Genomic DNA, 55787 nt, shown 5'->3' on the forward strand with positions numbered 1-55787 from the left:
AAAATTTTGATCGCTTTGAACGTGCAAAAAGAGAGAACCAACGTGATTCTCTCTCGTACATGATATAAGTCACCCACTACAGTTGACAATGAGCCAAAAAAGTCAGGAATGCGCATTCCTGACTTTTTCAATTATTCTGCAACTTCTGGACTAACTATTTCTTCTGTTAGCTCTTCAGCTTCAATCAATTCAACTTCATTGATGGCCAATGGCTCAATATTACGGTAACGAGCCATACCTGTACCTGCTGGAATAATCTTACCAATAATAACATTTTCCTTAAGGCCAAGAAGATGATCGCGTTTCCCACGAATCGCTGCATCGGTAAGGACACGTGTTGTTTCCTGGAAGGATGCAGCTGACAAGAAGGAGTTGGTTTCAAGGGAGGCTTTGGTAATCCCCATAAGGACAGGACGGGCTGTCGCTGGAATCCCACCAGAGATAACCATTTCGCGGTTAGCATCGGTAAAGTCTGTAATATCCATCAAGGTACCCATGAGAAGCTCGGTATCACCTGGATCCATGACACGTACTTTACGAAGCATTTGACGTACCATAACCTCAATGTGTTTGTCACCGATTTCTACCCCTTGGCTACGGTAAACTTTTTGAACCTCAGAAAGGAGGTAAGTTTCCACAGACAAGACATCACGAACTTCAAGCAAACGTTTTGGTTGGATTGAACCTTCTGTCAAGGCTTGACCACGGTTAACCGTATCACCAACCTCAACGCGCATACGGGCAGTATAAGGAACAACATATTCCCCTTCACCTGTTTGTCCTGAAACGAAGACTTTCTTAGTACGTGTTGACGCATCTTCTTCGATAGCTGTCACCGTACCCTTGACTTCAGTAATAACCGCTTCACCTTTAGGGTTACGAGCTTCAAAGATTTCTTGAACACGAGGGAGACCCTGAGTGATATCGGTATTTGAGGCTACACCACCCGTGTGGAAGGTACGCATGGTCAACTGGGTACCAGGTTCCCCGATAGATTGGGCTGCAACTGTACCAACAGCTTCACCAACTTCAACGGCATCACCAGTCGCCAAGTTGATACCGTAACAATGGCGGCAAACTCCATGACGGGTGTTACATGTGAAGACAGAACGAATAGTCACTTGTTCAACACCAGCTTGAACGATTTGACGGGCGATATCTTCAGTGATGAGTTTATCAGCACCGATAATCACATCGCCTGTTTCTGGATGACGTACCGTTTTCTTAGTGTAACGTCCTTGTAGACGTTCTTCCAATGGCTCGATCATTTCCTTGCCATCAGTAATAGAGGTGATATCAAGACCACGATCCGTACCACAATCGTCTTCACGGATGATAACATCTTGGGCCACGTCAACCAAACGACGGGTCAAGTAACCAGAATCGGCTGTCTTAAGGGCCGTATCGGTCATACCCTTACGGGCACCGTGAGTTGAGAAGAACATCTCGAGTACGGAGAGACCTTCACGGAAGTTAGATAGGATTGGCAATTCCATGATACGACCATTCGGCGCTGACATCAAACCACGCATACCCGCAAGCTGCGAGAAGTTAGAGATGTTACCACGGGCACCAGAATCCATCATCATAACGATTGGGTTCTTCGGATCTTGTTTTTCAATCAAGCGTTTTTCAAGGATTTCCTTGGTTTCACGCCAAGTGTTGGTTACCGCATTGTAGCGTTCTTCATCGTTGATCAAACCACGACGGAACTGCTTGGTAATCATATCAACCTTGTCGTGGGCCTCTTCAATAACACTTTCCTTGTCATCAATAACTGGAATATCCGCAATACCTACTGTTAAACCAGCCAGAGTAGAGTGGTAGTAACCCAAGTCTTTCAGACGGTCAAGAAGGGCTGAGGTCTCAGTCGTGCGGAAACGTTTAAAGATTTCTGCGATGATGTTCCCCAAGTTTTTCTTCTTAAATGGTGGGTTGATTTCTAATTTGGCAATTTCAGCCTTGATGTCTTGACCTGGAGTCAAGAAGTATTTAGCTGGAACACCTTCTGTTAAGTTAGCGTTATTTGGCTCTTGCAAGTATGGTAACTCTGCAGGCATGATGGCATTGAAGAGAACCTTACCAACAGTGGTCATCAAAATCTTGTGTTGTTGCTCCTCTGACCACGGTTTATCAAGACTATCTGTTGCAATACCTACACGGCTGTGTAAGTGAACATAGCCATTGCGGTAAGCCATAACAGCCTCATTAGCATCCTTGAAGACCATCCCTTCGCCTTCGCGACCTTCATCTTCCATGGTCAAGTAGTAGTTACCCAAGACCATATCCTGAGATGGCGTTACAACTGGCTTACCATCTTTAGGGTTAAGGATGTGTTCTGCCGCAAGCATCAAGATACGTGCTTCTGCTTGTGCCTCTTCTGAAAGGGGCACGTGAATCGCCATCTGGTCACCGTCAAAGTCGGCGTTATAGGCCTCACACACCAGTGGGTGCAAGCGAAGAGCTTTACCGTCGATGAGGACAGGTTCAAAGGCCTGGATCCCCAAACGGTGAAGGGTGGGTGCGCGGTTAAGAAGTACTGGGTGTTCCTTAATCACTTCTTCCAAGATATCCCAGATACGCTCATCGCCACGTTCAACCATCCGTTTGGCTGCTTTGACGTTTTGCGCGTATTCACGGGCAACAATTTCACGCATCACAAACGGCTTGAAGAGTTCAATCGCCATTTCGCGTGGAACACCACATTGGTACATTTTAAGGGTAGGACCTACCGCGATAACTGAACGCCCTGAGAAGTCGACCCGTTTTCCAAGCAAGTTTTGACGGAAACGCCCTTGTTTACCTTTGAGCATGTGGCTCAACGATTTCAATGGACGACTACCTGGACCTGTAATCGGACGGCCGCGACGGCCGTTGTCAATTAAGGCATCAACCGCTTCTTGGAGCATCCGTTTTTCGTTTTGTACGATAATCCCTGGTGCGTTAAGCTCTAAAAGACGGGCCAAACGGTTGTTCCGGTTAATCACACGGCGGTAAAGGTCATTCAGGTCAGAGGCTGCAAAGCGGCCACCATCCAATTGAACCATCGGACGTAAATCCGGTGGAATAACTGGTAAGATATTGAGGATCATCCATTCTGGCTTGTTACCAGACTTATAGAAGGCATCCAAAACATCTAAACGGCGAACAGCCTTAATGCGTTTTTGACCAGTTGCTGTTTTTAATTCTTCTTTGAGGGTTGCAATCTCAGCTGGAAGATCCACCTGACGAAGGAGGTCTTGAATAGCTTCAGCACCCATCTTCGCCACGAATGAACCTGCACCGTATTCACGTACGCGTTCACGGTATTCACGCTCAGTCATGATAGATTTGTGCTCAAGCGGTGTATCTTTAGGATCAATGACCACATAAGCCGCAAAGTAGATGACTTCTTCAAGAGCTCGAGGAGTCATATCAAGGGTCAAGCCCATACGAGACGGAATGCCCTTAAAGTACCAGATGTGAGAAATTGGAGCTTTTAATTCAATGTGCCCCATGCGCTCACGGCGTACTTTGGCACGGGTTACTTCAACACCACAGCGGTCACAAACAATTCCTTTATAACGGATTCGTTTGTATTTTCCACAAGCACACTCCCAGTCTTTCGTTGGACCAAAGATAACTTCGTCAAAAAGTCCTTCACGTTCTGGTTTAAGTGTACGGTAGTTGATAGTTTCAGGTTTTTTAACCTCACCATAGGACCATGAACGGACCTTGTTTGGTGAAGCTAGGGTGATTTGCATACTTTTAAATCGATTTACGTCAACCACTAGTTATACCTTTCTTTATCTTATCTTTGAAGGAGGTGTAGAAAAACAGATTACCTCTACGGTCATAGCGCTCTCTATCTTAATCCTTTTCCTTCATAGTCATATTGTCTTACGGTAGCGCATTAGTGACTCTACTAAAATCCAAATGATCCGGTAGAGTCCTAACAAGCTTAAGACAGTTTTAATTATCAGCATCCTCTGCTTCAAAGGCGGCTGCTGCTTCAGCCGCAGCACGTTGTCGAGCTCTTTCTAAATCATCCACGTGAATGATATCGTCATCTTCTCCTTCATCGAGATCACGAAGTTCTACTTCATTGTCATCTTCATCAAGGACACGCATGTCAAGACCGAGCGATTGCAATTCTTTTACAAGGACACGGAAGGATTCTGGCACACCTGGTTTTGGAATTGGATTCCCTTTGGTAATGGCTTCATAAGCCTTCAAACGTCCTGTTACATCATCTGATTTGTAAGTCAGGATTTCTTGAAGGACATTTGACGCACCATACGCTTCAAGGGCCCAAACCTCCATCTCACCAAAACGTTGTCCACCAAACTGAGCTTTACCTCCGAGTGGTTGTTGGGTAACGAGTGAGTAAGGACCGGTTGAGCGAGCATGGAGTTTATCATCAACCATGTGGTGAAGTTTGATCATGTACATGACCCCAACAGACACACGGTTATCAAATGGTTCACCTGTACGACCGTCATAAAGAACAGTCTTAGCATCTGAATCCATACCAGCTTCACGAACCGTGTCCCAAAGGTCTTCTGAAGAAGCCCCATCAAAGACAGGTGTCGCAATATGAATACCTAAGTTGCGGGCTGCCATACCAAGGTGGAGTTCCATAACCTGACCAATGTTCATACGAGATGGTACCCCAAGTGGGTTGAGCATGATATCAACCGGTGTCCCGTCAGGAAGATAAGGCATGTCTTCGACAGGTACAATACGGGATACAACACCCTTGTTACCGTGACGACCGGCCATTTTATCACCGACTTTAATCTTACGTTTTTGAGCGATGTAAACACGCACCAGCATATTGACACCAGATTGTAACTCATCACCATTAGCACGCGTAAAGATTTTCACATCACGGACGACACCATCGGCACCGTGAGGGACACGAAGAGAGGTGTCTCGCACTTCACGGGATTTATCCCCAAAGATGGCGTGAAGGAGGCGTTCTTCAGCAGAAAGATCTTTTTCACCCTTAGGTGTTACCTTACCAACAAGGATATCCCCTTCTTTCACCTCAGCACCGATACGGATAATCCCCATTTCATCTAGGTCTTTAAGGGCATCTTCACCCACGTTAGGGATTTCACGCGTAATTTCTTCAGGGCCTAACTTGGTATCACGTGTTTCTGATTCGTATTCTTCCAAGTGAACAGAAGTATAAACATCTTCTTTCACGAGGCGCTCACTCATGATAACCGCGTCCTCAAAGTTATACCCTTCCCAAGTCATGTAGGCAACGATAGGGTTTTGACCAAGAGCCATTTCACCGCGTTCCATAGAAGGTCCGTCAGCAATAAAGTCCCCTTTTTCAACCTTGTCACCAACTTTGACAAGCGTCCGTTGGTTGTAAGCTGTACCTGAGTTAGAACGGCGGAATTTAGTGATAGAGTAAATATCTAGAGATCCATCTTCACGACGCACTTCTACCTTATCGGCATCAGCATAACTTACGGTTCCGTTGTGCTGAGCAATGACAGCAGCACCTGAATCATGGGCGGCTTGATATTCCATACCAGTACCCACATATGGAGCCTTTGGATCAATCAACGGCACAGCCTGACGTTGCATGTTAGCTCCCATAAGGGCACGGTTGGAGTCATCATTTTCTAGGAAAGGAATACAGGCTGTCGCAACGGCAACTACCTGCTTCGGTGACACATCCATGAAATCCGCTGAATCAGCTGGAAATTCTTGGTTGTTCCCTTGATGACGTCCCATGACGATATCGTTGGCAAAGGTACGGTCTTCGTTGAGTGGTGAGTTAGCCTGAGCAACGATAAACTCATCTTCTTCATCGGCAGTCAACCAAACGATTTCGTCCGTTACCTGACGTGTTTCCGGATCAATCTTACGGTATGGTGTTTGAATAAAGCCGTATTTGTTGAGGTGCCCGTAAGAGGACAAGTTGTTGATCAAACCGATGTTTGGTCCTTCGGGCGTCTCGATGGGACACATCCGACCATAGTGGGTGTAGTGAACGTCTCGAACTTCATAACCCGCACGGTCACGCGTCAAACCACCAGGCCCTAAGGCTGATAAACGACGTTTGTGCGACAACTCAGACAGTGGGTTGTGTTGGTCCATGAACTGAGACAACTGAGAAGAACCAAAGAATTCTTTCACAGCTGCTGTTACAGGACGGATATTGATGATACTTTGTGGCGTTAAGACTTCATTATCTTGCGACGACATCCGCTCACGCAAGTTACGCTCCATACGCGTCAATCCGATACGCACTTGGTTCCCCAAGAGCTCCCCAACAGCACGGATACGGCGGTTCCCTAAGTGGTCAATATCATCTACACGGCCAAGCCCTTCAAAAAGGTTGAGGAAGTAGTTCATAGATGCCAAGATATCAGCTGGAGTAATCGTACGCAAGCGTTCATCAGGGTTGGCATTGCCAATGACATGAATCACACGGTCAGGATCTGTTGGAGACACCACCTTAAAGCGCTGTAATTCAACAGGTTCTGTCAAAACAGCAGAATCGTTTGGAATATAGGTAATCTTATTCAAATCACCATCCAACTGATCCGCAATAGAATCAATGACTTGACGGGTCATGACGGTTCCTGATTCAACCAAGATTTCACCTGTTTCAGGATCGACCAAAGGCTCAGCAATCGTTTGGTTCAAAAGGCGAGTCTTGATGTTAAGTTTTTTGTTAATTTTGTAGCGACCCACTGCTGCCAAATCGTAACGGCGTGAATCAAAGAAGCGCGCTGTTAAAAGGCTACGAGAGGAATCCGCTGTTTTAGGTTCCCCTGGACGAAGGCGCTCATAGATTTCTTTGAGGGCTTCATCTGTCCGTGAATCAGACAGGTTTTTATGCAAATCTTTTTCAATGGTATTGCGGATAATCTCGCTATCGCCAAAAATATCAAAGATTTCATCATCCCCAGAAAAACCAAGAGCACGAACAAGGGTTGTAAACGGAATCTTACGCGTACGGTCGATACGGGCATAACCAATATCTTTAGAGTCACTTTCAAGCTCTAGCCATGCACCACGGTTAGGAATAACGGTTGTACCATAACCGACTTTACCGTTTTTGTCCACCTTATCGTTGAAATAAACACCTGGTGAACGCACGAGCTGAGAAACGATAATCCGCTCACCACCATTGATGATGAAAGTTCCCATTTCAGTCATCAGTGGGAAATCTCCAAAGAAGACTTCCTGCGTTTTAATCTCACCAGTTTCCTTGTTAATCAAACGAAAAGTAACAAAGATTGGAGCAGAGTAAGACGCGTCGTGGAGACGAGCTTCTTCTAGAGTGTATTTAGGTTCCCGCATTTCATAGCCCACAAATTCTAATTCCATGGTGTCTGTGAAATTGGATACAGGAAGAACGTCTTCAAAGACCTCCTTCAGTTCGCGATCCAGAAATTCCTTATAAGAATCGGTCTGGATTTCAATCAAGTTTGGTAAATCAAGAACTTCTTTAATTCTTGAAAAGCTACGACGGGTACGGTGTTTACCGTACTGAACTTCATGTCCTGCCAAGTTGTTAGCTCCTTTTCTAAGATAAGACCGGTTCAACCAGTCAATCGCAACAGAGACTGCAACGCGCCCTGTTTTATTATCATTTGTCCTTTTTGCATAATAATTTTTAGAATCTTTAAGTTTAGGTTACAAACATAAATTTCCCAAAATTTAGGCGCAAAAAGAGCAGCTAAATCTTCCTGTATAAGTTGGATTTAACTGCTGTTAGTCTTATTTGGACAATATTTCAAACAAAACCACGACAAATCTTTCATATCATTATACCGTGATTTGGTTTATTATGCAAGTATTTTGAACGGAAATACCCTCTACTCATAACGTCCACAAAGAATAGACTACTCTTCAGACGCTTCATCTGCTTCCTCAGCCGACTCAGAGGAACTGCTACTAGATTCAGAAGACTCGGACTCAGATGAGGTCTCAGAGGTTTCCTCTTTTTCCTTTTCAGAGTCGCTTTCTTCCTCTTCTTCATCAGAGGAACTGTCTCCTACGATACTCCCCCAAGCCTTGGCGTAATCAGTATCTGTTCCACCGATTCCGAAGCGATACCCCGTCACCGGCGCGCCATTCACAGCCCAATAACTTGTTGTTGTCGCACCATTCACATTAATGGTTCTGCCATTAATGGTAACCTGACCAGGCCTTTGCCCAGTAGATGTTAGAACTTGTGAAGAAATCACACTTGAGTCTAATTCAAAGCGTTCGCCAATATTTCCAAAAATAGTAGGATCTGCTGCGTAAATCGCAGCCACTAAACGAGCCATGTACTGGGCGTTTCTGTTGTACCCCGTATCGTCAGGCATAGCTGTGTTGTCGTCATGTCCAGCCCAACCACTCAAGGTAACTGATGGCGTCGCTAGACTCAGCCAAACATCCTTGTAGTAATCTGTAGATCCTGTTTTACCAATCCAATCTGCTCCAGCCAAGGTGCCATTTACACCTCGCAAATTGTTGAGAAAATAAGTTGTAGCCCCAGACGTAATCGGTCCTCTCAACAGATTTTGCATAATGGTTGCAGTCGCTTTTGAAAAGACCTGCACCGGTTCTGCTTGATGCTGATGAATCGCTTCCCCATTCTCATCTGTAATGCTTTCGACCATATAGTGTTTTTGGTAAACCCCATCATTTGCCAACGTCTGGTAAGCATTAGCCATTTGGGCAACGGTCACCTCAACACCAGACCCTAATGGTAAACTTTCAATCCCATATTCGGCAATCGAAATGTTCATCTTCTCCATATAGGACTGGACGTCGACACCGGTATTCCTAAGGAGGCTATAGGTCCAATAAGCTGGAATGTTTTGCGATTGGTTCAATGCTGTTTGGAGCGTCTCCATATGGGTACCAGAACTAACGCCATGCATAATTTTCTGCCCACTAGCGTAAGTCGCTGGATAATTGGAAACCATAGAAGCTGACCCCATCACTCCTTGATCGATGGCAATAGCATAAGGCAAAATAGGTTTAATATTGGAACCTGGAGAGCGGTAGGTATTGAGGGCATGGTTGACTTGATTACTAGCATAGTTGTACCCCCCAACAAAAGAAATGATTGCGCCTGTCTTATTATCTAGCAAAACATTACCAACCTCCACAGTAGAGGTGCCGTCTTGCAGGACACCGGAGTGAGCAACAGCGGCCTCTTGCATGGCTTGATAGACCACTGGATTGATGGTCGTTTTAACCGTATAACCACCTAAACTGAGTTCTTGGTTGGCCATCTCCTTGTAGGTTTGAACGGTTTCTGCCTTTTGCAAGTCTTCTTCAGAAACCTGATCACGTTTAATCAACAAGTCATAAATAATCGCTTCAGCTTCTTCAACGGCTGCATAATAAAGGTAATCACCCGTATCACTTACAATTGGTTCTCCTGGGAGAAAATCCTGAGAAATGTCGTAGGCTTTGTAAATTTCATACTCTTCTTTAGAGAGAGCACCTGTCCGATACATGCTATAAAGCACATCTTTAGAACGTTCAATACCGTATACCATCGCTTCAGCTGTTTTCAAAGTTCCATCCGAAGCATAGGGGGAGTAGACAATAGGGCTCTGTGGCAATCCTGCAATAAAAGCAGCCTGTGGAATAGAGAGCTCAGCCGCAGAAACACCAAAGATTCCTTGAGCGGCTTCTTCAACACCAGCAATATTTTGCCCGTGGTTATTTCGTCCAAAAGACGAAACATTGAGATAAAGGGTTAAAATCTCATCCTTGCTCAGAAGTCTTTCCAATTCCATGGCGTAGACAATTTCAGATGCCTTACGAGAATAGGTCAGTTCATTTCCGACAACTTGTTGCTTGATCAGCTGCTGGGTTAACGTCGAGCCACCACTTGATGACCCTAAACCAAGAGACCCCAAGGCTGCCCGGAAAATAGCCTTAGGCACAACACCTTCATGTGTTTCAAAGTTTTCATCTTCAATTGAGGTGACAGCTTGTTTGATGTAGGACGAAATTCCTTCGCTAGAAACTTCTGTCCTTAAAAGATCAGACTTCACCTCCGAAATTAAACTGCCATCCGCGTATGTTAATTTAGAAATCCCCGTCACTTCACTAGCCCGACTAACCAGAGTTGTCTGATCTATAGCGTCAACGTCTTCAAAAAGGCTACCTAAATAACCAAGCCCTGTACCAGCGACAAGAGCTCCCCCAAGCACAGCAAGGATAAACAAAGTATTGAGCCCGATCTTAATACCACTTAAAACCTTCCTAAAATAAGGGGCTACTTTGACTAGTCCAGATTTTTCCCATAAGCTGACGACTCCTGTTTTAACCGTCTTTATTTTTTCGTTGTTTTGTATGTTTTTCAATTTCTCAAAATCAAATTTTGCCATTAAAAACTCCTTATCCAGCCCATTATAACATATTTTTTTAATTCTTCGCCATCTCAAGATAATTTGTGATATAATGGAAACATTACTGAAATCGAGACCTTCAGTCTATCAGTAGTTCTGTTTAATCAAACAGAAATCAAAATCTAAAAAGGAGAATAGCCTATGAACATCTTTGAAGAACTCAAAGCGCGCGGCCTTGTCTTTCAAACGACAGACGAAGAAGCCCTCGAAAAAGCCTTGACAGAAGGGAGCGTCGCTTATTATTCAGGCTATGACCCAACAGCTGATAGTCTGCATTTAGGTCATCTAGTGCCTATCTTGGTCTGCCGTCACCTGCAACTGGCAGGACACAAACCCTTCCCGCTGGTCGGAGGAGCGACTGGTTTGATCGGGGACCCTTCTTTTAAGGATGCTGAGCGCAGCCTACAGACCAAGGAAACTGTTGATGGCTGGGTTGAAAAAATCCAAGGCCAACTCTCTCGCTTCCTTGATTTCGAGAACGGTGAAAACAAGGCCGTCATGACCAACAACTACGACTGGTTTGGATCTATCAGCTTCATCGATTTCTTGCGCGATGTTGGGAAATACTTCACTGTCAACTACATGATGAGTAAGGAATCTGTTAAAAAACGGATTGAAACAGGTATTTCCTACACCGAGTTTGCCTACCAAATCATGCAAGGGTACGATTTCTATGAACTCAATCGTACCCACAACGTTACCCTTCAAATCGGAGGATCCGATCAGTGGGGCAACATGACAGCGGGTACTGAATTGCTTCGCCGTAAGGCTGACAAGACTGGCCATGTCATCACTGTCCCCCTCATTACCGATTCAACTGGTAAAAAATTCGGTAAATCTGAAGGTAATGCTGTATGGTTGGACGCTTCTAAAACCAGTCCTTATGAAATGTACCAATTCTGGCTTAACGTCATGGACGAAGACGCAGTTCGTTTCCTGAAAATTTTTACGTTCTTAAGCTTAGAAGAAATCGAAGACATTCGTGTCCAATTTGAAGCAGCACCGCATGAACGTCTGGCTCAAAAAATCTTAGCCAAAGAAGTGGTAAGCCTCGTTCATGGAGAAGACGCTTATAACCAAGCCCTGAACATTACCGAGCAACTCTTTGCAGGAAACATTAAGGGACTCTCAGCCGACGAACTCAAAGCCGGACTCAGCAACGTTCCTAACTATGCCGTTCAAGCCGAGGACGATTTGAACATCGTCGAACTCTTGGTTACAGCTGGTGTTGTCACTTCTAAACGCCAGGCCCGAGAAGATGTCCAAAACGGAGCCATCTACATCAACGGTGACCGTGTTCAAGACCTTGACTACACCTTGTCAGACAAGGATAAGATTGACGGCGAACTTACCGTCATCCGTCGCGGGAAGAAAAAATACTTTGTTTTAACGTTTTAAGAAGCTTAAAAGCACTGGTCTACCAGTGCTTTTTGCTTTATTCAATCTCAAACTTAATATCTTGTTGCTTGACGCCAATTTTAAGAAGATGGCCAGGGCTTAACTCTCCTGATAAGAGTTTCTCTGCCAACGGGTCTTCCAATACCGTTTGAATCGCACGGCGGAGTGGTCTTGCTCCCATCTCTGGGTCATAACCGAGTTCTGCTAAGCGTTTAAGGGCAGAAGGCTGTATTTTCACCTTGATATCCTTCTCGGCTAAACTATCAATGAGCGGTTGTACCATAATTTTAACCACTTCTTGCATATGCGCTTGGTCAAGGCTATGAAAAACAATTTTTTCATCAACACGGTTGAGAAATTCTGGTCTGTAATGCCGTTTTAACTCTTCAAAAATCCGTTTTTCCATGTTAGCATGGTCAAATCGTAAATCCTTGCTCCCAAACCCAACTGTTTTATCGTCTCTGAGAGCTGTCGCTCCGAGGTTAGAGGTCATGATGATTAAGGTATTTGAAAAATCGACCTTGCGTCCACGACTATCCGTCAACTGACCATCATCCAGAACCTGAAGGAGGACATTAAAAATATCTGGGTGTGCCTTTTCGACCTCATCAAAAAGAAGAACGGAATAAGGTTTATTACGCACCTTTTCTGTTAACTCGCCACCTTCTTCATAACCGACATAACCGGGAGGCGCACCATTGAGACGACTGGCTGCAAATTTTTCCATATACTCAGACATGTCAAATCGCAACAAAGCCGATTCATCATCAAAAAGAACTTCTGCTAAGGCCTTGGCAAGTTCCGTTTTCCCGACACCAGTTGGACCTAGGAACATGAAGGAGCCAATCGGTCGCTTGGTTTGACGAATTCCCGACTGATTGCGCCGGATGGCACGGCTGACAGCCGAAACAGCTGCATCCTGCGCAATCACACGCTTGTGCAATCCCGCCTCTAAATTAAGGTATTTCTTGGCTTCCGTCTTAGTTAATTTAGTGACTGGAATACCAGACAATCGGCTAAGCGTCGTCAAGATATCGTGTTCAGTGACGACAATGTCCGAGTAACGTTCTTCACCATCTAGCAACCCTTCAACTCTTTTTAACTCTCCTGCCATCAAAGCACGGTCCAGTTCATTTAATTCCGGCTGAATCCCTGCATGACCAGCCTTATTTTGGGCAGTAGCGGCAGCCTCATCTAAAAGGTCAATTGCAGAATCCGGTAAGTTTTTTCCTGTTAAATATCGCTTGGCGTAGGTCACAGCTGTTTCCACCGCTTTGTCCGAAATCGAGACACGATGGTGTTGCTCATACGTTTCCTTTAGGCCTTGCAAAATAACAACAGCCTCTGCTTCTGATGGGGATTCTACGACAACTTTGGCAAAGCGACGAGATAAGGCAGAATCTTTTTCAATGTGTTTTTGGTATTCATCTTGGGTCGTGGCTCCGACCATATGAAGGGTCCCACGCGACAGGGCAGGCTTTAGAATATTGGCCGCATCCATCGTGCTGTCAATTCCGCTCCCGCTGCCCATAATGGTGTGGAGTTCATCTACAAAGAGAATCACCTGACCATCCGCCTCAATATCATCAATGATATTGTTCATCCGTTCTTCAAAGTCACCACGAAAACGGGTTCCAGCAATAACGGACATCAATTCCAGTTCCAAAACACGCATCTGAGCCAATTTTTCAGGAACTTCGCCTGCTGCAATGCGTTGCGCAAGACCTAGTGCTAGGGCCGTTTTACCCACACCCGCATCACCAACTAAAACAGGATTGTTCTTCGTTTTTCGACTGAGAATCTGGACCATGCGTGAAATTTCAGCATCACGACCAATAACCGGCTCCATCTCCCCTTGACGAGCAGCTTCAGTCAAGTCGCGGGTATAATCGTCTAAACCGCCACTAGGTGAACTCGGCATGCCCATCATATTAGCCATATTGCCCTTAGAGGCTCCTGAATTGCCCTTAATCATCGCTCGAATGGCTTTTATATCTGCTTTAGTCATTCCAGCTTTGTGCTCCAAGTTTTTTCGCAACTCGACCATGGTTACATCATGCTCTCCCTGCTCAGTCGCAAAACCAACTTCCTCGAGAACACGACAAGCTAGCGAAGCACCGTCTAATATCATAGCTAGCAATAAATGCTCTGTCCCGAGTTCTTTTGCCTTAAGCGTTTGCGCAATGGCCTTGGCAAACTCAGTAAGATTGCGCAACCGTTTAGAATGTGGTAAAACAGTAAAGCTTCCCACCTCTTCGAGCATTTCCTTTTCAGTTGCAGCATAGATGGCACGATCATAATCGTCAAAATCGAAATCAAAATCCTGTAAAGCTGCACCCGCTATCGATTCGACATTGCCAATAAAACTTAGAAGAACATGCCACGACTCAACCGATTGGCTCCCATAACGTTGGGCAAGTATCTGACCATCTTCCCAAGCTGTTCTCATACCGTGTGATAATTTCATACGTCCCTTTTACTCTTTTCTATCTAATTGCTGAATAATCCGTCGCAACGAATTCGCTCGAATCTTATCAGCTTCTGCTCCTAAAACCTCATTGGTGCTCATGGCTAAAATAAGATTTCCTTCTCTTTCTGTCATCAACTTTTGTTCAAACAACATTTGAATAATATCTGTAAAAACAGTTTGGCTGACTTGATTTCCTAGACTAAGCCTCAGCCCTTCTAATTGGTGATGATGATCTGAAAAATCAATTTTATCAATGCGGATATAACCACCACCACCACGCTTACTTTCAACCACATACCCACGGCTCTCGGTAAACCTCGTTTTAATCACATAGTTAATCTGGCTTGGAACAACTTCAAAAGACGCCGCAACTTCGCTACGCTTAAGCTCTACAAATCCTGCTTGAGCTAACCGTTTTTTAATATAAGCTTCAATGCTATCAGATGTATTTTTCGGCTCCATCAGACCACCTCCTCTGACTATCTTTGACTATTATATCAAAAATTCAACCATTTAGGAACTAAAGAGGCATCTGACTAGAAAATAAGTCCCCTCCAGCTCCGCTAGTTGAGTCTCCCTTGTCACAGTATGTACTGCTCTTCATTTCTTTTTGGGCCAATAGTTTTTAGTTGACCTTTCAGACAGAAGTCTATACAATAAGACTATTATCATTAAGGATGGTTTTATGCATTATCTTATTTTATTGTTGATTTCAATGGTTCCATTGATTGAACTTCGTGGCGCAGTGCCTTACGGCATTGCAAACGGTATTCCCTTTTGGCAAGCACTTTCTCTGGGTGTCCTTGGAAACATGCTGCCAGTGCCCATCATTTTCTTTTTTGCCCACAAAGTCTTGGTATGGGGAGCAGATAAACCTGTTATTGGCCCTTTCTTTAGCTGGTGCCTTCGTAAAGGCCAAAAAGGTGGGAAAGTCTTGGAAGAAAAGGCTGGTAAGAACGGGATTTTCCTAGCCCTTCTTCTCTTTGTCGGTATTCCTATCCCAGGCACAGGCGCTTGGACAGGAACCTTGGCAGCCAGTATTTTAGGTTGGGACTTCAAAAAAAGTGTTGTGGTCATTATGCTAGGAGTGATTTTAGCAGGTGTCATCATGGGTTTTTTGACCGTATTTGGCCTCAACGTTTTTAGCCATTAAAAGAATTCAACCTCACTAAATGACTAGTAAGGTTGAATTCTTTTTTTGACGACTGATTACTATAAATTAGCAGTGAAACGTTCTTCCTACTAAGCTTGAATCCCTTACTTATCTAGGGCCGCAACGTACTGATCTACAGCTAAGAGAGCAGAGGCCACATCATCTGCTGTAATAGCAAACGGCATTTGATGAATGGTTTCTCCTTCAATCGTTGCTTGTTTTCCGACTTTAAGCAAGGTATCGTAATCCGCATCAGCCAAGTGTAATTCCGATAACCGTGTTGGTAAGTTCAAAGCTTGGTAGAAGCGAATGTATTTGTTTAATTCTTCTTTAGGACGATTTTCCAAGAACAATTGGGTTAAGGTCCCATAGGCTACTTTTTCACCATGGGTCAAATGGTGAATATCACCTTCTAATGCTGTAAAACCATTATGAATAGCATGAGCAGCCGCAAGCCCAGCACTTTCAAAGCCAAGACCACTCAGCAAAGTATTGGCCTCCACAATATTTTCTAAAGCTGTTGTCACGACTTTAGCTTCACAGCTAGCCATGGCTTGAAGGCCATCTGCAAAAAGTGTCTTTTCACAGGCCTGTGCAATGGCAACTCCTGCAATGGTCTGGTGCCCACCAGCCATGGTTGTTCCATTATTTTGGACAACAGCTCTAGCTTCTACCCAAGTCGCAAGACCATCTGCAATCCCTGAAGCTAGTAAACGCGGTGGTGCTTGACAGATGACCTGGGTATCTACTAAAACTAATTCTGGGTTTTTAGAGTAGAAGATATATTTTTCAAATGCCCCTTGGTCGGTATAAATAACAGATAAAGCTGAGGTCGGGGCATCGGTCGACGCGATAGTTGGGGCGATAATGACAGGAATCACTAACAAATCCGCAATCGCCTTAGCACTATCAATCGTTTTACCACCACCAAGTCCAATAATGATATCGACCTGATTTTCCTTGCCTAAGTCAACGACGCGATTAATCTCATTATCAGACGCTTCTCCGTTAAAGGCTACCCGTGTTACCTCAAAAGATTTAGAGTTTAAATAGTCAATAAACCGCTGGCCAACAATATCAAATACGACATCGTCACAGAGAACTAAGGGACGTTTACCTAGTGCATTAATTTGGTCAGCACTTGAAAACAAAACATTTTTCCCTTGAACATAACGGGAAGGACTCGCAAAAACTTTCATTAGTTTACCTCATTCAATCTAGAGAAAAGGATATTCTCTTAGTTATTAGTCGTCATACAGATACACCCAACCTCCCTTCTTTTTATGACGACTTCGCATTTTCAGTATAACTTTTTCCAAAAGATTGTGCAAACGTTAACAATATAGCGCTATAACTTTTTTTCCAGTATACTATCCATTGGCTAAGATTTTTAAGAAAAGTCACTCGCATCCACCTTTACTACTTCATTGACTTTAAAAAGCTGAACCTTTAGCCCAGCTTTTTTTGATTCAAAAACGACTACTATAGCTAGCCTAATAAAAGTTATCGACTAACCGCAACTGCTCTTTCTGCCATTTGTTGAATTTTTACCGTGGAATTATTTTGGTAAATGACACCATTAATCAATTCTCCATGAGCAAACAGATTCAGCATGGTACCATAACGCGGAGAAATGATTTGAGCAGTTTCAGCTAGGACACTAAGACCTCCCTCGTCATCGATTTGTACGAGGTGCTGGTCTAATAATTGTTGCAATAGAAGTGTAGCCTTCTTCTGATTTGCTTTTGTGAGGTGATAGCCCGTTGCATTAATCACATACGAAACCTTGCAAACTTCTCCTTCTTTTTGGATAATATCAAACTCCTCATCGTTTGCTACAACATCGGTTACCTGATTTAAAACAACTAAGCGTCCTGACTTATCAGCTCCTATCAGGACATCGGCTGATTCTTCTGGCATAGGGTTTCGAAGATTGATGATAGCTTTTTCATAAATCTCCTTGTACTCTTGACGGTCAGAATGCGTCATCCGAGGCCAAAGGTCACTGAACCAATCTGCCACACGAGAAGCAAGCGCTTGTAGTCGATAAAGTTCCTCAGGGTAAGTTTCAGCTAAGCGAAGACCCTCTATCCCTGATGCTAGATAGGTTTCACAGGCATTTTCCCAATTCTGAAACCCAAGCGCCTGCAGCTCTTTTTCTAATAGTTCTTCAAATTCTTCTATAGAAAAATAATCTTCTAATCTCAAGCTTTCAAATTTGTCATCTGTCATCGCCACCCATTCGAACGGTTCTCCATCAAGGATACGAACGGTCGGAAAATAACCGGATCTTGAAAAAGCAAAAACACGAGCTACAGGCTGGTTTAATAGCCATTTGAGCACATCAACTGCTGCCAAACCTGTCCCAATCAAAGAGACCGAACTATCCTTCCAAATAATGTCTTTTAGCTTCTTAATAGGATACGGGTCTCTGATATAATCTGAGTTGCCCTCCAACTGATACGGATCAATCGTTGGTAGATCTCCACAAGCCAGATGCAGCTCATCAAAGGCTTGACCAAAGATTTCTCCATCGATGTGTACCTGCCATTGGTGCTGCTCTGAAAGGTAAGTTAAGTGGTCAACACGTTTTCTAACAACCGTTGCAGGTAGCTGGTCTAGTAATTCTTGACCACGCTCCTGCATATACTGACCATAAAGTGCGCGACTCACATAAGGTCGATCCACCGCATATCCTTTCGCGATCAACCAAGCTTTAAAATCTCCCATATCCCGATAATCAAAGGAAATAGTATCAATAGGCGAGTTGATTAAAGCTTCATCGACATCCTCTTGGAAGGGAATCCCACGTCCAAAATGGTCTTTATCATCAAAACATACAATAGTTACCCCTGCTAGCTGTTTTTTTGATAATTGAGATAACCCCAATAAAACTGCCAGACCACTGACTCCCATACCTACAATTGCGATTGATTTTGTCATTTCTGTATTCTCCTAATCTTATGATATCATAAGATAGAAATCCTGTCTGTAAAACATTGGATTAGATGACCGTCTTTTCTTCATTAACATAAAAAGGCCCAACTCCTCAACCATTACCAGAGGAATTGGGTCTTATCTGTGGTTTCATTTTTGATAACTGAAAGGAACAATCATCCTCTCACTGTCACTCTTATTTACCGAGTGCTGCAGCCATTGTTGCTGCAACTTCATTTTCAAAATCATTGGCAGCTTTTTCAATACCGTCACCAACTTCAAAACGGGCAAAGCTAATCACTTTAGCACCTACAGATTCAAAGTAAGCTTCAACAGTTTTGCTGTCATCCATGATGTAGACTTGTGAAAGAAGTGTGTACGCTTGGTCTACTTGAGTATTGTCAAGCATGAAGCGGTCCATCTTACCTGGTACAATTTTATCCCAGATTTTTTCTGGTTTGCCTTCAGCAGCCAATTCAGCTTTGATATCAGCTTCAGCTTGTGCCAAAACATCATCAGTCAACTGAGCTTTTGAACCATATTTCAAAAGTGGCAAGGCTGGCTTGTCAACCATAGCACGGCTTTCGTTGTCTTGCTCGATCTTGTGGTTGAGTTGTGCCAATTCGTCTTTGACAAATTGCTCATCCAATTCAGTGTATGAAAGAACAGTCGGTTTCATAGCAGCGATATGCATTGAAACTTGCTTAGCAAGGGCTTCATCGCCACCCTCAATCACTGAGATAACCCCGATACGACCACCGTTATGTTGGTAAGCACCAAACACTTGCTCATCAGTCTTTTCAACCAAGGCAAAACGACGGAATGAGATTTTCTCACCGATAGTTGCTGTTGCTGATACAAAAGCTGCTTCTAAAGTTTCACCTGAAGCTGTTGTCAAGGCAAGAGCTTCTTCGTTGTTAGCTGGTTTACCTTTAGCAATCACTTCAGCTGCTTCTTTAACAAGCGCTACGAATTGATCGTTTTTCGCAACAAAGTCTGTTTCAGAGTTCACTTCAACAACTGCAGCAACATTGCCTTCTACAAAGACACCAGTCAAGCCTTCAGCTGCAACACGGTCAGCTTTCTTAGCAGCTTTTGCCATTCCTTTTTCACGGAGCAATTCTACCGCTTTATCGATATCACCATCTGTTTCAACCAATGCTTTTTTAGCGTCCATGACACCAGCACCAGATTTTTCACGCAATTCTTTTACAAGCTTAGCTGTAATTTCTGCCATTTATAGTCTCCTTTTTAAACGAAATAAGGGAACAGGGCTCCGCCCCGCCCCCTTAGGTTTTAGATTTACAATTATTAAGCGTTATCGCCTTCTACAACTTCAACCAATTCTTCGATTGATTCAGTAGATGCTGGCTCTGAAGCTAATTCTGCTTCAACGGCTTCGACGCTGTCTTCACCTTGGTGACCTTCAATGATCGCATCAGCCATTTTAGCAGTGATGAGTTTAACCGCACGAATCGCATCGTCGTTTGATGGAATAATCACATCAATGTCATCTGGATCAGTGTTTGTATCAACCATAGCTACAACTGGAATACCCAATTTTTTAGCTTCTTTAACAGCGATTTGTTCTTTATGTGGGTCAACAACGTACATCACATCTGGGATGCGAGGCATGTCTTCGATACCACCCAAGAATTTTTCAAGACGAGCCATTTGTTTGTTAAGAAGGGCAACTTCTTTCTTAGGCAAGACTTCAAAAGTACCGTTTGCTTCCATCTCTTTGATTTCTTTAAAGCGACGGATACGTTTTTGAATAGTGTCCCAGTTAGTCAATGTGCCACCCAACCAACGGTGGTTGATGTAGTATTGACCAGCACGTTCAGCTTCTTCTTTGATGGCTTCAGAAGCTTGTTTCTTAGTTCCAACAAACAAGACAACCGCATCGTTAGCTGCTGCATCACGAACAAAGTCGTAAGCTTGATCAGCCAATTTTACAGTTTGTTGCAAGTCGATAACGTGGATGCCGTTACGTTCTGTAAAGATGTACTTCGCCATCTTAGGGTTCCAACGACGCGTTTGGTGACCGAAGTGCACACCCGCTTCGAGGAGTTGTTTCATTGAAATTACTGCCATGAGTATTTCTCCTTTTTTGTTTTTTCCTCTCTAAGATTTCAACTCGCAAAACCACCACAAGGGCAACAGCTCCACGATTCATCTTAGATGAGTATTTGTTGTTGTCACAACTTTATCATGATAACAAAAAAATTCTCTTTTTGCAAGCAATGTCTCTATTTAAAATCAAATCTTCAATCTTTTAGTGATATCTTCCACACCATGTCACCCCCATTGACTGCTTGCTTGAAGATTTCTATCCTCGAATACAATCATGCCTTACTCACAATCGAAGAAGTTTCGCAATTTCCGATTAAGACCTTGACGGAAGTTCATTTTTAGGGTAGAATATTATCTGTTATAGGTTCTGGCGGTATAGCCAAGTGGTAAGGCACGGCTCTGCAAAAGCTTGATCGTCGGTTCAAATCCGTCTACCGCCTTAAAGAAGAAAATCTTTCTTGCTTTTACATAAAGAAAAGCCCTTGTTTTAGGGCTTTTCTTTGTTTTTTATCAGGTTAAATCAGGCTAATTATGGAGAAGTTGGTGGGCAAATGGTGGGCAAAAAAATAAAAAAAGTTTATTAAACTACTTGACTACTATTATAAATAATAGTATAATATAGACATAAGGTAAAGGGAGGTTACCTTAGACAAGGAAACTAACAGAAAGGAGTAAAAATGTTTAGGTACTTAAAAAAGCCACTCAAGGTTCGAACAGATAAGTTGGTCGTCAAACTAAATCTTATCATCCTAACCATTGAATGGCACATCACGATTGGATAGTGAGCAATCACTATCCACCCCTTCGGGGGTGTACTTAAATATTATCAAAAAATGCTATGAAAGTAAAATACAAAGTAAGTAAACATAAATTTGACTGGAAAGCCTTCTTGGTGTGGTCACTGCTTATTGCATTGATACTCTGGTTGGTTTTCAAATAAGGAGTATCATCTATGATAAAAGTGTTATCCAAGGAAGAGATGATGAATTTCATCAAGAGTCATTCACGCTATCAAATAGCACAGGCCACAGGTATATCGGAGCAAACTTTAGCAAACTATGTCAAAGGTCGGACTGATATTGGTGGCATGTCTTTTGATAAAGTCATCAAAATAACTCAGTACTATAACAGTTTAAATCGCTAATGTCTATTATATTGGATATTCCTTGAAATTTCCGTTTTAATGGAAAGTATAAAAAAGACCGCCCAGTGTTAACTGAGCGGTTTTTTGGACTTATTTAAGGAGACTTCCCTCCTTTCTTTTCTAAACTGGTTTTTTTGTCAATTCGTAGGCCACGCCGTTTATAGTGACTGCGATTCCTTCGATATCAATGCTTATTTTATCTGGGTTGGTTGATGTTACATTATTTGATGTTGCATCAAAACGAGTTAGAGAAAAGTTTTCTGACTCAATCGCCTTGAGACGGCTGGAAGCTCCGATGATGTAGCTATCAAATCCACTAGCAGCATAATCATAGACAGCACCGCCAACCTTAAACATCCCTTTGACAGCCTCTGAAAAGGTCTTGGCTCCAGATACCTTGTAAGAACCTCCTGACCGTAGCAAGTAGAACCAGTCTGTTAGGAAGTCGTCTACACTGGCATAGTGCATATAGTGACCACCTTCGTTGCTAGGACGTGCTGATCCTTTTGTTACTGTCACACCACTTGGACGGTTGCCTTGCCCAGTCCATGTCATACCGCCCCAATTATTATCTACTTTACCAACAGCTGAAGTACCCCAGAGGCCTTCATAGTGAAGAATCGTCAGGACATAACTTGGAAGGATGTCATGCTTCTTACAGTTAGCAAGAATCTTATCTAGAAATGCTTTTTTGAGGACAGCCCCATTGAAAGAGAGGTCGCCCTCTTCTTTGCTTACTGTCGCATTCCCAGTTGCCTCAGATTGGCTTGTTTTGGTTTGCTTGGTCTGTTTTACCTCTTGAGTCTTAGACGGCTCAGAGGTCTGTTTTTTGAGCAATTCGGTGACACGTTTTTGGACAGAATCATATTGGCTACCGAGTGACTTCTTACGATCATCACCGTTGCCATGTTTGCCAGCGATTACTTCCTGAGCCAGCTGGTCAACTGTCTTTTGATTAGTCTTAGCTTTGCCATTGATGACTGCCATGACAGCCTCATATTGATTGCCAAGTGCCGCTTTACGTTGGTCACCATTCCCATAAACACCAGCCAAAGTTTCTTTAACTAGAGTATCAAGGTTCTTTCCTAAGCTTGAGGTGGTTTTAGCAGAGTTTGTTAAGCGATAGACGTAAACATACATCCAACCGCTTGCAGCCGCCGTCTGATTGTAGTTGTCAATCGTGATACCATTACGGGCATAGTTGCAGTGTACAATGTTGTTGGCATCCACAAAAATTCCTGTATGGCCACCAGCACCGCTTGACTGACCACGACGCCCCCAAATAAAGATATCTCCTCGCTTAGAATCCCAATCCTGATTTTCTGAGATGAGCTTATACCCATTCTTTACTAGCCAATCATGCATGTATTCCGTGTTCAGCAACCATCCTGGGTTACTTGCTCCAGCTGTAATCAAAGCTGAGCAAACCGAACTGGAGCAATCGTAAGAGCTTGGACCATTTCGATAGTCCATCGAATAAGTGACCTTACCAACTCTAGATGTCATCCAGCCTACAGCTGTTTCAATATTGATCGCCATCAAGTTCCTCCTTTTTTAATATTTCCAAAAATGGCCCCACAAGGAGCGCTAAGGCTCCAAGGGGGAATAAGAGTGCCATTAAGATTAACCGTCTCATTTTGGTTCAGTATAACCCAATGCACGCTCTGAGTCTGATAGCCCAGCAGTGGTAGGGTCATTGACCACTCCAAGAATAGCCAAGACTGCAAAGACCGTGTTTACCACTACCAGTAGATTGTTGACCGTTTCCCCAAAGTCAAAGTCCATACCAAAGACTTTTAAGATGGCCTGCAAAGCCAAAGCCAAGGCTGGCACGATAGTCAGCCAAAAGTTTTTGTTTTTCAGACGTACAGTCCAATTGATATTCATGTTATTTTCCTCCAATGTGTTTTTGTAAATCCTTTAAATCCGTTCTGAGCTCTCCAATGTCTTGTGATAAACTACGGATTTGTTCGATAAGACCTATCATGACCTTCTGCTCTTCTTCATGCTTAACAAGTCGAGCTTCATGATTGTCTAGTAGCTTGTTCTGGTTATCGCTAAAGATTTCCAGCTTTGTCAAACGGCGCTCCAAGGTTTCAGTGCGGATTTTATTAACGTTAAAGACTGTAAAGAGCGATACCAATAGCGGTATAGCTACAGTCATCATCCAGTGCATGAGTTCTTTTTCAGGCATACTCACCTCGCTATTCGTTGTCCAGACCTTGATTAGCCTCAATAAGCTTGGCAACATCATCACGGTAGCGTTTTGGTACACGCTCTAATGTAATCCACCCCAATTCAATCTGGGTTGCGTAATAGGTTAATCGTGTTGCTTTTGCTGTTTCGCTATTCATGTTCAAGACCTCCTCGATCAGTTTCTTCAGCGTTTCCAATAATATCATTGTTTTGTTCCTCCATCAATTCCATAAGCTCATCAATTTGAGCAAGCGCATCATTAAGTGTAAGTGTAGAGAGCTTGATAATGTCTCTGTTTTTATCCGTCTCTGCCTTGATTTCAGCCATCACCTCATCTTTGAGCGCTGTAATTTGCGAAACGGCATCTGCAATTTGCTTAGCAAAATCCTTGGTTTTAGCATCCAGTTCGTCAATCTTGACGACCGACTCAGCCATGGCCTTGTCAGCAAAGTTGCGTTTGTAAAAATTATCCAAAACTGCCGTAATGGCCTCGGACGTCCCGACTGTACGATAGTCCCCCAAGACATTCGCCGATAAATTATCGCCCGTGTCAGGGTCTGAGATACCGATAAAAGCACCCGTTACTTTGCCGAAATCATCGTATTTTGGATAATTAAAATTTACTTTAAATGCCATTATTAGCCTCCTCTAATTTAGCTTTGACTTCTTCGTATAACTCTGCAAGTGCTGTGTCTGACGCTAAAACTGCTTTAAAATCTGCAATTTCTTTTTGCGCCTCCTCGAGTTGCACCTCATACGAGAGTTTCGTGTGGTTAGCTGACATCAGCTCAACCATGTATTTGTTTGTCAGTTGCAATTGTAAGTCCATAATTTAAAATCCTTTTTAATGTATGTTCCATTTATCTAATTCGCTTTGAAGCCAAGCGTGGTTAAACGTTTTAATGACATCTCCACGGCCAACGATGTTTATTAGGTGTTTAAAATTCTGATTAAACTGAGATAACCATTGCCCCAAATTCATGGCTCCAGACATAGTTGCTGTGTCTATAACCATACCCCGGTTAAGGTTAAAAGCATCTTTCATGATTATGGTATCGCCATACATCTCAATTCTATCGATTTTGGCACCATGTTCTAACGACCAAGTTCCTCCATTTGCTGTTCGAAATATGCGAAGTCCTGCAAATCGGCCAGAAGAAGATGAATTAATACCGTCGTTGGTAGACGTTACGCCAAGACCAGCATATACGCCACCATTACTTTCGTCGTTAAAATGCAGAAATGCCGTATTGTATCCACGTTTGCGATACATAGCATTATTGCTTGAATTAAATTCAAAAGTTGCATTTTGGTTGAATGATATTTTGGCTTGGTTAAGGTCAATTCCCATTGCTCCATTTAGAGCAGTTACTATACCTCCGTTAATCTGCTCAGCTGTAATCTTAACCGATTGTAATTTAGTAATAAAAGCCTGTTTAGCTAATAGATTATTAATCAGCGCATCATCCGCTGTCAACTTATTAAACAAAGCTTGGTCAACCTTGAGCTTGTCTGCTGTAATGGCGTTGGTGTCTATTAGTCCTGCGACGTTTAGTTTACCTGTAGTAATAGCACCAGCATCTAACTTGATGATTTTAGCCACTTTAGCTACAAAGTCACCGTTAACTGCAACATTTCCATCTAAGACGATGTCTGTCCCTCGGACATTTACACCGCTAGGACTGAGATTGATTGCAGAAATGACTTGACCGATATTTGATGTTACAGAAGCCATAATGCTATCACCAGAGTTGCGGATAATCCCTGTGACATCATCACGAGTCACTTTTAGGTCAATCAATCCCTTGAGTTGCGTGTAATTAGATGATACTGTCCCGCCCAGATCACTGACCGTCGCTTGGATGCCGTTGGCTTTTTGCAACAGCGTGCTGTAATTGCCCTCTGCATTAGTCACTCGTGTGCCGATGCCATCTAATCGTTGGGTCAATTGACTGACAGCACCAGTGCGGTCTCTAATCTCTTGCGAGAGTGCATTATTGACTTGACTGACTGATGAGCTAATACCAGATACCTGATTAGATATTTCTTTTCGCAATACGTCTGCGCTCTCTACAATTTCGGCGCTAATCGTCTCATTGTGGTACTGTCGTATTATGCCGTTAGCGTTTGCCTTGATTTTAGACCACAAGCTCGAGTTAGCCTCATCAGTCATCTCAAGGTTAATCTCGCGCAAATCTTTAAAGATACCTGAGAGATTGCCCTCGTAAACTTCTGGGGGTACAAAATCGGTGGCCTCTGTGTTGAGCTCGACCTGTAAGCGATTGATGTCTAACTGGCCAAGACAGTCACTCTCAAACTCTAAGGCATCCATGTCTTGCTCTGGCGTAAACGTGTAGACATATCTACCATTGACCTGTTGGAGGTCGTCAATGTTGATAATCATAGATACCTCCTGTTATGTGTAATAGACTTTAAACAATCGATCTCCGTCGCCGTATTTTTGAGCAAAAATACCATCTAATCGCTCGTTTAATGCCAAAAATCCATATTTGAAGTAATAATCAGACGATGTCAACTCGTACACGTCACTATCTACGTCGATTCGGTACGGTATACCTTTCGTTTCCTCGAAAAACAATGGCATACCTTTAAAGTACCAAAAACTCAATGCCATGACTTTTTCGTTTGTGCTTTCGGCTTGTTTAGTCCCTCGATAAATCTTATCGTTGACTGGATTTGACAAAACGGTACGTTGTTCGTTACGTACTCGACCAGTCGGGTTGCCGTTGAGGTACTCAGCCTCCCACGTTATCTGAGCCTGTCCATCTTGCCCAGTCTCTGTATACGACTGCTCAGCTGTCAAGTCCCCACGAGTAATGGTCTCACTACTACGTTTGATAACCTCAGTCCGTGACATTGGTCGCCATTCGACAACGTTTTCAATCGGCTCTGGGACAGCTACGTCTGTCAGTAAGTAAATATCTGTTGTGACTATTTCGACGTTGTGATTTAAGTAATATCCGTGCTTGTTTAGAAATGCAAATAAAGGGACTGTTTTGGCAAACCAAAGTTGGTTATATCCGTCAGGAGCAGTAACTCTGACTTGCCTAACATCACTGATATCAAATGTCTCATCATTGATTCGGATTGCTTTTATTTTACCGACAACATCGTTCGACGCAGGGTCACCCAGCCATCTAACATAGATGTTGTATGCGTTAAACGTAAAATGCGTTGAGCGGATACCGTTCAGCTCGTCAGTCATTTGTTGCCAGATAATTACACCATCAGACACCACACGGACAATCTTGTCGTCGTCAAAATGTATGCTATGGTACATATCAAGCCTCCCTTTCAAACACTATCATGCCCGATGTGTCGCTAGGCACTTGACCATTATCAACGATAGAGACTGATAGGTATTTGCCGTTAACATAAATCTTGCCGATGTTGTTAATATGATTTTGCAAGCCCTCGACCTGATTAATTGTGTGCGTGTGATTAAATGGTGCGTAGTTCCCCTCAAGGTCTGATTGCGTTAATAACCCCTCTGGCAACTCTGGCATCGGGCCTACTGGACCCTGTGGACCAGTCAAACCTATTGGTCCCCTTTCACCTGATGGACCTGTTGGACCTATTTCACCTTTAGGGCCTGGCTCTCCCTTTGGACCTACGGGACCTGCATCGCCTTTGGGACCTCGTAAGGTCTCACGTTGCTCCTCGCTTAGGTCCGCAAAAGTCATCGTCCCATCGGCACCTTTAGGACCTACTGGACCCTCTGGTCCTATCGGACCTGTCGGACCTGTCTCGCCTCGGTCACCTTTAGGGCCTTTAAGGTCGGCCAGTTGCTCCTCTGTAAAATCGCTGTACGTAAATGCTCGACCAATCGGGCCCTGCGGTCCTGTTAATCCGATGGGCCCTGTCTCTCCTATTGGACCAGTTGGCCCCTGAGGACCAATCGGCCCTACTGGCCCCGTCAGGTATTTTAAGTCTAAATATCGACTGACACCATCGCCAAATTTAGCATAACCAGTGTCAGTCTCAAACCCAATCTCACCTGCAAGTAAAATCACGTCACTGGTTTCCCACTGTGATTTCGTCATGCGCTGAAACTGGACTTTAATCGGTATAGTTTCTGTCATCCACTACCTCCATCAAATATTATTTCAGGCTCTTCTGCCCATGTGCCGATAATCTCGGCCTCCAGATTACCATCTGCAATCTCTCTGTAGTCTAGTGCTAAATCCAGTGTCGTTGTCTCTGATGGATTAACAGACAGTGTTTTGGATTTATACCACGGACCAGTCAGGTTTACCGTGTACGGATAAGGATAGAGCTCAACACTAGACGGGCTTGATGTCATCTCATGAGTGACCGTCGGAAATTTACCGTTAGGGTCTGTAAACGTCGCTTGGATTAGCTTAGCGTGTGACTGCGTTAAGCTGACGGCTACCTTAGCCATCATCTGACATAACGCCTCAAAGCTAATTGTGTATGTTTTTCCTCTTTTAAATCCACCATCATTTGCTCGGACAGTAGCCCGACCATCAAATGGTATTTTGCGCGATGTCCCGTCCATGACCAAATTTTTGTTATAGCGAGTAACCCCATCATTACCAATCATCTCAGCATTGACACGACTGGTCTCAGAGACTGCCATAATCTGTGATTTGACGTCCGCAAAGGTCTTGTCAATCTCAGCCTTGACGTCTTCAAACGCCTTCGTGACATCAATGCTCTTGATTAGCTCGTTAATCCTGTCCTCGTCAAAATTAAAATTGGCCAGCTCGTCCCTAAACGCATCCAGCTTAGCTTGATTGCGTTTTTCTAACTCGGCTTGTTCATCTGTCAGCTGACGAGTGACTTCCTCAATTTTCGATTCGACATCGTTTCGGACGTTTTCTGCGTATTCTTCGGATTTCACCTTAGCTAACTCAATGCCATCATTAATTTCTTCGACACGTTTGTCAAACTCGGCATCAAAGGCTTGGTTAGCGTTTCTGATAGCTCGCTCGATAGCAACTTCTTGAGCACTAGCTCCAGCTCCAAGGATAGCGTCAGCAGCATTAGACAGCCCACTGGATACCCCAGAGCCTCCAACCCCTGGCTTATCATCGAAAGTGATGGAGATATACTCCCCTTTTCCATCATTGGCCAAGCAGTTAAACTCATAAGCCACTGCCTTCTTATAGACATCAACATTGTGCTTTCTGCTCTTTAGGTTGACTGTATCCCCAAGATGGACAATCTGACCGTCAAGCTCATAGGCTTCAATCTCGATAGCATCGGATGCTTTGTCAATGCCCTCATTGGTAAACTTAGCCTCAGCCCACTTTCTAAGGTCTTCAACGGTTTCAGCGTTGTTGTTCTCATACTCTTTCTCATTGATATATGGATAAGAGTTGATTAGTGGACTGTCAACAGTCACTCTGAGCGTCACTTCATCTTCAGCACCATCTGGCTTAAAAGTTGACCGTGCATGAATCCTAGTGACAACTCCGTGAGAGTTCTTGGTTCGCTGGTAGGACTTGAGGTTCTTGTGTGTCGTGATGACAACCCCACGATCAGCCCCACGGCTCCGCTTGATAGACAGTGCAAAGTTGTCACGGACAAGCTCACCCTCCCAAGTACCAACGATACTGTGCTTGCCGTCCATCAAAACTGAGTAGAGCGTTTCTGTCTCAGTCGTGTTAAAGGTTCGGCTGTCCATGATATCACTTGTGAAGGAGTAATCCCCTAAATCAGTCTTAGCATTTTGAACCATCTGAGACAGTGCTATAGCACAACCTTGATCAACTACACTTACAGGAGTGATAGACCGCTTCATGATGTCATCAGAAACATGATAAGCAGTGATATCCAAGCTATCATCATTCTCAATAGGTTTCTTGATTCTAAACAGCTGAGCACCCAGCACAGGCGTAGGCGCCTTAATCAACATATCCTCTTTGATAAGTTGATAGATACCTGAATCCGTGATAGGATAGCGAACAGTCAGGTAGAAATCACTGTTGGTTTCTTCTTTGACAATGGCAGAGCTGGCCTCATGAAGTGGAATTCCATTCCATTTGACCGTTCTTACATTTGCATCAAGTAAAAAGAGCAACTATGCCCACCCCCAAACTGTTTCAAATTTCAAGGACGTTATGCCAGCACCTAAAACAACACCAACATTCTGCCCCTTAGCAGTATCAACTGTGATAAAATCACCAGCCCATTTAATGAGCCTACCCCTAGCTGTTTTAAAGCTAGGATTGTCAGGATCATTGACCATCACAAGCGATTCTGAGAGCTTTTCAAGCTTGATGACCTGATCACCGATTGTAAACGATGTCTCAGAGGCGCTCTGACCAACCACTGTAATCTTTGGAAAAGCAAGAGCTGACCCTTGCACCCTCAAAACACCGTTACCAGTAAGTGTTTGGGTGTCTATAGTCTTGAAAAATTTGGTAGGGTGGCAGATGAAGGTAACATCAACCACCCAGGCACCAAATTCATCTTTTCCAATCTCAAAGCTATCAACCTTATAACACCAAAGCCTAATAGTTGGTTCCTGTTCGTTTTCCAACCAGAACTTTTCACGATTCAAAAGAGCAGAAAAGCGATAAATTTCTTCATCGCTTGGCTCAATTAAAGTGATATGATAAGGCTTCTCAATTAGTCCACGGTGTCGGTTCGATTGCACAACTGCACCACTAATACCGTCATGCTCTAGTAGAGCTGTCTTGGAGCTGGAGACAATGACATTGGGTCTAGTTTCAACCAATACATCACACTTAAACGATGATGTCTTCAAACCGTCAATGGTAAGTTCATTGATTTCTGTCACGCCATTCCTCCTCTCAAATTAGTTTTACGTTGTAATTCTTCAGCAATACGATTTCCAACCACGTTGGCCAGTCTGTTTAGGTCAGCTTCTTCCCTGACAGTGACACCAGAGAAGTTGATGTTGATATTGTTTGATGTGTTCATCGTGTTAGCAATACTTTGACCAATTGCCCCCAGAGTTGACTTATTCAAAGGCAAGATAGCTTCAGCACCAGCCTCACCGCCAACCATGGCACGGTTTCCATTCATACCAAATAGGGTTGGTTTGGTCATGATCCCGCCCTTGGCATACCAGTCAATGCCGATACTTGGTAAGCCACCTTTTAGCCAATCCAGAGGGTTAGCAGAACCACTCACACGGAAGTGAGGTAGTGGAATATGAGGCCATTTAATCTGGAAGTTAAACAGATTCTTGATGGCACTGACCCCGTTGGAGACCGCATTTTTCGCCCCATCTATTGCATTGGAAATCGTGGATTTTATGGAATTCCAAATATTGCTTGCTGTTGAAAGTATGCCATTAAAAATTCCTGAAATCGTGCTACTTAAATTATTAAACAAATTTGAACCAGTTGAGACCAGTCCAGACCACAAATTGGAAAGGGTGGAAGTGAAACTTGACCACAGAGACTGAGCACCTGAAATTAAACTTGAGAAAATATTGGACAAGGCACTAGTAAAGCTAGACCACAAAGACTGTCCAGTTGAGACTACTGAAGACCAAAGGCTAGAAAGCCAAGCAGTAAAACTTGACCACGCTGACTGTGCTGTTGAAGTGATGGAAGACCACAGTTCAGAAAGCCATGCAGTAAAACTTGACCACGCTAACTGTGCCGTAGAAGTGATAGAAGTCCACAGTTCAGAAAGCCAAGTAGTAAAATTCGACCACGCTGTGGTCGCAGTGGAGACAATATTCGTCCACAATTCAGACAACCAAGCAGCACAAACGTTCCACGTCGTCTGAAGCCACTCAGTAATAGCGCCCCAGTTCATAATGGCTTGAATAATGAGCGTTATAGCGGCGATAGCGCCAGCTATCGCCGCTATAACAATTCCAATAGGCGCCCCTATAGCACCTATAGCGATGATTAGCGGTGCAATAGCCCCAAGTAAAATCATTACAGCAGTTGTAACTAAACCAAAAATAATAATGGTCTGCTGTGTCCCCTCCCCTAAGTTAGAAAACCAATCCGCAACACTTTGAATAACCTTTGACAATTCCTGAAAAATTGGAGTCAGCTCTTTCAAAATGGGTGCACCAAGTGCGGCCATGGCATTATCTGTGCTAGCTTTTAGATTTCCCAGCGTATTTTCTAAGCCGTCCGATTCTCTAGCGGCCTGACCAAGAGCGCCAGCAGCAGCTTGACCATCCTCCACCATCTTAAGCAATGTCAATTGTTTTTGAGACTCGCTCAATTCATTGAACGACTTGCTATATAATGCGTTTGCAGCAGCGTTTCTAGTGGTTTCAGTTGCAGAAATACCAAGCGCAGCATCGTTCTCATAATTTCCTTTAAGGAATGACTGTAAGTTTTCCGTCACTTCTTCTATAGATTTATCATAGAATGCTGCACCGTCCGCAGCTGCCCTAGTAGCTCTTTCTGTCAACTCTAGAGCGCTAGCTGTATCCATACCAGTTGTTTTTGCAAATGCCGCCATCTGTGTGAATGAGCCTTGTAATCGTTCAGGAACAATATTCAATTCCTTACCGATTGATTCAAGTGCTGTTCTAGCTTGGTTTTCTAGTTCTCCGAATACTGTTGAAAATTGGGCATTACTTGCTTGCATTTTTGCAGCTGTCTGCATTGCCTCTTCACCAACATCATATAATGCTCTGCCAGCTTCACCAGCTTTTTCCGCAACATCCATCATCATATCCGCTTTAAGATAACTTGCAGCACCTTTGATGTCTTCGGTTGCATTTTTACTAGAGTCCCCTAGTTCGTCCATTGCTTTGTCGATCTTCATGACCTCAACTTCAGCCTGGCCGATTTCGTGTTGAAGTTGACGCCATTCATCTGTCCCAATGTTTTCATCACCAAGATCGGATTGTTTTTTCTTAAGAGCTTGAACCTTATCACCAGCCAGTTCGGATTGTTTGGCTAGCAGTTTCATTTTTTGCTCAACAAGTTCAACATTTCCAGAATCTAATTCCAATTTCTGATTCACGATGTCTAGCTCACTTGCCACATCGTCTAACTGCTTATTGAGATTGTAGATTGACTTAGAATCTCCTACATCGTTAAGCTGTTCTTTAGTTGATTGAATCGCCTTATCAACAGACTTCATCTGAGTCTCAACTTGTTCAATTTGAACTTGTAGTTTTACCCATTCGGAGGACCCAATTTCACTTTCGCCAAGCTCGTCTTGTTTTTTCTTTAGTTCAGCTATTTTCATAGCTCCCAGGCGAGCTTGCTCTTGAAAATTTTCAAGTTTACGATTTAGTAAATCAACGTTGCCAGGATCAAATTTCAGTTCCCTATTTAGGTTTCCGATATCTTTCCTTAAAACAGCCAATGCCCCATTGATACCTTTAACGGACTTGTCAAACTCAACTGTATTCGCACCGAATTTGACGAATAATCCTTCAAATGTCTCAGACATAGAGAAATACCTCCTTTCGTTTTAATCTGTCATGACACTGAGTAAGTCAGTATTCGACAAAGTTTTCTTCTCATCCTGATTGATACTCATCTGATGGAGTGCTCCCATTAAATAATTAAAATGCTGAGATTCTGCCCAAAAGACATCAACTCTGTTTTCAAAGACAACCTTATAAATTTTTTCAGAAGTTATGACTTCTGTTGAGGCTTTTTTCTATCTTGAGGAACTTTCAATCGGCTTCTGTTTAGTTCTAAAATCAATTCAGTGTAGAACTGAATACTAATAAGTTCACCTATCCACAGTGAGAAATCTGCGGTTTCCATTGTGATTTCATTCTGTTCGAATTTTCCATTGCTCACCTCTCCATACAAGCAAGGGATGGCATCCATCAAGAAAGTTAGAAAGTCAGAATTCATGAGCAGTGGAAGGAGTTGTAGTTGTTCTTCTTCAGTGAGTTCTTTTTTGTTACCAAAACCAGCTTGAGCAACTGCAATAGTATAGGATTGTATTGCTTTCTGATTATCATCAAAGAAGTTTCTTCCAGTTCGTTGTTCGTATAGTTTGATAGCACGAAGGGAATAAAGAAAACGCACAGTAATTGTGCGTTCAATTTCCTCCCCATAACTATCAAAGTCAACAAATGATAGTTCTTTTTTTATCATTGATTACCCCCCAGGTACAACTTCTGGAGTTTTTCCGAGTGCCTCATTGATGAAGTCAATTAGTTTAGTCGGTGATTTAGCAGCAAAAAGTTTGTCAAATTTTGCACGAACAGTACCTTGCGCATCGTCACGCCATACGATTTCAGATACAGGTTTATTTTCAGAGTCCAAAATAAAATTATTCGGAGAGGCAGTACAAGGGATTTCGATTTCTTTAGGTGTTACTGATGATTCATCAGTTGTTGCACTACCTTTGGGTGCAGAGGCTTTTACATTCGTCCAGATGTGGAACTCTTCAACTTCGGCACCAAATTCATCTGTAACAGTTTCAGCATACCCCCAGATGAAGTTAGCGTTGACACCAGTGTCAATTAAGGCTGGTGGTGTGGAGGTAGTTAGCTTCTTACCTAAGTGGTCGATCATGAACTGCTTAGGGATTTGATAAGTCGTGATAGACCCTTCCGTGGATTTTTTACCTTGCAAACGGACATGCTCCACGTTGTCAGCATAGTAGGCATTTGATTCCTGAGAAGTTTCAAAGGATGTGCTTCGCATCCCTGTGAATGGATAAGGTTTCTGCAAGTCCAAGACACCAGAATCAGTTTTGGCAATTTTGGCATAGAAACCATTCGCATTACCGTGAGTAACTTCCCTTGTATCGTATTGATAAGTCATGTAAGACTCCTTTCTTATTTGGGTGTGATTTTAATGGATTTCATATCATTAAGGAATTTCTCCTTATTTTTGAGATAGGCTGGTCTGATATGCTCTCTAGGAGCCACAAAGCCACCGTTTTTAGTGGCATGACCATTCTCTAATAAGTGGGATAGAGATTTTTCTTTGCCATTGTTATGAACAATAGCGGCGTCATCTATGATGTCGTGTGTCCAACCTTTTTCGTAAACACCGTTTCGTCTAGGGCTTCCAGTTCTAATGTCACTTTCTGTATTTTGAGCAGCCTTCTTAATGTTCTCTAAAACTTGATTCTTGATATCCACCTTTAGTGGGGTCATCTTCACGCTACCACTGCCCATTTGTAAACACCTCAAGTCTATAAGTTGTCAGTAGATAGTCAGTGTCAGGTTGTTTTAGATTCAACTGATTTGGCTCACACATAAAATGAGACAGTATCAAATCTTCAATACTGTCTAGTTTCTTCTTGTGGTAGTGACTAACTTGAACAGTCACTTTTCTCATGTGCACTCTATCATCAGCAGTAATGCTCCTGCCTGGTGTTAACCGATAATACAAGATGACATTGTCAGGAGAAGATTTCTCCTCACGTTCCATGTAGAAGACCTTAGCCTTCAAAGAGTTTGTTTCAAGGATAGATTGAATATCTTGTCTAGTGAAGAATTTCTTGGCCATTACTTCAGTTCTCCAAGTTCGATGATAGTGTAATGATCATCATCTGATTCTGTCCCAATATTAACTTTGTACTCTCTACCATTGTATTTAACATAGTCTAGAGTGTCAGTCACATAGTTGGAACGAACACTAAACCTAGCAGTCAGAACTTGACCGTCTGCCATAGCTTTATCAAGCCTTCGCTGATAGATTTTCTCTTTCTCAGCTTTGACTTTCTTTTCTACGGTCTTTTTCTCCCAGACACCTTTTTCAACCTCAACACGCTCATCATAGCAAAGAATGATAGCTACTCTTGAAGATTTCATGTCTTCACTTCATAGATTGCCTTGAGTTGATACAAAAGATTTGTCATCTCTCCGTCAATCCATTCCATAGTAGCAGCACTGCCTGTCATCAAAGATTTGTCAAAACGTTGAACACATCTCAGATGTAACCAGTCAAGCACTGTTTCCCTATCTTCTTCATTAATATCAGGCCATCCTGTTAAATCCGTATCTTTATCGATTACAGAAACAGGTATAGCGTTTCTTTGTAAATATGAAATCCCACTGTTGATATAACGTAGCAGTTGGACGTCAAAGATGTCTTCTTCAACGTCAACCTCTACCATTTCCTTTATTTTATTCAGGATTGTCATTGAGACACCCCTTTCCTGTTTTAACCAGCTTGGTTGGTAAATTTAACTGCTGATTTGTACTGACCTAGGCGACCACCCATCACGCTAGCAAGCTCGATGTGACGGCGGTTAACTGTTACGTCATAATCTTCAAATCGGTCAGCGGAAACATCATCGCCAATCATCTTGTAAGCTTGGTCAGCAAATGCAATAATTGGGTTAGTTGCACCATCCATCCAATCATAGATATAAACTTGGAAGCCAGCAATAATATTTCCGTTTGTAGCGATTGGAGCAAATGGCTGAGGATCAATGTAGCGGCCTTCTGCATCTTTAACCAATTTCAACTTACGCGCAATAGCTTTGGAAGTGACCAGGATCGGTGTCGTATTAGGTACCATCTTGTCAATTCCTTCAACAAGGGATTCAAGGACAGCGTTATTGAATGCACCTGTAACATTGATTTCTTGTGTTTCGAAGAGGTTTGTTTCAGTTTCTTCTGCAATAGATTTAATTTCAGTGATTTTATCATCAGCGTTAGATGTCTTGCCGTCACCGATAACAACAGCACGTTCAATAGTACGGATAAAACCTTGAGCAAGTTCTTTCATAACATAATTGAAGTAAGCGCCTGTTGTGTCTTTCTTCAAGTCAGCATATTCAAACGCATATTTGATATAGATCGTTGCAGAGTTGATGGTGAAGTCCAAGAATGTGAATTCTTCATCTTTCTTAACTTTACCAGCTTTTTGTCCTTTGGCTTGAGATGCCTGAGTTTGAAGAGCGACACGCACTGCATAACGAGGATCTTTTGAAACATGGTTCAAGATACCGTTGTAATTAGCGAAGGCATCCTGAATAGCGATGAGGACTGGCTCTGGAAGAATTTTAGTGAGGTTAGTCACCCCTTTTTCAACAAGGTTATCTTCCCAGGCTTTACGAGCACTATTAGCACTGCCTTCGTTGTCCATAAGAATCCGTACAAAATCAAGAGCAGCAGCTTTTGTTTTCAAATAATCCATTGGTGTATTACCTTTCTGTTTTTCTTTAATGACTTTAGCAGCTTTGCTGAGTTCTTCTTCAGTTTCTTCAATGTCAGAATCCAGCCCAGCAATTGTTTCTTTAATAGCTGTTGCTTGAGCAACCAAACTTTCTGCATCAGTTTTCAACTGTTCCAAGACATCGTCTTCAATGGTTGAAGATTTCATCTTGGCTTCAATAGTGGCTTTTTTAAGCTTTACCTCAGCCAGTTCATCAGTTGCTTTTTGACGAGCTTCCAAAAGCTCAACGAGTGATTTTTTCATCATGTCTCCTTTAAATTTTTGCAAGTTTACTCATGATTTCTTGCCTCATGTTCGCCTGGGCGATTCGCTTATCAACCGCTGACATATCAAATTCCTTAATATTGTCAACAGTTGCTTGAGGGTTAGCTGGCACGGTCACAACAGAAATTTCAAAGATTTCAACTTCCTTGAAAATCCATCCGCCGTAAGGCTGCTTAGCGTCAACAGGCTCATAATCTTTGATAAAGAACCCAATACTCAGGCTATCCAATGCCCCCATTTTCATGAGGTCATAAGTTTTCTTAGCCTCTGGATCACTAAGATTAAATGTTGAACGTGTTCGCAAGCCTTTTTCATCCACAGACAATTCATGCTTACCAATAACACAGTTACGGTTATGGTTGAGACACATCGGGACAACAGCCTTGGTTTTCAGTGACTTATCGAAGCATCCTTTAGCCATGATGTCGCCATCTCTATCAGCATTGCCGTAGGTAGAAGCGTAAGCCTCAAAATGAAAGTCAGCTGATTCATCCTCAACTGACTTTACGATAAAGGTTTTTAGTTTTTCCATTGCTTACCTCCTTTCGTAAAAGATATGCCAACCGCCCACCCTTTAGATTCCTACTCAGATTCTTCTGCACCGATACGCACAGCATTCAGGTTGGTTTCAAATACTTCACCGCCCTCATAGCCAGGTAAACCAAGATAGGTTTCACGGAACTCATTTGAGTTCATCAATCCAGCATATTTGGACTTGAAGCCACCTTCAACCAAATCCTTAAATGAAATCATGTCAGCCATATCAAAGAAGACCAGTAATTTATTGCCCTGAGTCCGTGCTGTCTTCGTGAAGTATTTTCTGTTTATTTCTTCAGAATAGACACGCTGATACAACTTCATGACGCTAGAATAGTAGGCTCTATATTGTTCCTCAGTGTAATCACAGGTAAATAATTTCTCATTGATACCATGAGCATTATAAAGCTGTGATTTCAAGAACTCTAATTCTTCCTTGGAAGCAGTAGAATAGTCTTTGCTAAGTTCCTGAAACTCTTCGCCTTGCTCAAGATAAGCAATGCCACCGTTCTTGGCCAAGTCAAGCATACTATCAACACGGTTCCTGGCTTGTTGCTTCAAAAGTTCATCAGCTGCCTTAGTTGGTAGCTTTAAGAAGCCTCTCAAGCTAGAATTGCCATCGCTAAGCTTTTCTGTCAAAGCATTCAAGTTAATGTCAATAAGCTCAGTAATCTGATTGAGTTGAGCCGTGACATTCAACTTAGGGTTTTCAAATACCCATACATCAGTAAGAGGAAGCTCAACAGCAACATCATCAAGCATAAGCTCCACGCTCTCGGCTGTCCAAGTCACTGTCTTCTTAGCAAGCCATATTTCAATCAGTCGGCCATTCTCCCAACGTGGTACAACAACCGCCACACCGTCACGCAACATAGCCCTTGTTACATTTGACCAAAAGACAACAGGCACTTCTAGTGGATTTGGTGAAACTGTTAGCACATCAGCCAAATCGCTATGCTCATACCAAACCATCGAATCGACACCGCCTGGGTTACGAGTAATCTTGACATGCTTAAACCTTAACTGAGCTGTGTCAGTTGAAATCTTATTGTAGATGTTATCCAAATAGATGGAGTTCCTACGCCAGTAGGAGATACTTCTTTGAAGATAGGTTCTTGTAGATTTCCGATTGTTTGGACGGAAAATCCTAGCAAAAACCTTCTTCAAATTATTCAAATAGTTGTTCATTATTCACCTCAATCAAAGTAGTAGCTCAAGTCTTCCTTGAAATTTTCATAACAAATAAAGGCATCTAGCTGACTAGCAAAGACGTCAATCTTTTCTTTTGCCTTTTCTTTATTTGGAAATACGTTGTTATTCGCATCTATCTTGACACGTACATTGGCATGGTTCCAAGTTGCCACAGGATCGTCAAAGATGATTTTACCCATCTTGGCCTTTTCCTTGTAAACCTTTAAAGGATTTGACAAGCTCTTGACCGTCTGTGGTATATCGTGGCAGATATCCCCATAATAGTCATTGAATAAGCGGATAAGCTCCTTAGCGTTCCAACGGTCATAACCAACTGCAACAGGAAGAATCCTATTCTCACTCATGAACTGTCTTAATTCTTCAAAGATATAAGCTTGGTCATTGTAGTCCAACTCATGAACATGAAGTTGACCACTAAGCTCCCACTCAGCGTATTTGTCCCTTAATTCTTTTGGAAGGCCTTCAATCGTATGACGTGGCATGAATTTCTTGTTCAAATACTGACGCTCTTCACCACGCACCACCATGAATGAGACAGAACATATATCATTGACATCTGACAAGTCCACACCTAGCACACAACGAGAACTCCGCTCATCATTTCCGACAAATAAGCTCTTATCAAACTTATCTGTCCAACCCCTACATTCTTCATTGCTGAAGTAAGCAAGATAGTTGTTAACAGGAAGATTGAAAGTCTTAGCCATAAGCTCAGCTTGTTGGGCTGGATCATTCTTGCTCATTTCAATATCACGAGCAATGGTTTCTTTCTCCGTCGTGATACCAAGTAAAGGCATAGCTTTCTGCCACATATCAGGGTCATGAATCTCTGACACATCGTCCAACTGATAAATCCAAGGCATGACAGAATCATTGATAATCTTGTCATCAAGAATATCTACCCAGATGTTGTAATACTTATCAAAGAGCTTGTCACGCTTCGTTCCATTTGTGGAAATGTACCAGGTTATCCAATTCTTACGCTTACGACTAGAACCATCATTCACAACCTTGATGAAGTCATCATCATAAGTATGAACCTCATCAAAGATATTGTAGTGAGCATTAGTACCGTCAAGGCTTTCATAGTCAGAAGTCTTGATTGACATAAGACTGTTAGTCGTTTCATACAAGATGCCTTGCTTGGTTGACCGTAGGATGTCAGCCTCACGCATATAGTGCAACAAGCTTTCTTCATTCGACAACATCGCCCTTGAGGCATTGAACAAATAGCCAGCCTGTTCACGACTGTAAGCAAGAAGCTGAATATCAGCACCCCACTCACCGTCAATGATTTGACCAACCTCACCAATAGCAGAACCAAGAGTAGTCTTACCTGTACCACGAGGCACAATAATAGGCACCTCATGAATGAGACGCCTTTCTTCGTAGTCAGTATATTCTTCCAAGGTATCAGGATTGGTCTTAGTAACCTCAACCGTGTGATAAAAGCCCCACGTTGTTTCTAACCAAACCTTTTGAGGTAATGCTAAGCGTAACTTACCAGCAAGGCCTTTAGTATTGCTGCACTCTTCCTCAATGAACTCAATCCGTTTGTCAGCTTCCTCCTGTTTGAAAATGTATTGCTCTTTATATCTCTCAACACGTCTGATTGATTTCATTGTGAGCTTACAAACACGAATTTTACCAGTATGGATGAGTTGAGCGTACTTATCAAAATATCTCATTTCAACCATAACGTGCCAACTTCTCCTGAATCATTTCTTTGAGACTGTCACCCTGTGGACTTTGCTTTTCGATTGTTGACATAATCTGCATGTTAAGCTTTTGATACTTTTCCATTCCATCAAGTAGATACTTATCAGGTAGCTCACCGTCATTAATAACTTTATTAATTTCAAGCTGGAAGTTTTCAATCAGTTTTTGGTTATGATTGTATTGGTTTTTGAGGTTTTTCAAACCAACTGGATCATTATCAGTAATTTCAAGTGTTTTTTCTTTTGGAATCAACTTGAAGGACTTGCGAGATAGCTCAACACGTTCCTGTCTGGTGTACTTTTGCCGTTGATTTGCAAGCTTTTCCAACTCTTTGAACTGACTTTTGGTGATATTTGACCTAGTTTCTTCAAATATGCCCAGCTTTTTTCGATACCTGGTAAGGGTAGCACGACTTATTCCTAGCTTTTCTAAAACTTCATTGATTTTCAAAATCATGCTCCTTTCTTGTATCAATTTTCGTCATTTTTGGGGGAGAGGTACACAAGAGGATTGACACCGTTATTATTTTGGCGCTGTCAAAATTCAAAATGGGGGGAGTCCACAAAAATTCAAAAATAAAAAAATCAAAAATAAATTTATATTTCTATTGTCTAAATTCAAATTGATCTTACTCTGAAAAGTTTTTGTGTTGTGACATTCAAGACAGAGCAACTGTAAATTATCTTCGTTAAGAGTAATAGACTCATCTTGATAATTAGTTTCGTCAATCTCTATGATGTGGTCAACAATACTCTTACCATGAATCAAACGGCCACACATATCACAACGCATACGTCTGTCACGCCTAATCTTATTTCTAAGTGGATGCCAAACTTTCCTGTCATTGTAAAACTTAATCTGCCAGGCTCTGAACCAGTCAGAGTGTTTAGAATTTTTATAGAGCATAGACAGGAACTAACTTGATATCGCCAGTAATTTTATTTCTATATTTTTTGGCATGAAGATATAAGTTACTGCCATTGTATATCTTTACTTCATCTACTAACTCAAACGGGCTAGGTCTATATGGGTAATGATTAGGTCTCATGTTTGCCTCCATCAAAAAAGAGAACTAGCACAAAGCTGTTCTCTATTTTTTCTCATGATACAAATATATCAGGTTCGTTTTGTCAATTCTATATGTTTTTTTGACAAGGTTTATATCTATGGGGAAATTATGTAAAATAGCCATGCTGAACTATCTATATCTTATATTTTATCCAATTTTGTTTCACAATCAAAAACCAATACAGGCAAGGTTTCAAGCCCTATCCAAAATATAAACTAGAAACTTCCTCGTTATGGATAGTTGAAAAAATCAAAAAAATATTAGAGGCTAAAATTACTCATCTTAGTATCAAGCTCATCTTGCCTTACACAGATGTAGATTAGTGTGACTGCTGGGCTTGAATGATTGAATAATGACATCAAGTCAGCAACGTTCTTGTACTTTTTGTAGTAATGATAGCCAAATGTTTTTCGCATGGTGTGAGTACCGACATTGTCAATACCAAGGTCTTCAGCAGCTCTTTTAAGAAACCAGTAAACTGTCTTATAGCTGAGTGCCTTGTTCTTCCCAACACGACTCTGAAATAGATACTCATGAAGTTCCTTGTCTTTGACAAATTCCCTCAATTCGTTTTTGAGTGGCCTTGTCATCTTAATACTTTTATACTTACCAGTCTTTTGTTCCCTAACTTTGATATGCCAGCCCTGGACATCTTTGACCTTTAGCTTGAGGATATCACCAACACGGAATCCAGTGTTGATTCCCAAAAGAAATAGCATGTAATACTTTTCGTTCCAAGATGATAGATAGTCCTTCATAGCTTGGATGTCGTCCTTATCTCGTAGCGGTTCGACAATGTTCATCGCTTTTCTCCTTTCACAAAAAAATAAAGCACCAAGGATTTCTCGGTGCTTAGCGACACTATCAATCTATCAGATTGTTTCTGTCAATTCTACATGTTTTTTTGACAAGTTACATGAATAATATTTTTGCAAGTGTGTCAAGGATGACTTCACGCCTTCTGTAAATCTGTTTGCTATGCTTATACAGATAGCCAGTTTCTCCGTTCTCCATAATGTGCCAAACTTGAATCCAGTCATACCTGGTATGTTCTCCCCATCTCAGATGGAAGATTTTCTTATCATCTGGTTCAAGAACATCAAGCAGTCTTGAGATTGCTGATTGAAACTCTTCTAGTTTTAAAATCATTGGATCACTGGCATATGCGACGGCTAAGTTTTCAGAAGTATTGGTTGAAGTACCGCTACGACTAGCCCCTGAATCGTCTATTCCTGGCATAGTTAGATTTTTTACCGCATAAGCTCTTTCTAACTCGTGGCGACGCTGTCCAATTAGTTTATCAATTTTAAGATACTTGGCCTCAAGCTCAAACTCAAGGAAATCACGTCTTGTCTTACTCGCTGTTTTCTTTGTCAAATTGTTCTCCCCATCGTTTACAATGTTCAGATATATTATTAAAGGCTACTGATAAATTGGCGAATATATTACTAAAAGTAGTACCTACCGACTTAAAAGCTTGGCGAATCTGCTCAGGATCCAGTTTCAACTCTTCTAGTTCCTGTTGCCTCTTTAACTCAGCCTGCTTAGCTTTCTTCTTCTTGATTCTTTTGTTCATCTGGTTCTCTCCAAATCTTAGTAATAGACTCAATGATGCTGATGGCTGTTGCGCCAATGACAACAGCTAGGAAGCTTGTCAAAAGGGGATGCTGTGCCATAAATTCATATCCGTTCATAGTTGTCTCCTCTCTTATCTACTTTTTACCCACCTGATCACCTTTTTCTCACAATTACAATGCGGTTCATGTACAGTAGGTGGTTGGGGATTATTGATTTCTACTGAGTAAGTCTCCATTTGAATTGCCCATATCATCACTCCAGCCTACTAACCATGCTGGACTGACATTATAGGCTTTAGCTATTTTCTCAATTGGAGGGAGCGATGGCATCCCTCCTTTTTCATAGTGAGCCAATGAGGTCTGGGAAATCCCTGTCGCCCTGTAGACATCGACGATTGTAAGGTCTAGTTTCTTTCTGAGTTCTTTTAATCGAAATTTCATCTTGAAAACATCCTCCGATTGTATTTTTTAATCATAGCAGCACGGTTCATGCGTTCCCACTCATAGTCCATGATGAGTTCTTGCTGGCTCATACAGATGCTCTTGAGACGTTCAATCTGGACTTCTTGCTCTTCGATTTCCTTGTATGCTCTGTTGTAGAGCTCGTCTTCAAGGAAACGAATGCGCTCAGCCATGGTTTCCTGAATAATTACAGTAGTCTTTTTCTGCTGTCTTGTCATAGGGCCTCCTAAAATGGCAACCCGTCAGGGCTCATCTGTGGCGCATCATCCCGAGCGAAGTTAGGCGGTGCCATTTGGTCCAAGGAATTTGTGTTTTGTTCTCGACCGCCACGACTCTCAAGAGTTTGGAAGCTCTCTGCCACAACCTCAGTGACATAGACCCGCTGACCTTGTTGGTTCTCATAATTGCGAGTCTGGATGCGTCCTTCAATGCCGATCAGTGCACCTTTTTTGCACCAGTTGGCCAAGTTCTCAGCTGACTTATTCCACATGACGCAGTTGATAAAGTCTGCTTCACGTTCACCAGCTTGATTCTTGAAATTACGATTGACTGCAAGTGTGAAAGTGGCGACTGCTTGATTAGATGGTGTATATCTTAATTCTGGGGCCTTTGTAAGACGTCCCACTAAAACGACATTATTAATCATTGTTGCCTCACTCCCATCTGAAAACTATCCCTAACTATATCCTTAATAGCTAAATCTCGCCTACTAATTAATGTTTTGTCACGTCTAACTATTGGACTTGCAACATCATTGACCAATGATGGACTGATTGTTATCTTCTCACAAATGAATGGTTGCGAAATATCAAGAGTAACCGTTCCACCATTTGCAATGTGCTCTAACTGGTCATCAGATAACCTGATTTCCAGTGTTGTTTTTCCAATGGGCTTTATACCAGTAAAAGTCATTCAACCACCTCCAGTAGTTCATCTGTGCTTTCAAGTAAGCTTAGCAATCTCACTACATCATCAGGTTGATGACCATCCCATTCAGGAGCACTGGGCAACACCTTTATTTCAGAGAAATAGTGCCATTCATCTAGATGGTAGTGGTATGAATATTGACCTTCCGGTGTATTTATTCCGACAATGAAATAATTTTCGTACATAGTACCGTCTGAATGTTTTAGTGACTTCCAAGCTTTGTCGGGGAATTCCCTGAGAATAACAGAAAACAAAATCATTCTGTGCTAAGTCTATACAATTCATCAAACGTATGATACCCATCAGAAATACTGCCTTTATAATCTAACCTTGCTATTTCATTGTTAATATCTTTTATTTCCATCACTCCACCTCCTTAGCAAACTCCTGCTCCCAAGCCCAAGCATAGCCTGCTTTTTCAAATTCTTCTTTCGTCTTTTTGGCATAAAGTCTGCTACTGGTTATATGATTACCAAAAAACAGCGCACCTGACTCACCTTCACACAACCCTTGGCCGTTTGGTAGTTCAATTGTATAAAGCTTTTCCCGCTCTATTTCATAACCATCGAGCCATGCACGGGCGAAAATCTCTTGCGGTGTGTTTGTGCTACCAATTTTTTGTACCCAATCTATCCAAGGCGAATTATTCCAATCTGCATCACGCAAAGCAGCGAACAATGTTTTATGTTTGTTTTGGGAAAGATACTCCGCCACGAATTTAGGTATGGTGACTTTCTGTGGTTCGACAGGTCGTTCAAGTCGGTAGATGTACGGAACTACTAAATCCTTATCACCCGAATTTGTCAAGATTTTTACATGACACGCTCCGTCAGAATAGCCAATGAGCTCTACTGGTATGAAATGATCTTGGTCGTCTATCTCATGAAATCTCTTTCTGCTCATTTCAAATACATCTTCAATCATCCTCTCTCCTTTCTGCCAGATAGGCCATTGCAGCAAGCACCTTGCTTGCCTCGTCTAGTGCATGTTGATCAACTTGGATGAAGCGGTGGCTGTTAGATAACTCTTTAAGTCCGAGGCCGAGCGCTTCGCCTGTTGATGTTGTGATTCTTAGCGATGGCACGCCCAATTTGTTGATCGTTATGGTTGCGGTGTAGACAGTCTTTGTTTTGTATGTTTCAAAGTCTCTGGTTAATACCGTTTCCTCTGAGTTTTCTTCAACTGCTTGGAAGCCAAGGGCTTTCAAGTCACGCTTGAAGTAGCGAGTAAGTATTCCCATGTCTAACTCCCTCTCTTTTTTAAGTAATCTGGCGCTTCATCGCCAATTTCTAGTGAGTCAAATTGCTCTCTAGTCACAAGGAACTTGCCGTAGGCTCCAATCGTGACAGTGTAATGGCCATTGACAACATCCTTTTCGGTGATGGTGCCGACTAACTTCCCCCCAGCATTGTCCACCTGGTAAATAATAATCTGGTTTTCTTGCAGCAGCTCGTATCTCACTGCAAGTTCACGGTAGTTTAAAACAAGGCTAACGCTAGACATGATGTAAATAAGCGTTGTTATTAAAAACCATGCTAAATAAGTTTTTTTACTCAATCTTTTATTCTCCTGTTCTTTCAATCAAGTAATAGCAATCTCTAGCGCCGTAGTCAATACGGATGCTGTCACCGCTCAGTGTTTTGGCAAATCTCGGCTTTGTGATTGCAGAGTAAGTGGCTTGGTGGCCCTTCAGTGCACTAATAGCGCCATGAGGATGTGGAAATGTGCCAATATACTCTTTTCGATGCCCGTTATATACAAAATAAAGTTCAATCATCAATACCCCCTATCCATCGGATGAAAGCTGCCATAACTTTGCAAGCAATTTGCTATATGATTAGCAACTGCATAGGATGAGAATGTCATGGCAAACTTGACATCACTGCAATACGAAATATCAAAGCCGTTGATGCCAACTGTGATGTTTCGTATAAAGGTACTTTGCATTCGGGATCCATTGGTTAAAATAATCATGTTCTTCCTCGCTAATTCCATAATTTTTTGGCAATCCTCAACATTTCAGCTCCCATTTCAGCATTACCGACAGGGTTCATTTCATGTTGACGTTTCTGTTCATGGTATCGGACCTGCTCAACTGTCATGATGTTGCGGGATTTCCAGTTTTTTAAAATTTTGACGAGGTACGGCATGAAAGGTTTTTGTTGCAAAACCGATAATCTTAGAGCTTCATTAACTACTTCTGGCTCAAAGTTGTCTTGATTCATCAAAACCGTGATTTCTTCGATTTCAAAAGGAGATAACAATCGACCCCAATTTTTTTCAAAATTACCGAATAATTCCTTCTTAGTCATGTAACCTCTCTTTATTTATTTTTGTAGTAGTTGTGATTGTTGTTAATTAGTATTTATTGTTATTTAGTACTTGTTGTAAGTTAGTATTTATTAGTGGGCAAATTTGTACCGGTACTATTTGTACTGGTACTATTTGTACTGGTACTATTTGTACTGGTACTATTTTGCACCTGCAAATTCACCCCCAAAAAGCTCCTCTTCCAACTGCTTTTTTAAATAACTAATGTGCTCTTGGTTAAAAGGAAGGTCCGAAAAAAATCGTCTAACTAGTTTTCCTTCTCTTCCTCCCAGTACATATGTAAATTTACACATATAGCCTGAATCCTCAAGTATTTTAAAGTGCTTATCGACGGATCTTTTGCTAATATTCAAGCGTTTAGCTATTTCCTCTGGATATACAACCCAGTCAGGCTTATTAGTCAATATCACTGTCAAAATACCAATAGTAGCAAGCTCAAGTCGTTTATCTTGGGTAAAAGCGTTATTGATTGATGTAAAGTTGTCGTTTGTGTTTCTGAAAGATATAGTTCACTTTAAACCTCCTATCTAACGGGTACGACTTTGCGAGTCTCAGGATCAATGTCTTCACGACGGCCAGTTTTTGCATCTAAAAAGCCTTTTTCCTCTGCTCCTGATCGTGTTGCTGGTGCCATAGGCTTGGGCTTTTTTTGTGCCTTAAGCAACTTAACGTTTAGTAATAGTGACTCAATCAATACGACTGATAAAATAGTTCCTGTAATAATAATTTGTAAATTGTTCATGTGATAGCTCCTTTGTTTATGGTAATTGTGTTCTCTTCCAGTTTTTGTGATACCAGTCAATGACTTCATCACGAGGGTATTTTTCTCGAGCGTTTTTAATCCGTGGGAAATCAGCGTGGCAGTTGAAGCGTTCGTCAAATGTGCCAGTGTCCCTTGTTCCTAGCAACATTTCAGAGCATTGCGACTTATTGAGTTCCATAGGAAAACGTCTTTTTTCATCCATAACAATGTGCATGACTTTCAACGCTCTATCCATCAGACCAGCCTCAAACTGGTCCAACATTTGATTCATTAGATCGTTCATTATGCGTACCTCCATCTATATCCGTGAGTCTGTTTCTGATGCCCCATTGCTGTTGCTGATATCTTCTGTGATGAGATACCCGTTGTCATTGATGCTGATTTTATTGAGTCGAATGTATTTATAAGTTCACCATCAAGAGATAATTGTTCTACAGGTTTGTAACGACCTAAAGATGATTTTTCTGTTCTATCCCCGTGATTGGCATTTTCCTTATCTGTCGCCCATTCTAAATTCTCAATTCTATTATTAATTTTGTTCTCGTCAATATGATTTATCGTTCGCTTATTGGTTGGATTTGGTAGGAATGCTTCAGCTACTAATCTATGGACTCTTACAGACTTCCTTAAGCCATTGAATGAAAGTGTCACTATTGGATATCCTGAAGATAAATTTTGTTTCAAGAATTGTCCTTTTGTTTTTCTTGTACTCTGTTTTGAATTGACCGTTCTGCTAATAGACCGAACACGACCAAGATTTGAAACTTGGTAATAACCTTTAGCAAATGGTATATCTTTCCAAATTTCTTTCATTGTGATATAATCCTCTTGAAAATATTTATTTTTGAGCCTGATTGCCGTCAGGCTTTTTCTGCGCCATTGAGAGCATAGATGCGCATCTTAGTATTAGTGCTTGGCTCCCAGTTCATCCAGTAAGCAAAGGCTTGGCCCTCAGCTTTCTTTGGTAACATGTCATAGCGACTAATGTTAAAATGGTCCTTGAAGTCAATCTCGGCTTCTCGAAAGACCGATTGAGCAAAAGGTTTATCTGCATAAGCAGGACTCTCCATGCCACCAAGCCACATGACAACACGGGATTTCCGCTTCTTAAGCAAAGCTTGAGCGGTGCTAGGGTGGATAGGTTGCTCGCTCTTGAGATAATCCACATCCTCTTTCAATTGCTTTTGCTGCTCTTTGAGTGCCTTCTGGCCAGAGAATAGGCTGATAAAAGCTTCCTCATTCAGATTTTCTGGCACATAAGCGCCCTGTCTGCGAATAGCTGGCAAGACCTCTCTTATTACCCAGCGTTTAAATTCCTTGGCCTGTGGCAACTTGCTGGATAAGATCAGCGAGTACAGGCCAGATTCATTGATGATGATTGGATTTTGATTTCTGCCGATGGCGTCACGAATCGTTACCCCATCCGTTTTGTCTTCGTCATCTACGTGATCAAAAATTGCTTTTCTAGAATTTGAGTAACCCAGAATATCAGCCACATCTTTTCCGACAAACCAAGGTTCATCATCAATGGTTAACGTACGGACTTCCTGTCCGTGAAAATGATAAATTTCGTTCATAAAATGCCTTTCTATCGAAATTCCTCCGTACTGACGCCTAGAGCATCAGCGAGCTTGCAAACATTGGCAAATTTCAAGTCTTTCTTCTTTCCAGATTTCAATTCAGCCAACATCTGATAATTGACGTCTGCTTTTTTAGCTAAAGCATAGGCGGTTATTTTTTGGTCTTTTAATAGACGTTCAATAGATTCCCACATAATACTCCTTCATACTATATTTAGTTGTAGCAATAGGACCTAAGACCTATTTTTACACAACATATAGTTTTTTCTATATTTCTTTGTTATACTATTTTTGTGAGTAAAACCTTTACACTCTTTATTCACTAAAAACTACAGAAAGGAGGGTGAATCAATGGATAAAAAATATTATGGTACATTCTTAAAATACCGCACTCAAACAGTTGGAAAAACTAGTGTCGAACCAGAATCTGAAGTTGAATACACTATTATTGCTGGTGAAGATGAACAAAGTATGGTTCAAGCTGTAACTGTTCATAAGAACGGCTTGATTCTATTATCTAACTCAGAGACTGCTGAGTTTTGGTCAAACAGGAAGCCTGTATTTTCAGAACAAGATGGCATTACTGTTATCACTTTTGAAAACGAATAGTGCCTCTTGCTAAATCAAAATTAAGTCTCTTATTTTGGGAATGAAATGAACCGCAGATTTTACTAGAGTGTATTCTGATAGGATTTGTTTTATTTATTCGATACGGGTAGTGTTTTGGTCTCATATTGTCTCCTTTATAATTTGATGTACCTTTTCTGCTTCAAGATAGCTAGAAAAGAGGTACCTAATGAGTTTTAAAGTAATTGATTTTAGCCATTGTTTCAGCTACTGCAGTTTAACAGTGGCTTTTTTGTTTATACTTCCTCAAACTCTTCCCACGGCTCACGTATGCCCAATTTCTTAGACACAGCAAGTTTGAGGTTATCACTGCCGTGGCCGTCATTTAAAAGCCTTGTAATCATTGGTGCTGAAACACCGATGACTTGAGCTAAGTCGCTTTTGGTCCAGCGTCGTTCATTCATTTTCTGAATGACTAAATCAATCCATTTTTGATGTTGTTGGCTCATGTTATTCCTTTCTAATCTGATATAATAAAAATAAAAAACAGGGATCAATCATGAAATTACAAGATAGAATCAAAGATTTGTTGTCATCATTTAGAGAAAAATTACTTCTCCTCTTTTTCTTTACTATCCTGCTTATAATAAATTTCAGTATTATAACAGTAAGCAATGAATCTGCTTTCTCAATATTACAAGCGGTGAATTATACTACTATGTATTGGTCAATTTTACTACCACTATTCTGTGGAATGTGTTTTCTTTTGATTGTTCATGAGTTGTTCAAATTATTCAATTTCGAATCAAAAGGTGATATGGCTTTGAGCAGCATCATAACAATTCTTCTTACAGTAATATTGATTGGTAGAAATCTATTAGTTACACTAACAGAAAGTCAATTTAATTTAATGATCACTCTTTTTGGTTTTCCTGGGTTCGTATTTCTTCCTAAACTCTTTAGCTATATTTTGAAGTTCAGATATCGTCAATCGACAGATAATAATCGTGACTGCAAGGACGATTGCTTGGATAAAGAGTCCCAGTAAGACTGTATCTTCAATGATTTTCGTCAAATAGCTTTTCTCCTTTCTAAAATAAATAGTTAAAAAGTTAGTAAAATCCTTGACATTCTTTTGCGTATAAGCTAAAATTAATGCATAAAGAAAACACTTGAAAAAACAATAGTTCATTCAATTAAGTCGCTCGCCAAAGCTTTTATTTTTTTGAATTAGTTTTTACTTGTGTTTTAACTAACTCTTTAACTTTACAAAAACTATTTTAGCGTAAACGCAAATATAAGTCAAGAGATTTTTGCGTATTTGTTAAAATATTTTTTGTCATGTCTTAGAAAGGCTGATAAATCAATGTCTTCAACGTTTGATATCGTAAAAGACTTATGCAAAAAACAAGGAATTTCACTAAATTTCCTAGAAGAAAAATTAGGATTAGGTAAGAATTCACTATATGGTTTAAAAAGAAATCAACCATCTGCAGAACGTCTTCAAGAAATTGCAGATTATTTCCACGTCTCAACTGATTACTTGCTGGGCCGTACAGACAACCCACGGATTGCAAAAGAGTCCGACGCCCCCTCAGAGGTTGACCTTAAGGAATTAGCTAAAGACTCATTCTTTTACGATGGTCACCACCTCAATGATGAGGATATAGACTTGATAGCGTCATTGCTTGAGACAAGAATTAAAAACAGACAGGACTGATGCCATATGACTCAAATTGCCTACTTCGATGGCAGAGACACTGGAGTCAACGGTGTCTATAATAAACCTTTTGACACAGTCTTTGTTAACAGTTACCTGGATGACATTGACAAAAAGAAGGTCACCTATCACGAACTGGGTCATAAGCATCACACAAAAGCGGATTATGAGTTCAACCGTGAGCGCTGCGAACTTCAGGCGGATAGAAACATGATCCACCATCTGCTGAAAGAAGAGCTGGATCTCATGGACGACCATAAAGAATTTAACTATGTCAGCTTTATGGAAAAATACAGATTAAAAACCATAGCCGATGAGACCATGGTCAAAGAAGAATTTAATAACTTAGCTAATATAATTTAAAGGAGGAATAATAATGGCATTATTTGGTGGCAAAAACAAAGAACCTGAAGTAGAAATTTTTACAGCTGAGCCAAACGAGCGAGTTTTTGAGTTTAAGAAATCAAAGACGATAGTAAGAATAGATGACTACTTTATCAGAATTGCAAGAAAAAGCAACATGTCAAATATGCTTCTACATGGACTTGATGGCGAAAAATCAATTTTGTTATCAGAAATAACTGCATATCAATTAAAAGAGCCAGGGGCAACGGTTGGATATTTACAATTGGTATATCCTGGATCAGCAGATACTAAAGGTGGTGTCTTTGATGCTGTTAAGGATGAGAATACAGTCACTTTTCTCAAAGAAGATAAACAAGCTATCTTAGAATTGAAGATAGCAATAGAAACTGCCTTGAAAAATAAGGTTCAGAAATAAACAAAAAGCCCTACGCTCAAATTTTGGTCGAGGAGAGCGTAAGGCGAATCGTATAAGAAAAATTGCCAATCTGGCAAGTGTTTTCTTGTACTCATTTTATCAGAAATGAGGTTAAAAAACAATATGGCATCAGTCAGAAAAAGGGGAAAATACTTCGAATACCGTGTTGTCTATCGTGACAGTCTAGGAGAGAGGCATGAGACAACTGGTGGTGGATTTAAGACTAAGGCTCAGGCTAGGGCGGCAGGTCAACTGAGAGAGGTTGAATTGAGGCAATCGCCGATGAAAAATGATGATGTAACCTTGCTTGATTATTACCAAGAATGGGCCAATCTTTATAAAAAGCCGTACGTTGTAAAAAAGACATGGCAATCCTATAAACAGACCAAGACCCACATCACAAACTACTTTGGCAAAATCAAACTCAAGGAAATAACGCCAATTCGGTATCAAACGTTTCTAAATGAATTTGGCGCTAAGTATGCACAAGATACAATAGAGCGAACGCACTATCACATCAAATCGGCTGTCAAAATTGCTGTACGTGACCGCCTGATGCTCTCTAATTTCACGGAAGGCGCTATTGTCAAATCGCAGAAGGAAAAGAAGCCTGAAGCAGAGAGTTACCTTGAAGAGGATGAATATTTCTACGTGATTTCTCAAGCACAACAAAACCCTCAATACATCTCACACATGACGATCTATGTTCTCGCTGTCAGTGGGATGCGGTTTGCTGAGGCGATGGGGCTGACATGGGAAGATATTGATTTTAAGAAGCAAGTCTTTAGAATTGAAAATACCTGGGATTATTCTGACACAGAAGACTTCGCTGATACCAAAAACAAGCAATCTATCAGAGAAGTGCCATTTAATGACAATGTTGCCGAAGTTTTGAAGAATTATAAGGAAAACCACTGGAAAGACAATGATCAGGGTCGTGTCCTGTTTGGTGTGTCTAACAGCGCCACAAACAAGTCCTTAAAGCGAATGGTTAAGCGAGAGGTGCATCCTCATACCCTAAGACACACATACGCTTCATATCTCATTTTCAAAGGTGTTCCTGTGGCTAGTATTTCAAAACTACTAGGTCATAAATCTATTTTGATTACCTTGAAGGTATATGCCCACCAGTTCGAGAGAATGAAGGAGCAGCACCATTCAGAGGTCAGAGGGATTTTATCAGAGATTCATTAGTTGGTGGGCAAATGGTGGGCAAACAGCCCCAAACCCTTGATATATTAACGGTGTCAAATCCGTCTACCGCCTTTTTTATAGCCTTACAGGAGAAATCTGTTCCCTTTGGGAGCAGGTTTTTTCTGTTCTAAATGAAAAGGTCTCCTCTTGCTCGCTTTTCTCACTTCTGCTATAATGGTTAAAATTTCTGGGAGGATTGCCATGAAAAAATTAAGGCTAAATAGCCATATAAGAGTTTTAAGTCCGTCATCTTCGATTGCCCGACTAGGAGGACTTTCAGCCAATCTTTCAGCTAAAGCAAAACTGGAAGAGCTTGGTTTTCGTATTTCTTTTTCAGAGCATTATGAAGAGTCTGACTTGGTACAATCTGCATCGATTGCCAGTCGTGTGGCCGATCTTCATCAAGCCTTTGCTGATCCATCTGTCGATGCTATCTTAGCGACCATCGGCGGCTTTAATTCAAATGAACTCCTGCCTTATTTAGATTATGAGCTCATCGCTCAAACTCAAAAAATCATTTGTGGCTATTCTGATTCAACCGCCTTTCTCAATGCTATTTTCGCTCAAACAGGCATGAAAACCTATATGGGCCCATCCTTTTCCAGCTTTAAGATGGTCGAAGGGCAGGACTACCAGTCCAGCATGTGGTTACAGGCCATGACTCAAACTCACTACGAATTAGTGCCGAGCAAGGAATGGTCCAGTGACCCTTGGTATGATCCTTCTCAACCGCGGCAGTTCTTTCCAACAGAATGGAAAACCTATACTCCTGGTCAGGCTACTGGGACTATTATAGGAGGCAACTTGTCTACCTTTGTTCTCCTTCAGGGAACACCCTATGCACCAAAGGTTAAGGATTATATCCTCTTTGTCGAGGAGGCCGAAGTAGATGATTATATCGAATTTATGAGGCATTTAGCCTCCTTACTCCAAGCCTATCCCGAGCCCCAAGCCTTGGTCATCGGTCGTTTTCCAAAGGAATGCCAAATGACTGAGGAGCTTCTACACTTTATTTTGGACAAACATCCCATCCTTCAAACCATTCCAGTCCTCTATGATCTGGATTTTGCCCATACCCAACCGCTCTTTACCATTACCATAGGTGCTCAGGCAACACTTGACACCAGTGACGGTGAGATTCTTGTTAAGGAATAGCCAAGCAGAGGTTTATAGCCCTCTGCTTGCACCCTTTGAACACTGAAAAAGCAAGCTGAGTCTTTCCCAGCTTGCTTCTTGTTTAGTCGTATCAACGGTTGGTTATAATTCAGCGATTTGGCTCATGTTGACTTCAGCCACAGTATCATTGCCAAACATAGAGATAATCATCTTGACCTTGTTGTTGTCGATCTCAGAAACCTTGCCTTCATAGCCAGAAAAGGCGCCATCAATGATGCGAACGGTATCCCCAACACGGACATCAAGTGAAAATTCTTGGACACTCTGCCCCATAGAAGCAAGGATGGCCCGAATTTCTTCTTCCAAAAGTGGAGTTGGTTTGGAGCGGTTACCATGGGACCCCACAAAACCAGTAACGTTTGGCGTATTACGAACCACAAACCAAGCATCATCGGTCATAACCATTTCAACCAAAACATAACCAGGGAAGCGGTTTTCTTCAATCTCTTTCATTTCCCCTTTTTTCTCAACCTGAACCGTCTGAGTGGGGATTTCCACGCGCAAGATATTTTCTAGCATATCATATGTCTGTGCCCGTTGTAGAAGGTTTTCTTTGACCTTGTTTTCATAGCCTGAGTAGGTTTGCAGGACAAACCAGCCTTTATCAAAACTATCCATTCTTTATTTTCCTTTCAAAAAAGAGCCTGTCGGCTCTCTTAGTTAGTTTTATTATACCTTAAATGCTTGGGCTTGACAACTTTTTAGAAAAAGTTAATTAAGCTCATGATTCCGCGAGAAATCGCCAAGTCAAAGAGGTAAATCACAGCTACAAAGAAGGCTGTGTACTCCATGACAGAAAGAAAATCTGCCCAACGTTGTTTGCTGTCTGGCCAGGTTGTATCTGCCAGAATTTGAATCGTATCGCTAATGAATTTCATGTTAACTCCTCTTGTTACCGCGTTTCCTTATGGGAGGTGTAGCCTCCACAATGTTTGCAAAACTTATTGACTTCTAGTCGTGTTGGTTTTTGATTACTGCTCAGTTTAATGGAATAATTACGTGACCCACAAACTGTACAGGCTAAGCTCCCTTTTTTTAGTGCCATCTATAGCCTCCATAAATAT

General features: G+C 41.8%; 68 protein-coding genes and 1 tRNA gene. 10 read left to right on the plus strand and 59 right to left on the minus strand.

Going from position 1 to position 55787, the window contains the following annotated elements:
• Nucleotides 1–131: 131 nt before the first annotated feature.
• From rpoC to pbp1b, 3 genes are all read right to left on the minus strand, one after another.
• Complete coding sequence (rpoC, locus tag J2S23_RS02460) at nt 132–3770, minus strand: DNA-directed RNA polymerase subunit beta' (RefSeq protein WP_307121188.1); 3639 nt, start codon at nt 3768–3770, stop codon at nt 132–134.
• A gap of 181 nt (nt 3771–3951) precedes the next feature.
• Entirely contained in the window at nt 3952–7521 is a 3570-nt protein-coding gene (gene rpoB, locus J2S23_RS02465) for a DNA-directed RNA polymerase subunit beta (protein WP_307121189.1), read from the minus strand.
• A 335-nt stretch (nt 7522–7856) separates the two neighbouring features.
• Nucleotides 7857–10352 (minus strand): penicillin-binding protein PBP1B, encoded by a 2496-nt coding sequence (pbp1b, locus tag J2S23_RS02470; protein WP_307121190.1) that lies wholly within the window; start codon nt 10350–10352, stop codon nt 7857–7859.
• Nucleotides 10353–10514: 162 nt separating this feature from the next.
• Between pbp1b and tyrS the strand changes: the two genes are divergently transcribed.
• Nucleotides 10515–11771, plus strand: a complete 1257-nt coding sequence (gene tyrS, locus J2S23_RS02475) for a tyrosine--tRNA ligase (protein ID WP_307121191.1) — start codon at nt 10515–10517, stop codon at nt 11769–11771.
• Between the two features lie 37 nt (nt 11772–11808).
• Here tyrS and J2S23_RS02480 read toward each other — a convergent pair whose 3' ends face one another.
• Nucleotides 11809–14238 (minus strand): ATP-dependent Clp protease ATP-binding subunit, encoded by a 2430-nt coding sequence (locus J2S23_RS02480; protein WP_307121192.1) that lies wholly within the window; start codon nt 14236–14238, stop codon nt 11809–11811.
• Nucleotides 14239–14247: 9 nt separating this feature from the next.
• A complete protein-coding gene (locus J2S23_RS02485) occupies nt 14248–14703 on the minus strand; it encodes a CtsR family transcriptional regulator (protein ID WP_307121193.1) in 456 nt (151 codons plus the stop codon).
• A 223-nt stretch (nt 14704–14926) separates the two neighbouring features.
• On the opposite strand from J2S23_RS02485, the gene J2S23_RS02490 reads away from it, so the two are divergent.
• Complete coding sequence (locus tag J2S23_RS02490; RefSeq protein ID WP_307121194.1) at nt 14927–15394, plus strand: COG2426 family protein; 468 nt, start codon at nt 14927–14929, stop codon at nt 15392–15394.
• A 104-nt stretch (nt 15395–15498) separates the two neighbouring features.
• On the opposite strand, the gene J2S23_RS02495 is transcribed toward J2S23_RS02490, so the two are convergent.
• The 4 genes from J2S23_RS02495 to rpsB form a co-directional block, all read right to left on the minus strand.
• Entirely contained in the window at nt 15499–16593 is a 1095-nt protein-coding gene (locus J2S23_RS02495; protein ID WP_307121195.1) for a glycerol dehydrogenase, read from the minus strand.
• A 304-nt stretch (nt 16594–16897) separates the two neighbouring features.
• Nucleotides 16898–18337: an FAD/NAD(P)-binding protein gene (locus J2S23_RS02500; protein ID WP_307121196.1), complete on the minus strand. Its 1440-nt coding sequence runs from the start codon at nt 18335–18337 to the stop codon at nt 16898–16900.
• A gap of 190 nt (nt 18338–18527) precedes the next feature.
• A complete protein-coding gene (gene tsf / locus J2S23_RS02505) occupies nt 18528–19568 on the minus strand; it encodes a translation elongation factor Ts (protein WP_307121197.1) in 1041 nt (346 codons plus the stop codon).
• Nucleotides 19569–19642: 74 nt separating this feature from the next.
• Entirely contained in the window at nt 19643–20425 is a 783-nt protein-coding gene (gene rpsB / locus J2S23_RS02510) for a 30S ribosomal protein S2 (protein ID WP_307121198.1), read from the minus strand.
• Nucleotides 20426–20773: 348 nt separating this feature from the next.
• Here rpsB and J2S23_RS02515 point away from each other — a divergent pair.
• Nucleotides 20774–20844 (plus strand) — tRNA-Cys (locus tag J2S23_RS02515).
• Between the two features lie 512 nt (nt 20845–21356).
• On the plus strand, nt 21357–21548 hold the full coding sequence (locus tag J2S23_RS02520; protein WP_307121199.1) for a helix-turn-helix domain-containing protein: 192 nt from the start codon (nt 21357–21359) through the stop codon (nt 21546–21548).
• A 120-nt stretch (nt 21549–21668) separates the two neighbouring features.
• Here J2S23_RS02520 and J2S23_RS02525 read toward each other — a convergent pair whose 3' ends face one another.
• From J2S23_RS02525 to J2S23_RS02740, 45 genes are all read right to left on the minus strand, one after another.
• Nucleotides 21669–23087 (minus strand): peptidoglycan amidohydrolase family protein, encoded by a 1419-nt coding sequence (locus tag J2S23_RS02525; protein ID WP_307121200.1) that lies wholly within the window; start codon nt 23085–23087, stop codon nt 21669–21671.
• Nucleotides 23088–23180: 93 nt separating this feature from the next.
• Nucleotides 23181–23435: a phage holin gene (locus J2S23_RS02530; protein ID WP_307121201.1), complete on the minus strand. Its 255-nt coding sequence runs from the start codon at nt 23433–23435 to the stop codon at nt 23181–23183.
• A 1-nt stretch (nt 23436) separates the two neighbouring features.
• Nucleotides 23437–23742: a DUF7365 family protein gene (locus tag J2S23_RS02535; RefSeq protein WP_307121202.1), complete on the minus strand. Its 306-nt coding sequence runs from the start codon at nt 23740–23742 to the stop codon at nt 23437–23439.
• Between the two features lie 10 nt (nt 23743–23752).
• Nucleotides 23753–23902: a hypothetical protein gene (locus J2S23_RS02540; protein WP_307121203.1), complete on the minus strand. Its 150-nt coding sequence runs from the start codon at nt 23900–23902 to the stop codon at nt 23753–23755.
• Nucleotides 23895–24380 carry a DUF1366 domain-containing protein gene (locus J2S23_RS02545; RefSeq protein WP_307121204.1) on the minus strand — a complete coding sequence of 162 codons (486 nt, stop codon included), beginning with the start codon at nt 24378–24380 and terminating at the stop codon, nt 23895–23897. The genes J2S23_RS02540 and J2S23_RS02545 overlap by 8 nt, the downstream gene beginning before the upstream one ends.
• On the minus strand, nt 24370–24573 hold the full coding sequence (locus tag J2S23_RS02550) for a hypothetical protein (protein WP_307121205.1): 204 nt from the start codon (nt 24571–24573) through the stop codon (nt 24370–24372). The genes J2S23_RS02545 and J2S23_RS02550 overlap by 11 nt, the downstream gene beginning before the upstream one ends.
• Nucleotides 24574–24588: 15 nt before the next feature.
• Entirely contained in the window at nt 24589–26148 is a 1560-nt protein-coding gene (locus J2S23_RS02555; RefSeq protein ID WP_307121206.1) for a gp58-like family protein, read from the minus strand.
• Between the two features lie 12 nt (nt 26149–26160).
• Nucleotides 26161–27045, minus strand: a complete 885-nt coding sequence (locus J2S23_RS02560; protein ID WP_307121207.1) for a G5 domain-containing protein — start codon at nt 27043–27045, stop codon at nt 26161–26163.
• Between the two features lies 1 nt (nt 27046).
• Nucleotides 27047–27847, minus strand: a complete 801-nt coding sequence (locus J2S23_RS02565; protein ID WP_307121208.1) for a hyaluronate lyase N-terminal domain-containing protein — start codon at nt 27845–27847, stop codon at nt 27047–27049.
• Complete coding sequence (locus J2S23_RS02570; RefSeq protein WP_307121209.1) at nt 27844–29811, minus strand: phage tail spike protein; 1968 nt, start codon at nt 29809–29811, stop codon at nt 27844–27846. Before J2S23_RS02570 ends, J2S23_RS02565 begins: the two co-directional genes overlap by 4 nt.
• Nucleotides 29812–30534, minus strand: a complete 723-nt coding sequence (locus tag J2S23_RS02575; protein ID WP_307121210.1) for a phage tail protein — start codon at nt 30532–30534, stop codon at nt 29812–29814. It lies immediately after the preceding gene.
• The gene (locus J2S23_RS02580; protein WP_307121211.1) at nt 30531–33137 is read right to left on the minus strand and encodes a phage tail protein; all 2607 of its coding nucleotides are present in this window, start codon (nt 33135–33137) and stop codon (nt 30531–30533) included. The genes J2S23_RS02575 and J2S23_RS02580 overlap by 4 nt, the downstream gene beginning before the upstream one ends.
• 188 nt (nt 33138–33325) lie before the next feature.
• Nucleotides 33326–33799 carry a hypothetical protein gene (locus J2S23_RS02585; RefSeq protein ID WP_307121212.1) on the minus strand — a complete coding sequence of 158 codons (474 nt, stop codon included), beginning with the start codon at nt 33797–33799 and terminating at the stop codon, nt 33326–33328.
• 3 nt (nt 33800–33802) lie between these two features.
• Complete coding sequence (locus tag J2S23_RS02590) at nt 33803–34474, minus strand: major tail protein (RefSeq protein ID WP_307121213.1); 672 nt, start codon at nt 34472–34474, stop codon at nt 33803–33805.
• A 14-nt stretch (nt 34475–34488) separates the two neighbouring features.
• Nucleotides 34489–34833: an HK97 gp10 family phage protein gene (locus tag J2S23_RS02595; protein WP_307121214.1), complete on the minus strand. Its 345-nt coding sequence runs from the start codon at nt 34831–34833 to the stop codon at nt 34489–34491.
• The gene (locus J2S23_RS02600) at nt 34820–35167 is read right to left on the minus strand and encodes a hypothetical protein (RefSeq protein WP_307121215.1); all 348 of its coding nucleotides are present in this window, start codon (nt 35165–35167) and stop codon (nt 34820–34822) included. Before J2S23_RS02600 ends, J2S23_RS02595 begins: the two co-directional genes overlap by 14 nt.
• A complete protein-coding gene (locus J2S23_RS02605; protein ID WP_307121216.1) occupies nt 35167–35472 on the minus strand; it encodes a phage head closure protein in 306 nt (101 codons plus the stop codon). Before J2S23_RS02605 ends, J2S23_RS02600 begins: the two co-directional genes overlap by 1 nt.
• The gene (locus J2S23_RS02610) at nt 35469–35804 is read right to left on the minus strand and encodes a phage head-tail connector protein (protein ID WP_307121217.1); all 336 of its coding nucleotides are present in this window, start codon (nt 35802–35804) and stop codon (nt 35469–35471) included. Before J2S23_RS02610 ends, J2S23_RS02605 begins: the two co-directional genes overlap by 4 nt.
• Nucleotides 35805–35824: 20 nt before the next feature.
• Nucleotides 35825–37087 (minus strand): phage major capsid family protein, encoded by a 1263-nt coding sequence (locus tag J2S23_RS02615; RefSeq protein ID WP_307121218.1) that lies wholly within the window; start codon nt 37085–37087, stop codon nt 35825–35827.
• 10 nt (nt 37088–37097) lie between these two features.
• The gene (locus J2S23_RS02620; protein WP_307121219.1) at nt 37098–37640 is read right to left on the minus strand and encodes an HK97 family phage prohead protease; all 543 of its coding nucleotides are present in this window, start codon (nt 37638–37640) and stop codon (nt 37098–37100) included.
• Between the two features lie 50 nt (nt 37641–37690).
• Nucleotides 37691–38833: a phage portal protein gene (locus J2S23_RS02625; protein WP_307121220.1), complete on the minus strand. Its 1143-nt coding sequence runs from the start codon at nt 38831–38833 to the stop codon at nt 37691–37693.
• Nucleotides 38834–38841: 8 nt separating this feature from the next.
• A complete protein-coding gene (locus J2S23_RS02630) occupies nt 38842–40554 on the minus strand; it encodes a terminase TerL endonuclease subunit (RefSeq protein WP_307121221.1) in 1713 nt (570 codons plus the stop codon).
• Nucleotides 40547–41032, minus strand: a complete 486-nt coding sequence (locus tag J2S23_RS02635) for a hypothetical protein (RefSeq protein ID WP_307121222.1) — start codon at nt 41030–41032, stop codon at nt 40547–40549. The genes J2S23_RS02630 and J2S23_RS02635 overlap by 8 nt, the downstream gene beginning before the upstream one ends.
• 87 nt (nt 41033–41119) lie before the next feature.
• The gene (locus tag J2S23_RS02640; RefSeq protein ID WP_307121223.1) at nt 41120–41482 is read right to left on the minus strand and encodes an HNH endonuclease; all 363 of its coding nucleotides are present in this window, start codon (nt 41480–41482) and stop codon (nt 41120–41122) included.
• 423 nt (nt 41483–41905) lie between these two features.
• Nucleotides 41906–42448 (minus strand): site-specific integrase, encoded by a 543-nt coding sequence (locus tag J2S23_RS02645; RefSeq protein WP_001028147.1) that lies wholly within the window; start codon nt 42446–42448, stop codon nt 41906–41908.
• Nucleotides 42449–42557: 109 nt separating this feature from the next.
• Nucleotides 42558–43022, minus strand: coding sequence for a DUF722 domain-containing protein (locus tag J2S23_RS02650; protein WP_307121224.1), 465 nt, complete (start codon nt 43020–43022; stop codon nt 42558–42560).
• Nucleotides 43000–43221: a hypothetical protein gene (locus J2S23_RS02655; RefSeq protein WP_307121225.1), complete on the minus strand. Its 222-nt coding sequence runs from the start codon at nt 43219–43221 to the stop codon at nt 43000–43002. The genes J2S23_RS02650 and J2S23_RS02655 overlap by 23 nt, the downstream gene beginning before the upstream one ends.
• Nucleotides 43190–43339 (minus strand): hypothetical protein, encoded by a 150-nt coding sequence (locus J2S23_RS02660; RefSeq protein WP_307121226.1) that lies wholly within the window; start codon nt 43337–43339, stop codon nt 43190–43192. The genes J2S23_RS02655 and J2S23_RS02660 overlap by 32 nt, the downstream gene beginning before the upstream one ends.
• A gap of 90 nt (nt 43340–43429) precedes the next feature.
• Nucleotides 43430–43663, minus strand: coding sequence for a helix-turn-helix domain-containing protein (locus J2S23_RS02665; RefSeq protein ID WP_307121227.1), 234 nt, complete (start codon nt 43661–43663; stop codon nt 43430–43432).
• Nucleotides 43660–43902: a hypothetical protein gene (locus J2S23_RS02670; protein ID WP_307121228.1), complete on the minus strand. Its 243-nt coding sequence runs from the start codon at nt 43900–43902 to the stop codon at nt 43660–43662. Before J2S23_RS02670 ends, J2S23_RS02665 begins: the two co-directional genes overlap by 4 nt.
• An 8-nt stretch (nt 43903–43910) precedes the next feature.
• On the minus strand, nt 43911–44330 hold the full coding sequence (gene ssb / locus J2S23_RS02675; protein WP_307121229.1) for a single-stranded DNA-binding protein: 420 nt from the start codon (nt 44328–44330) through the stop codon (nt 43911–43913).
• Nucleotides 44327–44596 carry a hypothetical protein gene (locus tag J2S23_RS02680; RefSeq protein WP_307121230.1) on the minus strand — a complete coding sequence of 90 codons (270 nt, stop codon included), beginning with the start codon at nt 44594–44596 and terminating at the stop codon, nt 44327–44329. Before J2S23_RS02680 ends, ssb begins: the two co-directional genes overlap by 4 nt.
• Nucleotides 44593–44871 carry a WDGH domain-containing protein gene (locus tag J2S23_RS11355; RefSeq protein WP_386703229.1) on the minus strand — a complete coding sequence of 93 codons (279 nt, stop codon included), beginning with the start codon at nt 44869–44871 and terminating at the stop codon, nt 44593–44595. The genes J2S23_RS02680 and J2S23_RS11355 overlap by 4 nt, the downstream gene beginning before the upstream one ends.
• Before the next feature lie 103 nt (nt 44872–44974).
• A complete protein-coding gene (locus J2S23_RS02685) occupies nt 44975–45535 on the minus strand; it encodes a DUF1642 domain-containing protein (protein WP_307121231.1) in 561 nt (186 codons plus the stop codon).
• On the minus strand, nt 45528–45851 hold the full coding sequence (locus tag J2S23_RS02690) for a hypothetical protein (RefSeq protein ID WP_307121232.1): 324 nt from the start codon (nt 45849–45851) through the stop codon (nt 45528–45530). The genes J2S23_RS02685 and J2S23_RS02690 overlap by 8 nt, the downstream gene beginning before the upstream one ends.
• Before the next feature lie 2 nt (nt 45852–45853).
• Nucleotides 45854–46168, minus strand: coding sequence for a DUF1372 family protein (locus J2S23_RS02695; protein WP_307121233.1), 315 nt, complete (start codon nt 46166–46168; stop codon nt 45854–45856).
• A gap of 4 nt (nt 46169–46172) precedes the next feature.
• Nucleotides 46173–46388, minus strand: a complete 216-nt coding sequence (locus J2S23_RS02700; RefSeq protein ID WP_307121234.1) for a hypothetical protein — start codon at nt 46386–46388, stop codon at nt 46173–46175.
• A complete protein-coding gene (locus tag J2S23_RS02705; RefSeq protein WP_307121235.1) occupies nt 46388–46606 on the minus strand; it encodes a hypothetical protein in 219 nt (72 codons plus the stop codon). Before J2S23_RS02705 ends, J2S23_RS02700 begins: the two co-directional genes overlap by 1 nt.
• Nucleotides 46597–46923: a DnaD domain-containing protein gene (locus tag J2S23_RS02710; RefSeq protein WP_307121236.1), complete on the minus strand. Its 327-nt coding sequence runs from the start codon at nt 46921–46923 to the stop codon at nt 46597–46599. The genes J2S23_RS02705 and J2S23_RS02710 overlap by 10 nt, the downstream gene beginning before the upstream one ends.
• A 159-nt stretch (nt 46924–47082) precedes the next feature.
• On the minus strand, nt 47083–47358 hold the full coding sequence (locus tag J2S23_RS02715) for a transcriptional regulator (RefSeq protein WP_370868688.1): 276 nt from the start codon (nt 47356–47358) through the stop codon (nt 47083–47085).
• A gap of 107 nt (nt 47359–47465) precedes the next feature.
• On the minus strand, nt 47466–47684 hold the full coding sequence (locus J2S23_RS02720) for a hypothetical protein (RefSeq protein WP_307121237.1): 219 nt from the start codon (nt 47682–47684) through the stop codon (nt 47466–47468).
• Nucleotides 47685–47700: 16 nt separating this feature from the next.
• Nucleotides 47701–47988 carry a DNA-binding protein gene (locus J2S23_RS02725; protein WP_307121238.1) on the minus strand — a complete coding sequence of 96 codons (288 nt, stop codon included), beginning with the start codon at nt 47986–47988 and terminating at the stop codon, nt 47701–47703.
• Nucleotides 47988–48518 (minus strand): NUMOD4 domain-containing protein, encoded by a 531-nt coding sequence (locus tag J2S23_RS02730; RefSeq protein WP_307121239.1) that lies wholly within the window; start codon nt 48516–48518, stop codon nt 47988–47990. Before J2S23_RS02730 ends, J2S23_RS02725 begins: the two co-directional genes overlap by 1 nt.
• 47 nt (nt 48519–48565) lie before the next feature.
• A complete protein-coding gene (locus tag J2S23_RS02735) occupies nt 48566–49282 on the minus strand; it encodes an ORF6C domain-containing protein (RefSeq protein ID WP_307121240.1) in 717 nt (238 codons plus the stop codon).
• 11 nt (nt 49283–49293) lie between these two features.
• Complete coding sequence (locus J2S23_RS02740; protein WP_307121241.1) at nt 49294–49479, minus strand: helix-turn-helix domain-containing protein; 186 nt, start codon at nt 49477–49479, stop codon at nt 49294–49296.
• Nucleotides 49480–49636: 157 nt separating this feature from the next.
• Between J2S23_RS02740 and J2S23_RS02745 the strand changes: the two genes are divergently transcribed.
• Complete coding sequence (locus tag J2S23_RS02745) at nt 49637–49894, plus strand: hypothetical protein (RefSeq protein ID WP_307121242.1); 258 nt, start codon at nt 49637–49639, stop codon at nt 49892–49894.
• 254 nt (nt 49895–50148) lie between these two features.
• Here the strand turns inward: J2S23_RS02745 and J2S23_RS02750 are convergent, their stop codons facing one another.
• Nucleotides 50149–50361 carry a helix-turn-helix domain-containing protein gene (locus J2S23_RS02750; protein ID WP_307121243.1) on the minus strand — a complete coding sequence of 71 codons (213 nt, stop codon included), beginning with the start codon at nt 50359–50361 and terminating at the stop codon, nt 50149–50151.
• 398 nt (nt 50362–50759) lie between these two features.
• Nucleotides 50760–50927, minus strand: a complete 168-nt coding sequence (locus tag J2S23_RS02755) for a hypothetical protein (RefSeq protein ID WP_307121244.1) — start codon at nt 50925–50927, stop codon at nt 50760–50762.
• Between the two features lie 291 nt (nt 50928–51218).
• On the opposite strand from J2S23_RS02755, the gene J2S23_RS02760 reads away from it, so the two are divergent.
• The 5 genes from J2S23_RS02760 (at nt 51219) to J2S23_RS02780 (ending at nt 54702) form a co-directional block, all read left to right on the plus strand.
• The gene (locus tag J2S23_RS02760) at nt 51219–51572 is read left to right on the plus strand and encodes a helix-turn-helix domain-containing protein (protein WP_307121245.1); all 354 of its coding nucleotides are present in this window, start codon (nt 51219–51221) and stop codon (nt 51570–51572) included.
• 6 nt (nt 51573–51578) lie between these two features.
• Nucleotides 51579–51935 (plus strand): ImmA/IrrE family metallo-endopeptidase, encoded by a 357-nt coding sequence (locus tag J2S23_RS02765; protein WP_307121246.1) that lies wholly within the window; start codon nt 51579–51581, stop codon nt 51933–51935.
• Between the two features lie 13 nt (nt 51936–51948).
• Nucleotides 51949–52353: a DUF4429 domain-containing protein gene (locus J2S23_RS02770; protein WP_307121247.1), complete on the plus strand. Its 405-nt coding sequence runs from the start codon at nt 51949–51951 to the stop codon at nt 52351–52353.
• Between the two features lie 123 nt (nt 52354–52476).
• A complete protein-coding gene (locus J2S23_RS02775) occupies nt 52477–53547 on the plus strand; it encodes a tyrosine-type recombinase/integrase (RefSeq protein WP_307121248.1) in 1071 nt (356 codons plus the stop codon).
• A 201-nt stretch (nt 53548–53748) separates the two neighbouring features.
• Nucleotides 53749–54702, plus strand: a complete 954-nt coding sequence (locus J2S23_RS02780) for a S66 family peptidase (protein WP_307121249.1) — start codon at nt 53749–53751, stop codon at nt 54700–54702.
• A gap of 102 nt (nt 54703–54804) precedes the next feature.
• On the opposite strand, the gene nusG is transcribed toward J2S23_RS02780, so the two are convergent.
• From nusG to rpmG, 3 genes are all read right to left on the minus strand, one after another.
• Nucleotides 54805–55341, minus strand: coding sequence for a transcription termination/antitermination protein NusG (gene nusG / locus J2S23_RS02785; protein ID WP_307121250.1), 537 nt, complete (start codon nt 55339–55341; stop codon nt 54805–54807).
• Nucleotides 55342–55424: 83 nt separating this feature from the next.
• Nucleotides 55425–55601 (minus strand): preprotein translocase subunit SecE, encoded by a 177-nt coding sequence (gene secE, locus J2S23_RS02790; protein WP_307121251.1) that lies wholly within the window; start codon nt 55599–55601, stop codon nt 55425–55427.
• Nucleotides 55602–55615: 14 nt separating this feature from the next.
• Complete coding sequence (gene rpmG / locus J2S23_RS02795; protein ID WP_307121252.1) at nt 55616–55768, minus strand: 50S ribosomal protein L33; 153 nt, start codon at nt 55766–55768, stop codon at nt 55616–55618.
• Nucleotides 55769–55787: the final 19 nt, after the last annotated feature.

The sequence above is a fragment of the Streptococcus moroccensis genome (assembly GCF_030812835.1).
In the GTDB taxonomy this organism is placed as follows: domain Bacteria; phylum Bacillota; class Bacilli; order Lactobacillales; family Streptococcaceae; genus Streptococcus; species Streptococcus moroccensis.

Excerpts from the sequence above, each read along its gene's own strand:
- J2S23_RS02540 (WP_307121203.1), bottom strand. The coding sequence starts at position 23,902 with ATGAATAGCGAAACAGCAAAAGCAACACGATTAACCTATTACGCAACC.
- tsf (WP_307121197.1), bottom strand. The coding sequence starts at position 19,568 with ATGGCAGAAATTACAGCTAAGCTTGTAAAAGAATTGCGTGAAAAATCT.
- J2S23_RS02615 (WP_307121218.1), bottom strand. The coding sequence starts at position 37,087 with ATGAAAAAATCACTCGTTGAGCTTTTGGAAGCTCGTCAAAAAGCAACT.
- J2S23_RS02685 (WP_307121231.1), bottom strand. The coding sequence starts at position 45,535 with ATGATTGAAGATGTATTTGAAATGAGCAGAAAGAGATTTCATGAGATA.
- tyrS (WP_307121191.1), top strand. The coding sequence starts at position 10,515 with ATGAACATCTTTGAAGAACTCAAAGCGCGCGGCCTTGTCTTTCAAACG.
- J2S23_RS02625 (WP_307121220.1), bottom strand. The coding sequence starts at position 38,833 with ATGAACAACTATTTGAATAATTTGAAGAAGGTTTTTGCTAGGATTTTC.
- J2S23_RS02770 (WP_307121247.1), top strand. The coding sequence starts at position 51,949 with ATGGCATTATTTGGTGGCAAAAACAAAGAACCTGAAGTAGAAATTTTT.
- J2S23_RS02760 (WP_307121245.1), top strand. The coding sequence starts at position 51,219 with ATGTCTTCAACGTTTGATATCGTAAAAGACTTATGCAAAAAACAAGGA.
- J2S23_RS02585 (WP_307121212.1), bottom strand. The coding sequence starts at position 33,799 with ATGATAAAAAAAGAACTATCATTTGTTGACTTTGATAGTTATGGGGAG.
- J2S23_RS02555 (WP_307121206.1), bottom strand. The coding sequence starts at position 26,148 with ATGATTATCAACATTGACGACCTCCAACAGGTCAATGGTAGATATGTC.
- J2S23_RS02610 (WP_307121217.1), bottom strand. The coding sequence starts at position 35,804 with ATGACAATCCTGAATAAAATAAAGGAAATGGTAGAGGTTGACGTTGAA.
- J2S23_RS02725 (WP_307121238.1), bottom strand. The coding sequence starts at position 47,988 with ATGAACGATCTAATGAATCAAATGTTGGACCAGTTTGAGGCTGGTCTG.
- J2S23_RS02740 (WP_307121241.1), bottom strand. The coding sequence starts at position 49,479 with ATGTGGGAATCTATTGAACGTCTATTAAAAGACCAAAAAATAACCGCC.
- J2S23_RS02565 (WP_307121208.1), bottom strand. The coding sequence starts at position 27,847 with ATGACAGAAACTATACCGATTAAAGTCCAGTTTCAGCGCATGACGAAA.
- J2S23_RS02495 (WP_307121195.1), bottom strand. The coding sequence starts at position 16,593 with ATGAAAGTTTTTGCGAGTCCTTCCCGTTATGTTCAAGGGAAAAATGTT.
- nusG (WP_307121250.1), bottom strand. The coding sequence starts at position 55,341 with ATGGATAGTTTTGATAAAGGCTGGTTTGTCCTGCAAACCTACTCAGGC.
- J2S23_RS02535 (WP_307121202.1), bottom strand. The coding sequence starts at position 23,742 with ATGCCTGAAAAAGAACTCATGCACTGGATGATGACTGTAGCTATACCG.
- J2S23_RS02780 (WP_307121249.1), top strand. The coding sequence starts at position 53,749 with ATGAAAAAATTAAGGCTAAATAGCCATATAAGAGTTTTAAGTCCGTCA.
- J2S23_RS02665 (WP_307121227.1), bottom strand. The coding sequence starts at position 43,663 with ATGAAATTTCGATTAAAAGAACTCAGAAAGAAACTAGACCTTACAATC.
- J2S23_RS02765 (WP_307121246.1), top strand. The coding sequence starts at position 51,579 with ATGACTCAAATTGCCTACTTCGATGGCAGAGACACTGGAGTCAACGGT.
- J2S23_RS02520 (WP_307121199.1), top strand. The coding sequence starts at position 21,357 with ATGATAAAAGTGTTATCCAAGGAAGAGATGATGAATTTCATCAAGAGT.
- J2S23_RS02600 (WP_307121215.1), bottom strand. The coding sequence starts at position 35,167 with ATGGCCAAGAAATTCTTCACTAGACAAGATATTCAATCTATCCTTGAA.
- rpsB (WP_307121198.1), bottom strand. The coding sequence starts at position 20,425 with ATGGCAGTAATTTCAATGAAACAACTCCTCGAAGCGGGTGTGCACTTC.
- J2S23_RS02750 (WP_307121243.1), bottom strand. The coding sequence starts at position 50,361 with ATGAGCCAACAACATCAAAAATGGATTGATTTAGTCATTCAGAAAATG.
- J2S23_RS02710 (WP_307121236.1), bottom strand. The coding sequence starts at position 46,923 with ATGACTAAGAAGGAATTATTCGGTAATTTTGAAAAAAATTGGGGTCGA.
- rpmG (WP_307121252.1), bottom strand. The coding sequence starts at position 55,768 with ATGGCACTAAAAAAAGGGAGCTTAGCCTGTACAGTTTGTGGGTCACGT.
- J2S23_RS02485 (WP_307121193.1), bottom strand. The coding sequence starts at position 14,703 with ATGGAGCCGAAAAATACATCTGATAGCATTGAAGCTTATATTAAAAAA.
- pbp1b (WP_307121190.1), bottom strand. The coding sequence starts at position 10,352 with ATGGCAAAATTTGATTTTGAGAAATTGAAAAACATACAAAACAACGAA.
- J2S23_RS02670 (WP_307121228.1), bottom strand. The coding sequence starts at position 43,902 with ATGACAAGACAGCAGAAAAAGACTACTGTAATTATTCAGGAAACCATG.
- secE (WP_307121251.1), bottom strand. The coding sequence starts at position 55,601 with ATGAAATTCATTAGCGATACGATTCAAATTCTGGCAGATACAACCTGG.
- J2S23_RS02700 (WP_307121234.1), bottom strand. The coding sequence starts at position 46,388 with ATGATTGAACTTTATTTTGTATATAACGGGCATCGAAAAGAGTATATT.
- J2S23_RS02690 (WP_307121232.1), bottom strand. The coding sequence starts at position 45,851 with ATGGGAATACTTACTCGCTACTTCAAGCGTGACTTGAAAGCCCTTGGC.
- J2S23_RS02550 (WP_307121205.1), bottom strand. The coding sequence starts at position 24,573 with ATGGACTTACAATTGCAACTGACAAACAAATACATGGTTGAGCTGATG.
- J2S23_RS11355 (WP_386703229.1), bottom strand. The coding sequence starts at position 44,871 with ATGATTTTGTTTTCTGTTATTCTCAGGGAATTCCCCGACAAAGCTTGG.
- J2S23_RS02620 (WP_307121219.1), bottom strand. The coding sequence starts at position 37,640 with ATGGAAAAACTAAAAACCTTTATCGTAAAGTCAGTTGAGGATGAATCA.
- J2S23_RS02705 (WP_307121235.1), bottom strand. The coding sequence starts at position 46,606 with ATGGAATTAGCGAGGAAGAACATGATTATTTTAACCAATGGATCCCGA.
- J2S23_RS02545 (WP_307121204.1), bottom strand. The coding sequence starts at position 24,380 with ATGGCATTTAAAGTAAATTTTAATTATCCAAAATACGATGATTTCGGC.
- J2S23_RS02720 (WP_307121237.1), bottom strand. The coding sequence starts at position 47,684 with ATGAACAATTTACAAATTATTATTACAGGAACTATTTTATCAGTCGTA.
- J2S23_RS02775 (WP_307121248.1), top strand. The coding sequence starts at position 52,477 with ATGGCATCAGTCAGAAAAAGGGGAAAATACTTCGAATACCGTGTTGTC.
- J2S23_RS02580 (WP_307121211.1), bottom strand. The coding sequence starts at position 33,137 with ATGTCTGAGACATTTGAAGGATTATTCGTCAAATTCGGTGCGAATACA.
- J2S23_RS02645 (WP_001028147.1), bottom strand. The coding sequence starts at position 42,448 with ATGAACATTGTCGAACCGCTACGAGATAAGGACGACATCCAAGCTATG.
- J2S23_RS02490 (WP_307121194.1), top strand. The coding sequence starts at position 14,927 with ATGCATTATCTTATTTTATTGTTGATTTCAATGGTTCCATTGATTGAA.
- J2S23_RS02605 (WP_307121216.1), bottom strand. The coding sequence starts at position 35,472 with ATGAAATCTTCAAGAGTAGCTATCATTCTTTGCTATGATGAGCGTGTT.
- ssb (WP_307121229.1), bottom strand. The coding sequence starts at position 44,330 with ATGATTAATAATGTCGTTTTAGTGGGACGTCTTACAAAGGCCCCAGAA.
- J2S23_RS02630 (WP_307121221.1), bottom strand. The coding sequence starts at position 40,554 with ATGGTTGAAATGAGATATTTTGATAAGTACGCTCAACTCATCCATACT.
- J2S23_RS02525 (WP_307121200.1), bottom strand. The coding sequence starts at position 23,087 with ATGGCGATCAATATTGAAACAGCTGTAGGCTGGATGACATCTAGAGTT.
- J2S23_RS02500 (WP_307121196.1), bottom strand. The coding sequence starts at position 18,337 with ATGACAAAATCAATCGCAATTGTAGGTATGGGAGTCAGTGGTCTGGCA.
- J2S23_RS02730 (WP_307121239.1), bottom strand. The coding sequence starts at position 48,518 with ATGAAAGAAATTTGGAAAGATATACCATTTGCTAAAGGTTATTACCAA.
- J2S23_RS02560 (WP_307121207.1), bottom strand. The coding sequence starts at position 27,045 with ATGTACCATAGCATACATTTTGACGACGACAAGATTGTCCGTGTGGTG.
- J2S23_RS02745 (WP_307121242.1), top strand. The coding sequence starts at position 49,637 with ATGGATAAAAAATATTATGGTACATTCTTAAAATACCGCACTCAAACA.
- J2S23_RS02735 (WP_307121240.1), bottom strand. The coding sequence starts at position 49,282 with ATGAACGAAATTTATCATTTTCACGGACAGGAAGTCCGTACGTTAACC.
- J2S23_RS02595 (WP_307121214.1), bottom strand. The coding sequence starts at position 34,833 with ATGGGCAGTGGTAGCGTGAAGATGACCCCACTAAAGGTGGATATCAAG.
- J2S23_RS02530 (WP_307121201.1), bottom strand. The coding sequence starts at position 23,435 with ATGAATATCAATTGGACTGTACGTCTGAAAAACAAAAACTTTTGGCTG.
- J2S23_RS02640 (WP_307121223.1), bottom strand. The coding sequence starts at position 41,482 with ATGCTCTATAAAAATTCTAAACACTCTGACTGGTTCAGAGCCTGGCAG.
- J2S23_RS02660 (WP_307121226.1), bottom strand. The coding sequence starts at position 43,339 with ATGAACGGATATGAATTTATGGCACAGCATCCCCTTTTGACAAGCTTC.
- J2S23_RS02590 (WP_307121213.1), bottom strand. The coding sequence starts at position 34,474 with ATGACTTATCAATACGATACAAGGGAAGTTACTCACGGTAATGCGAAT.
- J2S23_RS02680 (WP_307121230.1), bottom strand. The coding sequence starts at position 44,596 with ATGACTTTTACTGGTATAAAGCCCATTGGAAAAACAACACTGGAAATC.
- J2S23_RS02635 (WP_307121222.1), bottom strand. The coding sequence starts at position 41,032 with ATGATTTTGAAAATCAATGAAGTTTTAGAAAAGCTAGGAATAAGTCGT.
- J2S23_RS02480 (WP_307121192.1), bottom strand. The coding sequence starts at position 14,238 with ATGAAATTATCACACGGTATGAGAACAGCTTGGGAAGATGGTCAGATA.
- J2S23_RS02655 (WP_307121225.1), bottom strand. The coding sequence starts at position 43,221 with ATGAACAAAAGAATCAAGAAGAAGAAAGCTAAGCAGGCTGAGTTAAAG.